The organism is Pantoea sp. X-Soil-ISGK-285 (genome assembly GCF_059730815.1).
This window is the reverse complement of record NZ_AP035939.1, coordinates 1-56,261: the sequence shown is the minus strand read 5'-3', so window position 1 is coordinate 56,261 and position 56,261 is coordinate 1. Positions and strand designations below refer to the sequence as shown.

56 protein-coding genes and 1 pseudogene (1 of these 57 running past the window's edge) are annotated in these 56,261 nt (G+C 54.7%); 23 read left to right on the top strand and 34 right to left on the bottom strand.

Going from position 1 to position 56,261, the window contains the following annotated elements:
- Positions 1-1,211 carry the 3' portion of a TonB-dependent siderophore receptor gene (locus AC6I8B_RS19540; RefSeq protein WP_157353273.1) on the top strand. Its footprint begins 910 nt before the window's first position, so the window shows 1,211 of its 2,121 coding nt (coding positions 911-2,121); the start codon falls outside the window, past its left edge; its stop codon occupies positions 1,209-1,211.
- A gap of 22 nt (positions 1,212-1,233) precedes the next feature.
- Complete coding sequence (locus AC6I8B_RS19535) at positions 1,234-2,340, top strand: ABC transporter substrate-binding protein (protein WP_157353398.1); 1,107 nt, start codon at positions 1,234-1,236, stop codon at positions 2,338-2,340.
- Here the strand turns inward: AC6I8B_RS19535 and AC6I8B_RS19530 are convergent.
- The 5 genes from AC6I8B_RS19530 to AC6I8B_RS19510 all read right to left on the bottom strand — a co-directional run bounded on the left by AC6I8B_RS19530 (position 2,329) and on the right by AC6I8B_RS19510 (position 7,829).
- Positions 2,329-3,312, bottom strand: coding sequence for an XdhC family protein (locus AC6I8B_RS19530; protein WP_033760766.1), 984 nt, complete (start codon positions 3,310-3,312; stop codon positions 2,329-2,331). The genes AC6I8B_RS19535 and AC6I8B_RS19530 overlap by 12 nt on opposite strands.
- Entirely contained in the window at positions 3,309-3,875 is a 567-nt protein-coding gene (locus tag AC6I8B_RS19525) for a nucleotidyltransferase family protein (RefSeq protein WP_332837896.1), read from the bottom strand. Before AC6I8B_RS19525 ends, AC6I8B_RS19530 begins: the two co-directional genes overlap by 4 nt.
- A gap of 95 nt (positions 3,876-3,970) precedes the next feature.
- Positions 3,971-6,355 (bottom strand): xanthine dehydrogenase family protein molybdopterin-binding subunit, encoded by a 2,385-nt coding sequence (locus AC6I8B_RS19520; protein ID WP_497817772.1) that lies wholly within the window; start codon positions 6,353-6,355, stop codon positions 3,971-3,973.
- On the bottom strand, positions 6,352-7,344 hold the full coding sequence (locus AC6I8B_RS19515) for an FAD binding domain-containing protein (protein WP_157353275.1): 993 nt from the start codon (positions 7,342-7,344) through the stop codon (positions 6,352-6,354). Before AC6I8B_RS19515 ends, AC6I8B_RS19520 begins: the two co-directional genes overlap by 4 nt.
- Positions 7,341-7,829, bottom strand: coding sequence for a (2Fe-2S)-binding protein (locus tag AC6I8B_RS19510; protein ID WP_022624540.1), 489 nt, complete (start codon positions 7,827-7,829; stop codon positions 7,341-7,343). The genes AC6I8B_RS19515 and AC6I8B_RS19510 overlap by 4 nt, the downstream gene beginning before the upstream one ends.
- A gap of 439 nt (positions 7,830-8,268) precedes the next feature.
- Between AC6I8B_RS19510 and AC6I8B_RS19505 the strand changes: the two genes are divergently transcribed.
- Entirely contained in the window at positions 8,269-9,162 is an 894-nt protein-coding gene (locus AC6I8B_RS19505; protein WP_157353276.1) for a LysR family transcriptional regulator, read from the top strand.
- A gap of 20 nt (positions 9,163-9,182) precedes the next feature.
- On the opposite strand, the gene AC6I8B_RS19500 is transcribed toward AC6I8B_RS19505, so the two are convergent.
- Genes AC6I8B_RS19500 through AC6I8B_RS19485 form a run of 4 tightly spaced genes read right to left on the bottom strand, consistent with a single transcriptional unit; the run spans position 9,183 to position 12,587 of the window.
- The gene (locus tag AC6I8B_RS19500) at positions 9,183-10,022 is read right to left on the bottom strand and encodes a metal ABC transporter permease (RefSeq protein WP_157353277.1); all 840 of its coding nucleotides are present in this window, start codon (positions 10,020-10,022) and stop codon (positions 9,183-9,185) included.
- On the bottom strand, positions 10,022-10,882 hold the full coding sequence (gene sitC, locus AC6I8B_RS19495; protein WP_010246899.1) for an iron/manganese ABC transporter permease subunit SitC: 861 nt from the start codon (positions 10,880-10,882) through the stop codon (positions 10,022-10,024). The genes AC6I8B_RS19500 and sitC overlap by 1 nt, the downstream gene beginning before the upstream one ends.
- A 2-nt stretch (positions 10,883-10,884) precedes the next feature.
- Positions 10,885-11,700: a manganese/iron ABC transporter ATP-binding protein gene (locus tag AC6I8B_RS19490; RefSeq protein WP_157353279.1), complete on the bottom strand. Its 816-nt coding sequence runs from the start codon at positions 11,698-11,700 to the stop codon at positions 10,885-10,887.
- Positions 11,697-12,587, bottom strand: a complete 891-nt coding sequence (locus AC6I8B_RS19485) for a metal ABC transporter substrate-binding protein (protein ID WP_411193744.1) — start codon at positions 12,585-12,587, stop codon at positions 11,697-11,699. Before AC6I8B_RS19485 ends, AC6I8B_RS19490 begins: the two co-directional genes overlap by 4 nt.
- A gap of 482 nt (positions 12,588-13,069) precedes the next feature.
- Between AC6I8B_RS19485 and AC6I8B_RS19480 the strand changes: the two genes are divergently transcribed.
- The 4 genes from AC6I8B_RS19480 (at position 13,070) to AC6I8B_RS19465 (ending at position 14,740) form a co-directional block, all read left to right on the top strand.
- The gene (locus AC6I8B_RS19480; protein ID WP_010246892.1) at positions 13,070-13,363 is read left to right on the top strand and encodes a hypothetical protein; all 294 of its coding nucleotides are present in this window, start codon (positions 13,070-13,072) and stop codon (positions 13,361-13,363) included.
- A gap of 247 nt (positions 13,364-13,610) precedes the next feature.
- On the top strand, positions 13,611-13,856 hold the full coding sequence (gene ycgZ / locus AC6I8B_RS19475; RefSeq protein ID WP_010246891.1) for a regulatory protein YcgZ: 246 nt from the start codon (positions 13,611-13,613) through the stop codon (positions 13,854-13,856).
- A 174-nt stretch (positions 13,857-14,030) separates the two neighbouring features.
- Positions 14,031-14,324, top strand: a complete 294-nt coding sequence (locus AC6I8B_RS19470; RefSeq protein ID WP_010246889.1) for a hypothetical protein — start codon at positions 14,031-14,033, stop codon at positions 14,322-14,324.
- Between the two features lie 161 nt (positions 14,325-14,485).
- On the top strand, positions 14,486-14,740 hold the full coding sequence (locus AC6I8B_RS19465) for a biofilm/acid-resistance regulator YmgB/AriR (protein ID WP_010246887.1): 255 nt from the start codon (positions 14,486-14,488) through the stop codon (positions 14,738-14,740).
- Positions 14,741-15,210: 470 nt separating this feature from the next.
- On the opposite strand, the gene AC6I8B_RS19460 is transcribed toward AC6I8B_RS19465, so the two are convergent.
- Positions 15,211-15,405 (bottom strand): hypothetical protein, encoded by a 195-nt coding sequence (locus tag AC6I8B_RS19460; protein ID WP_010246886.1) that lies wholly within the window; start codon positions 15,403-15,405, stop codon positions 15,211-15,213.
- A 424-nt stretch (positions 15,406-15,829) separates the two neighbouring features.
- On the opposite strand from AC6I8B_RS19460, the gene AC6I8B_RS19455 reads away from it, so the two are divergent.
- Together AC6I8B_RS19455 and AC6I8B_RS19450 are read left to right on the top strand one after the other, a co-directional pair.
- Positions 15,830-16,846, top strand: a complete 1,017-nt coding sequence (locus AC6I8B_RS19455) for a substrate-binding domain-containing protein (protein ID WP_010670561.1) — start codon at positions 15,830-15,832, stop codon at positions 16,844-16,846.
- A 116-nt stretch (positions 16,847-16,962) separates the two neighbouring features.
- Entirely contained in the window at positions 16,963-17,358 is a 396-nt protein-coding gene (locus tag AC6I8B_RS19450; RefSeq protein WP_010246880.1) for a (R)-mandelonitrile lyase, read from the top strand.
- Positions 17,359-17,378: 20 nt separating this feature from the next.
- On the opposite strand, the gene AC6I8B_RS19445 is transcribed toward AC6I8B_RS19450, so the two are convergent.
- On the bottom strand, positions 17,379-18,263 hold the full coding sequence (locus AC6I8B_RS19445; RefSeq protein ID WP_045139983.1) for a LysR family transcriptional regulator: 885 nt from the start codon (positions 18,261-18,263) through the stop codon (positions 17,379-17,381).
- A 99-nt stretch (positions 18,264-18,362) separates the two neighbouring features.
- Between AC6I8B_RS19445 and AC6I8B_RS19440 the strand changes: the two genes are divergently transcribed.
- Positions 18,363-19,088, top strand: coding sequence for an SDR family oxidoreductase (locus AC6I8B_RS19440; protein WP_497817771.1), 726 nt, complete (start codon positions 18,363-18,365; stop codon positions 19,086-19,088).
- A gap of 46 nt (positions 19,089-19,134) precedes the next feature.
- On the opposite strand, the gene AC6I8B_RS19435 is transcribed toward AC6I8B_RS19440, so the two are convergent.
- The 4 genes and pseudogenes from AC6I8B_RS19435 to AC6I8B_RS19420 form a co-directional block, all read right to left on the bottom strand.
- Positions 19,135-19,875, bottom strand: a complete 741-nt coding sequence (locus AC6I8B_RS19435) for a YoaK family protein (RefSeq protein WP_029519590.1) — start codon at positions 19,873-19,875, stop codon at positions 19,135-19,137.
- 211 nt (positions 19,876-20,086) lie between these two features.
- On the bottom strand, positions 20,087-20,389 hold the full coding sequence (locus AC6I8B_RS19430) for a DHCW motif cupin fold protein (RefSeq protein WP_157353400.1): 303 nt from the start codon (positions 20,387-20,389) through the stop codon (positions 20,087-20,089).
- The gene (locus AC6I8B_RS19425) at positions 20,386-21,078 is read right to left on the bottom strand and encodes an aspartate/glutamate racemase family protein (protein WP_099257178.1); all 693 of its coding nucleotides are present in this window, start codon (positions 21,076-21,078) and stop codon (positions 20,386-20,388) included. Before AC6I8B_RS19425 ends, AC6I8B_RS19430 begins: the two co-directional genes overlap by 4 nt.
- Before the next feature lie 67 nt (positions 21,079-21,145).
- Positions 21,146-22,302: pseudogene (locus AC6I8B_RS19420) on the bottom strand (MFS transporter).
- A gap of 137 nt (positions 22,303-22,439) precedes the next feature.
- Between AC6I8B_RS19420 and AC6I8B_RS19415 the strand changes: the two are divergent.
- Positions 22,440-22,946, top strand: a complete 507-nt coding sequence (locus tag AC6I8B_RS19415) for a MarR family winged helix-turn-helix transcriptional regulator (protein ID WP_157353283.1) — start codon at positions 22,440-22,442, stop codon at positions 22,944-22,946.
- A 5-nt stretch (positions 22,947-22,951) separates the two neighbouring features.
- Here AC6I8B_RS19415 and AC6I8B_RS19410 read toward each other — a convergent pair whose 3' ends face one another.
- Positions 22,952-23,554 (bottom strand): helix-turn-helix domain-containing protein, encoded by a 603-nt coding sequence (locus tag AC6I8B_RS19410; RefSeq protein WP_089414715.1) that lies wholly within the window; start codon positions 23,552-23,554, stop codon positions 22,952-22,954.
- Between the two features lie 43 nt (positions 23,555-23,597).
- Here AC6I8B_RS19410 and AC6I8B_RS19405 point away from each other — a divergent pair, with 43 nt between their 5' ends.
- Both AC6I8B_RS19405 and AC6I8B_RS19400 read left to right on the top strand, forming a co-directional pair.
- On the top strand, positions 23,598-24,293 hold the full coding sequence (locus AC6I8B_RS19405; protein WP_157353284.1) for a B3/B4 domain-containing protein: 696 nt from the start codon (positions 23,598-23,600) through the stop codon (positions 24,291-24,293).
- A gap of 115 nt (positions 24,294-24,408) precedes the next feature.
- On the top strand, positions 24,409-24,729 hold the full coding sequence (locus tag AC6I8B_RS19400) for a hypothetical protein (protein WP_157353285.1): 321 nt from the start codon (positions 24,409-24,411) through the stop codon (positions 24,727-24,729).
- 334 nt (positions 24,730-25,063) lie between these two features.
- Here AC6I8B_RS19400 and AC6I8B_RS19395 read toward each other — a convergent pair whose 3' ends face one another.
- Both AC6I8B_RS19395 and AC6I8B_RS19390 read right to left on the bottom strand, forming a co-directional pair.
- Positions 25,064-25,717: an Ssp6 family T6SS pore-forming effector gene (locus AC6I8B_RS19395; protein WP_497816464.1), complete on the bottom strand. Its 654-nt coding sequence runs from the start codon at positions 25,715-25,717 to the stop codon at positions 25,064-25,066.
- Positions 25,718-25,734: 17 nt separating this feature from the next.
- Entirely contained in the window at positions 25,735-26,067 is a 333-nt protein-coding gene (locus AC6I8B_RS19390; RefSeq protein ID WP_157353287.1) for a hypothetical protein, read from the bottom strand.
- A gap of 75 nt (positions 26,068-26,142) precedes the next feature.
- On the opposite strand from AC6I8B_RS19390, the gene AC6I8B_RS19385 reads away from it, so the two are divergent.
- Complete coding sequence (locus AC6I8B_RS19385; protein ID WP_157353288.1) at positions 26,143-26,520, top strand: RidA family protein; 378 nt, start codon at positions 26,143-26,145, stop codon at positions 26,518-26,520.
- 25 nt (positions 26,521-26,545) lie between these two features.
- Here the strand turns inward: AC6I8B_RS19385 and AC6I8B_RS19380 are convergent, their stop codons facing one another.
- The 3 genes from AC6I8B_RS19380 to AC6I8B_RS19370 are packed head-to-tail and all read right to left on the bottom strand — an operon-like array spanning position 26,546 to position 27,764.
- Positions 26,546-27,073, bottom strand: a complete 528-nt coding sequence (locus AC6I8B_RS19380) for a DUF4865 family protein (RefSeq protein WP_033768760.1) — start codon at positions 27,071-27,073, stop codon at positions 26,546-26,548.
- Complete coding sequence (locus AC6I8B_RS19375; protein ID WP_122459692.1) at positions 27,070-27,459, bottom strand: tautomerase family protein; 390 nt, start codon at positions 27,457-27,459, stop codon at positions 27,070-27,072. Before AC6I8B_RS19375 ends, AC6I8B_RS19380 begins: the two co-directional genes overlap by 4 nt.
- Positions 27,459-27,764, bottom strand: a complete 306-nt coding sequence (locus tag AC6I8B_RS19370) for a carboxymuconolactone decarboxylase family protein (RefSeq protein WP_157353289.1) — start codon at positions 27,762-27,764, stop codon at positions 27,459-27,461. The genes AC6I8B_RS19375 and AC6I8B_RS19370 overlap by 1 nt, the downstream gene beginning before the upstream one ends.
- Positions 27,765-27,860: 96 nt before the next feature.
- Between AC6I8B_RS19370 and AC6I8B_RS19365 the strand changes: the two genes are divergently transcribed.
- Entirely contained in the window at positions 27,861-28,742 is an 882-nt protein-coding gene (locus AC6I8B_RS19365) for a LysR substrate-binding domain-containing protein (RefSeq protein ID WP_157353290.1), read from the top strand.
- Here the strand turns inward: AC6I8B_RS19365 and AC6I8B_RS19360 are convergent.
- The 3 genes from AC6I8B_RS19360 to AC6I8B_RS19350 form a co-directional block, all read right to left on the bottom strand.
- Complete coding sequence (locus tag AC6I8B_RS19360; RefSeq protein ID WP_033773604.1) at positions 28,729-29,295, bottom strand: TetR/AcrR family transcriptional regulator; 567 nt, start codon at positions 29,293-29,295, stop codon at positions 28,729-28,731. The genes AC6I8B_RS19365 and AC6I8B_RS19360 overlap by 14 nt on opposite strands.
- Before the next feature lie 127 nt (positions 29,296-29,422).
- Positions 29,423-29,554, bottom strand: a complete 132-nt coding sequence (locus AC6I8B_RS19355) for a hypothetical protein (protein ID WP_010670579.1) — start codon at positions 29,552-29,554, stop codon at positions 29,423-29,425.
- A gap of 143 nt (positions 29,555-29,697) precedes the next feature.
- The gene (locus AC6I8B_RS19350; RefSeq protein ID WP_157353291.1) at positions 29,698-30,246 is read right to left on the bottom strand and encodes a GNAT family N-acetyltransferase; all 549 of its coding nucleotides are present in this window, start codon (positions 30,244-30,246) and stop codon (positions 29,698-29,700) included.
- 410 nt (positions 30,247-30,656) lie between these two features.
- On the opposite strand from AC6I8B_RS19350, the gene AC6I8B_RS19345 reads away from it, so the two are divergent.
- Positions 30,657-31,274: a pyridoxamine 5'-phosphate oxidase family protein gene (locus tag AC6I8B_RS19345; protein ID WP_033787202.1), complete on the top strand. Its 618-nt coding sequence runs from the start codon at positions 30,657-30,659 to the stop codon at positions 31,272-31,274.
- Between the two features lie 173 nt (positions 31,275-31,447).
- On the opposite strand, the gene AC6I8B_RS19340 is transcribed toward AC6I8B_RS19345, so the two are convergent.
- Together AC6I8B_RS19340 and AC6I8B_RS19335 are read right to left on the bottom strand one after the other, a co-directional pair.
- The gene (locus AC6I8B_RS19340; RefSeq protein ID WP_425002244.1) at positions 31,448-31,789 is read right to left on the bottom strand and encodes a VOC family protein; all 342 of its coding nucleotides are present in this window, start codon (positions 31,787-31,789) and stop codon (positions 31,448-31,450) included.
- Positions 31,790-31,955: 166 nt separating this feature from the next.
- The gene (locus AC6I8B_RS19335) at positions 31,956-32,963 is read right to left on the bottom strand and encodes a hypothetical protein (protein WP_062759005.1); all 1,008 of its coding nucleotides are present in this window, start codon (positions 32,961-32,963) and stop codon (positions 31,956-31,958) included.
- A gap of 309 nt (positions 32,964-33,272) precedes the next feature.
- Between AC6I8B_RS19335 and AC6I8B_RS19330 the strand changes: the two genes are divergently transcribed.
- Together AC6I8B_RS19330 and AC6I8B_RS19325 are read left to right on the top strand one after the other, a co-directional pair.
- On the top strand, positions 33,273-34,463 hold the full coding sequence (locus tag AC6I8B_RS19330; protein WP_157353292.1) for an MFS transporter: 1,191 nt from the start codon (positions 33,273-33,275) through the stop codon (positions 34,461-34,463).
- Between the two features lie 112 nt (positions 34,464-34,575).
- Positions 34,576-39,105 (top strand): ATP-dependent helicase, encoded by a 4,530-nt coding sequence (locus AC6I8B_RS19325; protein ID WP_463357444.1) that lies wholly within the window; start codon positions 34,576-34,578, stop codon positions 39,103-39,105.
- On the opposite strand, the gene AC6I8B_RS19320 is transcribed toward AC6I8B_RS19325, so the two are convergent.
- On the bottom strand, positions 39,070-40,032 hold the full coding sequence (locus AC6I8B_RS19320) for a LysR family transcriptional regulator (protein WP_033787206.1): 963 nt from the start codon (positions 40,030-40,032) through the stop codon (positions 39,070-39,072). The two genes, AC6I8B_RS19325 and AC6I8B_RS19320, sit on opposite strands and share 36 nt — an antisense overlap.
- A gap of 95 nt (positions 40,033-40,127) precedes the next feature.
- On the opposite strand from AC6I8B_RS19320, the gene AC6I8B_RS19315 reads away from it, so the two are divergent.
- Positions 40,128-40,982 carry an aldo/keto reductase family oxidoreductase gene (locus tag AC6I8B_RS19315; protein ID WP_157353293.1) on the top strand — a complete coding sequence of 285 codons (855 nt, stop codon included), beginning with the start codon at positions 40,128-40,130 and terminating at the stop codon, positions 40,980-40,982.
- Positions 40,983-41,021: 39 nt separating this feature from the next.
- Here AC6I8B_RS19315 and AC6I8B_RS19310 read toward each other — a convergent pair whose 3' ends face one another.
- The 4 genes from AC6I8B_RS19310 to AC6I8B_RS19295 form a co-directional block, all read right to left on the bottom strand.
- A complete protein-coding gene (locus AC6I8B_RS19310; RefSeq protein WP_157353294.1) occupies positions 41,022-42,521 on the bottom strand; it encodes an alpha/beta fold hydrolase in 1,500 nt (499 codons plus the stop codon).
- 18 nt (positions 42,522-42,539) lie between these two features.
- Positions 42,540-43,100 carry a lipid IV(A) palmitoyltransferase PagP gene (pagP, locus tag AC6I8B_RS19305; RefSeq protein ID WP_010246837.1) on the bottom strand — a complete coding sequence of 187 codons (561 nt, stop codon included), beginning with the start codon at positions 43,098-43,100 and terminating at the stop codon, positions 42,540-42,542.
- 345 nt (positions 43,101-43,445) lie between these two features.
- Entirely contained in the window at positions 43,446-44,897 is a 1,452-nt protein-coding gene (locus tag AC6I8B_RS19300; RefSeq protein WP_022624569.1) for a sugar porter family MFS transporter, read from the bottom strand.
- 199 nt (positions 44,898-45,096) lie between these two features.
- Entirely contained in the window at positions 45,097-45,999 is a 903-nt protein-coding gene (locus tag AC6I8B_RS19295) for a LysR substrate-binding domain-containing protein (protein ID WP_157353295.1), read from the bottom strand.
- A gap of 197 nt (positions 46,000-46,196) precedes the next feature.
- Here AC6I8B_RS19295 and AC6I8B_RS19290 point away from each other — a divergent pair, with 197 nt between their 5' ends.
- From AC6I8B_RS19290 to AC6I8B_RS19275, 4 genes are read left to right on the top strand one after another with little or no spacing between them, the layout of a single operon-like run.
- On the top strand, positions 46,197-46,946 hold the full coding sequence (locus AC6I8B_RS19290; RefSeq protein WP_010246831.1) for an SDR family NAD(P)-dependent oxidoreductase: 750 nt from the start codon (positions 46,197-46,199) through the stop codon (positions 46,944-46,946).
- A gap of 54 nt (positions 46,947-47,000) precedes the next feature.
- Positions 47,001-48,299, top strand: a complete 1,299-nt coding sequence (locus AC6I8B_RS19285; protein ID WP_157353296.1) for an MFS transporter — start codon at positions 47,001-47,003, stop codon at positions 48,297-48,299.
- A 12-nt stretch (positions 48,300-48,311) separates the two neighbouring features.
- Positions 48,312-49,154: a transketolase gene (locus AC6I8B_RS19280; RefSeq protein ID WP_033787213.1), complete on the top strand. Its 843-nt coding sequence runs from the start codon at positions 48,312-48,314 to the stop codon at positions 49,152-49,154.
- Between the two features lies 1 nt (position 49,155).
- Positions 49,156-50,166: a transketolase family protein gene (locus AC6I8B_RS19275; RefSeq protein ID WP_497817770.1), complete on the top strand. Its 1,011-nt coding sequence runs from the start codon at positions 49,156-49,158 to the stop codon at positions 50,164-50,166.
- Positions 50,167-51,309: 1,143 nt separating this feature from the next.
- Here the strand turns inward: AC6I8B_RS19275 and AC6I8B_RS19270 are convergent.
- From AC6I8B_RS19270 to AC6I8B_RS19260, 3 genes are all read right to left on the bottom strand, one after another.
- Positions 51,310-52,281 (bottom strand): ParB family protein, encoded by a 972-nt coding sequence (locus AC6I8B_RS19270; protein ID WP_010246824.1) that lies wholly within the window; start codon positions 52,279-52,281, stop codon positions 51,310-51,312.
- Between the two features lie 7 nt (positions 52,282-52,288).
- The gene (locus AC6I8B_RS19265) at positions 52,289-53,488 is read right to left on the bottom strand and encodes an AAA family ATPase (protein ID WP_010246822.1); all 1,200 of its coding nucleotides are present in this window, start codon (positions 53,486-53,488) and stop codon (positions 52,289-52,291) included.
- A 1,800-nt stretch (positions 53,489-55,288) separates the two neighbouring features.
- Complete coding sequence (locus AC6I8B_RS19260) at positions 55,289-56,218, bottom strand: RepB family plasmid replication initiator protein (protein WP_010246820.1); 930 nt, start codon at positions 56,216-56,218, stop codon at positions 55,289-55,291.
- Positions 56,219-56,261: the final 43 nt, after the last annotated feature.

Below are 56,261 nucleotides of genomic sequence, written 5' to 3'. Positions count from 1 at the left end.
TAACCCTGGGCTGGAACCAGCGGCGTTATGACAACAATGAAGTGCGCGTGACGGCGGTGAACGCCAGCAGCGGCGTGGTTACACGTCGCGCCGATGCCAATCGCGGGTTTAACCACAAAACTAAATACCTGAGCTGGGATCTGCTGGGTAATCCCGAAATTCTGGGTATGCAGCATGCGCTGGTGGTGGGCACCGACTATGAGATGAACCAGACTTATCGTGCCCATCAGTATCAGGGCAAGGTCAACCGCCAGTTCAACTATTACTCGCCTGAATATGACCTGCTGTCACCGGTCACGGACGCCAGCACGGAAAATAGCGCAGCCGCCAATAACCTGAACCGCATTCATAGCCGGTCACTCTACGCCAAAGACAGCATTTCTCTGTCACCCGACTGGATTGTGGTGCTGGGCGGTCGTTATCAGCATTATGAACAGCGCGCCTCGCGCGGCTTTAATCCGCAGGTGGAAACCCTGAATGATGAGGGTAATAAGTTTCTGCCGCAGGCGGGGGTGATCTACAAATTCACACCTGATCTCTCTTTCTACACCAGCGTCAGTAAGTCGTTCACCCCGTCAACCGACGTGGATGATGAGGGCAATGTCGGCAAACCGGAACAGGGCACCAGCTGGGAGGTTGGCAGTAAATGGCAACTCTCGCCGAAACTGTTCGCCACCGTCGCGCTCTATCGGATAGACGAAAAAGCGATGTCGCTGAATATTAATGGCAGCACGCGGGCCATTGATAAAGCCCGATCGACCGGCGCTGAGTTTGAGCTGAACGGCGAAATTGCACCCGGCTGGGATTTGAGCGCGAACTACAGCTATGATCAGGCAGAGATCGTAAATGACCGGGTTAATGCGGATAACAATGGCAATCGTCTGCAGAATGCGCCGCGCCATGCCGGTGCGCTCTATCTCAGTCATGAGATGCAGATCAGCAGCCTGCCCGGCTCGTTCCGGCTCGGTGGCGGTGCACGCTATGTCGGCAGCCGTGCGGGCGATCCCGATAACAGTTTCACCCTGCCCGACTATGTGGTGGCAGACAGTTTCGTGGCATGGAACAACCGCCTGTTCGGTGAAAAAACGCAGCTGCGTCTGAACATTAATAACCTGTTTAACCAGCACTATTACAGTTCAAGCGGCGGCAACCTGCGCGTCCGTGAAGGTGAAACCCGCAATCTGATGGTACAGGCCCGTGTTGAATTTTAAATCGCTGCGCTGTGCGTTATTAATGCTGAGCGTGATACTGGTCAGCGCTGGCGCACACGCCCGCACGCTGACCGATATCACCGGCCGCGAAGTAGAGATACCCGACCATCCGCAGCGTATTGTGCTGGGTGAAAGCCGGATGCTCTACAGCGTCGCGCTGCTGATGCCCGGCAATCCGCTGCAGCATATCGCTGGCTGGCCACAGGATCTGAAAAAGTATGATCCCCAGACGTGGCAGATTTTTGCCAGTAAGTTTCCGCAGATGGAGGACATTCCGGTTCTGGGTCTGGATGGCGTCAATGACATGAATCCCGAACAGGTGATCGCACTGAAACCGGACCTGGTGATCCTGCCGCAGCTGGCGCGCGGCAGTGAAAGCGGAGCAGTGCTGGAGAAGATGCTCAGCGCGGCGCATATCCCGGTGGTTAAGATCGATCTGCGGGTTGAGCTGCTGAAAAATACCGAGCGCAGCATGACCCTGCTGGGCGAGGTGCTGAATCAGCCCCAGCGGGCTGCTGACTTCAATCGCTTTTACCGCAGCCACATGCAGCGCATTGAGAGTCGACTGGCGGACTATCACGGTGCTAAACCTAAAGTTCTTTTGCAGCTGCATCTCGGGAGGCGCAGTGAATGCTGCGTGACGTCGGTGAATGGCAATCTGGGTGAGTTGCTGCGCTTTGCCGGGGGCGACAACATCGCCAGTCAGCAGATCAAAGGCGTGTTCGGGCGGCTGAGTGAGGAGAGTGTGATTGCGGCACAGCCAGACTTTTACTTCGCCACCGGCACCGGCAGCGCCGATGAAGCGGGAGCCTTAAAACTCGGCCCCGCCGTCACAACAGCGCAGACCCGGCAGAGCCTGCTGGCGCTGACCGGTCAGCAGAATGCGCTGAAGCAGCTGACGGCATTGCGGGACGGTCATGCCGGGGCAATCTGGCACAACTTTTACCTCAGTCCGTGGCACGTGGTAGCGACAGAATTCTTCGCCACCACGCTCTATCCGCAACTGTTCCGCGATGTCGATCCTGAACAGACATTGCGGCAGCTGTTCCATGATTTCCTGCCGATCCCCTATTCGGGCAGCTACCTCTACCAGCTCGCACCGGAGGCGACGCCGGACTCAGGCGGCTGACAGCCCGCGATTTTTCACCCGGACGATATCGGCCATCACCGACAGCGCAATCTCCGCCGGGGTTTTGCTGCCGATAGGCAGGCCGATGGGCGCATGGATGCGGTCCAGTTCGGCACGATCCATGCCGGCGATCTGTTGTAGTCGCGCCCGTCGTTTCTCGCTATTTTTCGCCGAGCCCATGATGCCGATATAGAACGCGGGTGTCGCGATCGCCTCCATCATCGTCAGGTCATCAATGCGGGGATCGTGGGTCAGTGCCACAATCGCCACCGCTGCATGCGCGCCGTTCAGCTCCAGCCAGCGCGCCGGATGCTGTGACACCAGCGTCACGTTGTCCGCAGCGCTGAAGTGGCTCTCCAGCTCCGTCAGCATCTCCGGTCTGTGCTCACAGACCCGCACGTGAAATCCCAGCATCTGCCCGAGCCGGATGCACTCATATGCCACAGTCGAGTAGCCCGCGATCAGCAGTTCCGGTATCGCACCAACCGGCAGTAACATCTGCTGCTCACTGGCATCCAGCGCAGGCAACACCCTGTCCGGGGCGAGCACTTCCCACTGCGCGCGTTCGCCGGGTCGTATCATTTTTACCATCGGCTGCTGTCCGCTCAGCGCGCGCTGCATGGCCGTCAGCAGCGCCAGCGTGGCATCATCGGGCGGCAGAAACTCAATGACGATCTCCAGGCTGCCGCCGCACGGCAGGCTGACGTCAGGACGCATTCCGCCTTCACCGTACCGCACCCGCTGACTGCTGGCGCGATAGGCTCCTGCCGCCAGTTGCGCCAGAAAGTCCTCTTCAATGCAGCCGCCCGACAGCGATCCGCAGTAAGCACCCGTTTCGTTGACCGTCATCAGGGTGCCAGGCGCGCGCGGCGAAGATCCATAGGTGCGCAGCACCGTGCAGAGCCAGACCTGCTGACCCGCCTGGCAGCTGCTCAGTGCCGCATTAATCACACGTTGATCCAGCGTAATCATGAAAATTCCTTTATTAACTGCAGATCAGCAGGGAGATCGATATCACACAAACAGCCGCGATCCTGAAGCGGCAGCCGGACGGCGAGTGACTTCACCGCCGCCTGCGGCCCGGCATCGCCCTGTAGCGTGCTCAGCATCGGATAGCAGGGGCGCTGAAAGCCAACCGGATGGCCCGGCCTGCCGTCAATCCACGGCCTGACGATCGGCGCGTAAGCCAGCGCAGCGCTGACGGCGCGGTAACTTTCAGGCGTGACAAACGGCATATCGCCCAGCGCAATCAGCCAGCCGTCATAGTCACGGCTGGCTTTGACACCTGCGGCGATTGATTCGCCCAGCCCGCCGCTGTCACACAGCACCAGGGTAGCCTGCGAGCAGAGCGCCTTAAGCGCAGCGGCGTCCGGGCGCGTGACCACAAACAGGTCAAGACCACTGGCAGCGGCCTGCTCCAGCGTGCGTTGCAGCACCGGTTTGCCATCCAGGTCGGCCAGCAGCTTATGCCCGCCCGCCTGCTGGCGAAAACGGCGACTCAGCCCGGCGGCCAGCACAATCAACGCTATCTTCACTCTTTCTCTCCGCTAAGCGTGAAAAACGGGCGCAGGTTTCAGCCCGCGCCCGCATATCCTCACATCGACCTGCTGGCAGCAGGTCAGGAACAGGCTCAGATAATCTTATCGAGAGTAATAGGTAAGTCGCGCACCCGCTTACCGGTGGCATGGAACACCGCATTACTGATCGCTGCCGCCACGCCCACGATACCCAGCTCACCCACGGCTTTACCGCCCATGGTGGTCGCCTCAAAATCGGGCTCGCCAACGTTAATGGTAGTAATGCTGGGGATGTCACCGTTAACCGGCACCAGATAGTCGGCCAGGTTGTTGTTGATCACCCGACCATTGCGCGGATCGATGATGCCCTCTTCCATCAGCGCCTGACCGACGCCCATGATCATGCCGCCAATCCACTGGCTGCGCGCCAGTTTAGGGTTGTAGAGACGACCGCTGTCGAGCGCCGCCACCATCCGTTTGACCCGGATAGTGCCGAAATCTTCATCGACCCGCACTTCCACAAACTGCGCGCTCCAGCTGTGGGCCGAGAATTTTTCAGGGCGGCTCATGTCATTAAGGTTGCGCACCATCTTGTCGCGCTCGCTCTGTGACAGATCGTCCGGGAAAGTGCCGCCTTTCACCGTCAGACTCTCCGCCGGTGCCAGGCTTGCCAGCCGGGCAAATGAGACCGCCAGACCGCTGCGCAGATTATGCTGAACCCCGTCGCCTTTCAGCGTGAGCTGAGATTCCGGAGTGCCATTCAGTGGCGACTGTGGCAGCTCGCTGGCGAGTTTCAGCAGCTGGTCGCGCATTCGTCTGGCGGTATCGTTCACCGCCGCGGTCACGTTGCCCGCCAGCTGCGATCCACCTGCGACACCGGCACGCGGCAGCTCAGTATCACCCAGCTGAACCTCAATGGTGGTGGAGGCGACGCCAAGAATGTCGGCAGCGGTCTGCGCCAGGATGGTATAGGTCCCGGTGCCGATATCCGCACCGGCGCACTGCACCACAAATTTACCCTGTGGGGTCAGGATGATTTTTGCCTCAGCAGGCAGTTTGTTGACCGGATAGGTGCCAGAGGCCATGCCCCAGCCAATCAATTCACGCCCTTCGCGCATCGACCGCGGCGTCATAATGCGCTTATCCCAGCCAAAGGCTTCAGCCCCTTTCAGATAGGCTTCTTTCAGGCGACGCGAACTCCACGGCAGATCGAGCTGATAATCTTTGTCTGCCCAGTTGCGCAGACGCAACTCCAGCGGATCGATATTCAGGGCATAGGCCATCTCGTCCATCGCCACTTCCAAGCCAAAGGCGCTGGGGTTTTCACCTGGCGCCCGCATCCAGCCTGGCGTCACGGTATTGATCGGCCTGACCTGATGCTGGGCGGAGACGTTGCCCACCGCATACATGCGGGCGGTGACTTTGCTGCAGTTCTCAGCAAATACATCGATTAATGAGGTTTCACTGAAGCTGCGCTGGATAATCGCCTGGATTTTGCCGTCACGCGAGGCACCCAGTTCCAGCTGCTGCGAGGTGGCGGGACGTCCGCCCAGACCAGTAAAGGTCTGCGGTCGGGTCAGCGACACTTTGATAGGACGCTTCAGCGCTCGTGATGCCACACTGGCCAGTGCGACGTGGGTGTAAGGCACCGGCTTGGACCCAAATCCCCCGCCGACATAGGGCGAAATAATCCGCACATCTTCAACGTCAATGCCCATCCACTCGGCGATTTCCACCTGCGCGCCTGCCACCCACTGACTCGGCTCCCAGACGGTAATGCGTCCATCCTGCCACTCAGCGACACAGGCGTGCGGTTCCATCGGCATGTTGTATTCGCGCGGCGTGGTATAGCGCTGGCTCAGACGCACCTCGGCCTGCTGCATCGCCACCTGTGCATCGCCCATATCGATATCCTGTTTCGATACCGGTTTCGGTTCGACACCCTCATCGGTGGCAAAAATCAGTGCAGGCGAGGTTTCATAGTCGATCTCCACCAGCGAGGCGGCATAAGTTGCCTGCTCAAACGTCTCTGCTACCACCAGACCGATGTTCTGACCGTTGTGAATAATCACATCGTCCTGAATCGGGGTATAGGTTGACTGCGCCGCGCCGCCGTCTGCAATCGCGGTGGGTTTGTTGATCTTCAGGCTATTCAGATGGGTATAAACCGCCACCACTCCCGAGGCCTTCTGCGCCTTTTCCGTAGACATCCGGCTGATACGGCCGCTGGCAACAGTAGACTGGATCACCACGCCATAGAGCGGATTTTCCGGCTGATGTTCTACCGCATACCGCGCCTCACCGGTGACTTTTACTTTGCCGTCGCCCCGCGAGCGCCCGGCGCCCAGTCCCTCAATCGGATCGGTGGTTTCTGGTTCTGCCGTGGCAGTATCACTGGCACTGGCGCTTTGCATACTCAGCCCCAGGCTGCCCGCCGCTGAGATCGCCGCCGTCGCCTTCAGTAACTCCCGACGTGATTTGTCATTTACGTCACTCATGCGGTTTCTCCTGCTGCCATCAGCGCACGTGCAATCACACGCGGCGCCAGTTTTACTTTATAGGCGTTGTGGGTCAGCGCCTGCGTCTCCTGTGTAATCCGTTCTGCCGCCTGGAAGACCGTCTCTTCATTAAACGGCTGGCCCTCCAGCGCCTGCTCCACCGACCTGACCCGCCAGGGTTTGGTGGCGACGCCGCCCAGCGCAATATGGACCTGACGCATCACGCCGTTCTCCAGCGTGAAGCCTGCGGCCGCGCTGGCTGCAGCAAACTCATAAGAGCTGCGGTCACGGACTTTAAGGTAGTGTGAGTGTCGCAGTGACTCGGTTTGCGGCACTTCAATGGCCACAATAATTTCGTCATCGCGCAGATCGTGCTCACGATCAGGTGTGTCACCCGGCAACAGGAAGAAATCATCAATCGCGATGCGACGGGTTTCGCCCTGCTGATTCTGCAGGACCACGATGGCGTCAAACGCCACCAGCGCCACCGCCAGATCGCCGGGATAGACCGCGATGCAGCTGTCGCTGGCGCCCAGGATGGCATGATTGCTGTTAACGCCATCCAGTGCGGCGCAGCCGGAACCCGGATTGCGTTTGTTGCAGGCGGAAAAGGTCGCCGGATCGCGGTAATAGGCGCAACGGGTACGCTGGCGTAAATTACCGCCCAGCGTGGCCATGTTACGAATCTGCGGTGACGCGGCCTGCCACAGGCTGCCGTAGATGGCTGGCGCGTTCTGCTGGCAGGCGGGATGATCTGCCAGGCCGCTCATGGTGACCAGCGCGCCGGCCGTGATCTTATCGTCGTCAAACTGCAGGTTTTTAAGCCCGGCCAATCCAGTGATGCCGATGAGCTGCGGCGGCGTGAAGACCCCACACTTCATCAGATCGAGTTGTGTGGTGCCCCCTGCCAGAAACTGGCTGCCAGACTGCTGTTTCAGGGCTGCGGCTTCCTCAGGCGACTGCGCGACTTTCCAGCTGAATTCATTCATGCGGACTCCTTCGCCATCTCTGCTGCGGCCTGTTTAATCGCATCCACAATGTGCGGATATGCTCCACAACGGCAAAGGTTGCCGCTCATATACTCACGGATCTCATCTTCTGAACCCGCATGGCCCTCTTTGATGCAGGCGACGGCGGACATAATCTGACCCGGTGTACAGTAGCCACACTGGAAGGCGTCATTCTCCATAAAGCAGCGCTGCACCGGGTGCAGTTCACCTTCGGTGGAAGCCAGCCCTTCAATGCTGGTCACTTCGGCGCCATCCGCCTGAGCCGCCAGCGTCAGGCAACTCAGCACCCGCTGGCCATTAATCAGTACCGTGCAGGCACCGCACTGCCCCTGATCGCACCCTTTTTTGGTGCCGGTCAGGTTAAGATGCTCACGCAGCGCATCAAGCAGGGTGACACGGGGATCGACCTGCATCTGCTGCGACTGACCATTAACCTGCATTGTTAGCGATATTTTTTCCGACATTGTCTGCTTCCCATTGTTGGGGGCCAAAAGATGTAATTTTTTATAGGTTTATTTCTGACGGGGTTCGAATCGGGGGAAAATCGTGATAACCCTAATCTTTACGCGCGTATCTCTGCTTTAAGGTTTAGCAGCTTTTTGGCAATTTTGCGGGGAAGCCGGGAAAAGTAAGTGTTATCTGAATGGCGGAGCGAGGTTGAATCGAGATAAATATGTGTTCATACAACGCTCATCTAAATGATTTTATTAATTTTATTGAAAAAAGCTTTTATAGCCGTCGTTCATAGGGTTTATCTGTCCGCCTCATTAATCCTGCCGCGAAATGTGTAACCCTGAAAGGCAATTTCGGGTCTGATAGCAGGTCGGGTAGCGAAGCCGTAGTTAACGTCGATAAATCGGCCTGTCCCGACCGGGATAACCGATCAAACAGGTCAGAGGGCCTATGCTGAAAGAAAATTTTAACGATCTAATCTATCTGGTGGTGGTAGCAGAAGAGCGCAGCTTCACCCGGGCAGCGGCGAAGCTGGGTGTGTCGCAGTCGGCACTGAGCCACGCGATTCGCGCTCTTGAAGAGCGTCTTAGCGTCCGGTTGCTGACGCGCACTACACGCAGCGTTGCCCCGACAGAAGCGGGTGAACGGTTGATCACTACCCTCGCCCCGCTGTTCAGCGAGATTGAGTCTGAACTGGTCAATGTCACTGACCGTCAGGGTAAAATCTCGGGCAACATTCGTATCACCGCAGGCGAACATGCGCTCACCTCTACACTCTGGCCGCTGCTCAGGCCCTTTCTTCAGCAATACCCCGATGTCCATGTTGAAGTGTCGGTGGATAACAGTCTGACCGATATTGTCAGCGGCCGTTTCGATGCGGGCGTGCGACTGGGTGAGCAGGTCGAAAAGGATATGGTGGCGGTGCGCATCGGGCCGGACTGGAATATGTGCGTGGTGGCAGCCAGCAGCTATTTTGATCGGCACGGCAGACCTGAGACTCCCTATGATTTACAGCATCATAACTGCATCAACCTGCGGCTGCCGACGCTGGGTGGCCTCTATAACTGGGAGTTTATGCGTGATGGCAAGGAGATCAGGGTCAAAACACAGGGTCAGTTAATTTTTAATCATCTCGCGTCGCGCATTGATGCCGCACTGAGCGGGATGGGAATCTGCTATGTGCCGCAGGATAGCGTTACGGAACACCTTAAAAGTGGCCGTCTGGTTCAGGTGCTGGCTGACTGGTGTGAGCCTTTTCCGGGTTATTATCTTTACTATCCCAGCCGCAGACAGCACACCAGCGCCTTTACACGCTTGATTGATGCGGTGCGCTATCGCGGTTGAGAGACAGCCGCCATAGCCAGTCAGCTGGCATTAAGCCGCTGTCGTTCAAGCTGTCGCGTTTTGCGGCATGAAATCACCATCGCCACAATAAATACCAGTGCAAACAGCACCACGATCGTGGGTGCTGGCGCGCTGTCGATAAAGAACGAGAGATAGACCCCGCTCAGTGACACCAGCACCGACACCACGACCGCCACCAGCAGCGCATGTGAAAAGCGGCGGGTAAGCAGAACTGCGATAGCACCGGGCGCGATCAGCAGGGAAATCGACAGGATGATCCCTACTGCTTTCAGCGTCGCCACAATGGTCAGCGAGACCATGCAGAGCAGCCCATAATGCAGCCAGCGTGCGGGTAAGCCAGAGACCTGCGCCTGCTGCGGATCAAAACTGAACAGCATAAAATCACGCCATTTCACCGCAATGACCCCAACGATCACCGCTGCGATAAGCGAGGTCTGAATTATGTCAGCGCCCGTAATGCCCAGCATGTCACCAAACAGAATGTGATCAAGATGCACCTCCGGTTTCACGGCGATATAGAGGATCAATCCCACCGCGAACATGCCGGAGAAGACGATTCCCAGCACCGTATCCTGCTTGATGCGACTGTTGTCCTGCAGAAATCCACTGGCAACGGCACAGAACAGACCGGCTACAAACGCGCCCACTGCCAGCGGCAGCCCGGCCATCCAGGCGAGGACGATGCCAGGGAATACCGCATGGCTCATGGCATCGCCCATCAGCGCCCAGCCTTTCAGTACCAGAAAGACCGACAGCAGCGCACAGGGGATCGCCACCACCAGCGCAATCAGCAACGCGCTGTTCATAAAAGCGAACTGGAAAGGTTCAAAGATCCACATCAGCCAGGCTCCTTTTCGGGACGATGGCGGCCACGACGCCGGTTAGCCAGCAAGCCATGTTTGGGCGCAAAGACAAACGCCAGCAGGAACAACAACGTCTGCGCCACCACGATGATGCCGCCCGTTGCGCCATCCAGGTAGTAACTCGCCCACGCACCGAGAAAACTGGTGATACTGCCAATCGCTACGGCAATCATCAGCAGACGCGGGAAGCGGTCGGTGAGCATCCAGGCCGTCGCGCCTGGCGTCACCACCAGACAGATCACCAGAAATGCACCGACTGTTTGCAGCGCCGCCACGGTTGAGACTGCCAGCAGGGTAAAGAAGAGGACTTTCAGTCGTTCAGGACGCAGTCCGATGGCGCGCGCGTGATTCTCATCAAAGAAGGTGACCATCAGATCCTTCCACTTAAACAGCAGAATGATGATCGACAGCCCGCCAATCAGCGCCAGCTGAAGTATATCTGCGGGCGCAATCGCCAGAATATTGCCGAGCACAATGGTCTGAATGTTTACCGCGGTCGGATTGAGCGACACCATAAACAGACCCAGACCAAAGAAGGAGGAGAAGATCAGGCCGATGATTGCATCTTCTTTTAAGCGGGTGCGCTGATTGAGTAACAGCATACTGCCCGCCGCCAGCCCACCTGAGAGAAACGCGCCCAGCGCAAAGGGCAGTCCCAGCATGTAAGCACCCGCTACGCCCGGCACGATGGAGTGCGACAGCGCATCGCCAATCAGCGACCAGCCTTTGAGCATCAGATAGCAGGAGAGAAACGCACACAGGCCGCCGACCATGGCGGAGACCCACATCGCGTTGAGCATGTAGTGATAACCAAAAGGCTCCAGTAACAGTTCCATGGTCAGTTTCCGTCTTCAGGTGCCGTACGTGGCGCAATAAAAGGCCGTTCATCGTCGGTGATAATCTGATCGTCCAGCCCTTTCACCATCACATGACGCAGCACCCCACTGAATGCACGCTCAAGGTTGGCGGCGTTAAAGGTGGTGCGGGTCGGGCCGCTGGCCAGAATGGTGCCTTTAACCATCACGGTGTAATCGCAGAACTCCGTGACCGATCCCAGATTATGCGTTGAGACCAGCATGGTCTTGCCTTCATCGCGCAGCTCACCCAGCAGGCTGATGATTCTGGCCTCAGTCTGAACGTCCACGCCGGTAAACGGCTCATCCAGCAGGATAACGCTGCCCTGCTGGGCAATGGCGCGCGCCAGAAATACCCTTTTTTTCTGTCCGCCGGAGAGTTCACCGATTTGACGATGGCGGTAATCCAGCATATCGACCCGCGCCAGCGCATCACTGACAATCTGCTGGTCGTGCGGTTTCGGTCGACGCAGCAGGCCCATATGACCGTAGCGACCCATCATTACCACATCTTCCACCAGCACCGGAAAAGACCAGTCCACCTCTTCCGACTGCGGCACATACGCGACCAGACTCTGACGCAGTGCTTCACGAGTTGGCATGCCGAGCACTGAGATGCTGCCCCTGGCGAGCCGGACAAAGCCCATCAGCGCTTTGAACAGGGTTGACTTGCCTGAGCCATTGACGCCCACCAGCGCCGCAATCGATCCACCCGGCACGCTGAAGCTGGCATCATGCAACGCGGTGTGACCGTTGCGATAGGTCACGGTGACATCCGAAACAACGATGGTGTCTGTCATTGCGCTTTCTCTCCCGCTTTGATGCCCTGCGCCAGCGTCTCCGTGGTGACTCTGAGCAGATCCAGATAGGTCGGCACCGGTCCCTGAGCGTTGCTTAATGAGTCGACGTAAAGCACCCCACCGTAATGCGCACCCGTTTCCCGCGCGACCTGACGGGCTGGCTTATCCGACACGGTGCTTTCACTGAACACCGCCGGAATCGCATTTTTCTTCACCTGGTCGATCACTTTTCTCACCTGTTGCGGCGTGCCTTGCTGATCAGCATTTACAGGCCACAGGTAGAGTTCTTTCATGCCCAGGTCGCGAGCCAGATAGGAGAATGCGCCTTCGCTGGTCACCATCCAGCGTTTATCCTCCGGGATGTCGGCAATCTGCTGGCGAAGCGGATCCAGCTCTGCGGTGATTTTTTGTTTATAGGCAGCTGCGTTCTGACGATAGGTTTCCGCATGCGCCGGGTCATATTTCACCAGCGCATCACGGATATTATCGACATAGATCAGCGCATTGTCCGGAGACATCCAGGCGTGCGGATTCGGTTTACCGTTATAAGGCCCCTCGCCAATACCGATCGGTTTTACCCCGGCAGAGACAATCACTTCCGGCACCCCATCCAGATGCTGATAAAAACGCTCAAACCAGCGTTCGAGATTAAGCCCGTTCGCCATGATTAACTGCGCACCCTGCGCACGTTTGATATCGCCGGGCGTCGGCTGATATTCGTGTATTTCAGCACCCGGTTTGGTAATGGAAGTGACTTCGGCCGCATCGCCCGCCACGTTTTTTACCATGTCAGCGATGACCGTAAACGTCGTCACTACCTTAAATTTTTCTGCTGCATAGCTGCTGGTCGCCATCAGGGTTGTCAGTAGCGCACTCAGTAGCATCATGGTTATTTTTCTTTTCGGGACCATAGGGCGATCTCCAGAGGTGATTAAAAACAGAACATAATTAGCATAGGCTATTTTTTATAGCACAGGCTATACCTTTGTAACAGCGAAGGGTTGTGAAGTTTCTTCAGCGTCCGGGCCCGAATGTGAAGTTTTGTAAGCTAGGTGTTTTACTTATTGATATGTAAAAAGTTAATTTCAATGATGGGAAGTTTATGGAAAGCGTGATGTATAGCTATAACCGGGTTTTACGCCTTTCTCATCTGTGGTTGAGTAAACCGCAGGAACGATAACAGGATTACAAAAAGCCCATCCTGACGGCGCAATTTACCGAACAGCGTTCTGACACCTGGCGGCACTCACATGACACGCATAGCAGACCGACAATTAAAATAATCTTATTGATAGGCTGAATTGATTAAGCTTCGTAAATTTTTTTGCTACAGTTAATGTTACTTACCGCAATCACCCAGGAGGATAATTTGTATTTTTCCAGCGACGAAAAAGCGAATGTCATCATTGGCGAAGCCGCAATGAACCTGTTTAATGCCGGTCAGGAAGTGAATGTTGAACTGCTGATTAATGAACTAAGGGTCATGGCTGACTCTGAAGTTAATGAGACTCGCCTTGAGCAGATGCAGCATGCGCTTCAATGGCTGATGGGGTTCAAAACCATCGGTTCCCGCAGCACCGCCCCGGCGACCTGGCTTGCCAAAACCACTGGCAAAGAGCCCGCTGCTCCCGTCTCTGCCGATGACATCTTCTTTAAACACTAATCCATGTATGCCTTTCCTCTCCGGCCTTAATATTCAGGTCGGAGCGTCGGTGGGGTGTGAATGATACAAGAATCTGGTACAATTTTTACCTCGCCACAAACTCCTCGTAACACCCTGTTTTAAAAGCCTTAGCACTTTTTGCACAAAAAAATTAATCCTAAAAATCCAAAATTCTGTACAAGTTTTGCAAAGATGTATAACTTGCGCATCAAGAGTGCATACATTTAAACCACCTGAGGACAACAACATGCGTCAGAACGGACAAGCCCCGGAAACGATCAGCGATATTGCCCGTTACTTCAATCAGGCCAGCTCACCGTCGCAACAGGAGACGCTGGGTTCGGTTGTGGTGGAAATTCTGCGCGCAGGTCATAGCCTTAGTCGGAAAACGATTTGCAGTAAACTGCTGAGTCGCCTTGAACTGGCTGCCACGCCAGAAGAAGAGAGTCATCTGCATGAACTCATTGCGATGCTGTTTCGTCGCGAAGATTAATGCCCTCTCACGGTCGTGCATGTTAATCAGGACGCCTGTTTCAGCCATCACCCAGGAAGATCTACCCTAGCAATAAAGCCCAGTTCTGCTTCCCGTATCGGGTGCACTAAGTCGCACCCGCTGACGCATACGGACCCGCAGCATGGCCATTGATTCGCAATCAGAGAAGCCAGTATGTACAGAAGTGAAGATGAGAAACTGACAGATGTTATGATCGGCGAAGCCGTTCTGACATTACTCAAGTCAGACAAACCGGTATCCAGCAACGCCTTAATCGCACAGCTCGAACTGATGGCTGCTGATGCTGACGACGACGTGAAAGTGTCAGTCATTCGAAAAGCCATCACCGAAGTCCGTAATGGTATGGTTGCCGCGCGCAAACGCGTGCAGGGCGACGGTGCCGAACGTGATAACACGGCTCATCGTATGAACAGTGATGGCCCGCCTGAAGGTTCGAAAAAGCACTGATTGAGCGTACTGCGTACCTGATACATGCGGCTAATTTTAAGCGAAGCGGCAGACCTGAACAGAATTTTTAAGGCGGGCTGGGCAAAACGAAAACTGCGCCTACACTCGTTTTTGACTTCAACCATTGCATCTGACCCATTTTCCTCAGAGAAAGAATAATCATGCAGCATTCATCATCAGATTCTTCAATCATTGACTACTTCCGTAGCGCAGGCGATCAGCTTGCTCCGGAAACTGAACTGCTGGGCGCAGTGATTCGTGACATTGTTGCTGATCAGGGACGTGTAACCAATAAAGCGATCATCCTCTATTTGATCGCTGAACTGGAATGCACTTCAGATGTTGTCAGGCTGGATGTGTTACGCAAAACGCTGGAAATCGTGGTTGGCCGCACGCCAGACGATACCGGCATCTGATACGCCATTCTGCGTTACCTCTGGTAACGCAGGATACTCTTCCCACCTCGCCCGCTTTTGTTTCCTTCCCTCACTTTCGCTGTATACCCGATATGCCACACAGAAATTATCCGATATAAAAATTCTTTTGCAGGTTAATGATGTAGCAGGGATTTGATCCCGACGATAACGCTTTTTTGCAATCATGCCAGATGATGATCATTCAGGCTTAATAAGACCTGCCAATGAAAAGGCGAACTTCTTTATCAGAAATTCGCCACCCCTAATGAATAATCAACAGAAAGATCTGACTGACATTTTTAATGCGGTCATCAACCGTCTCGCTGAATAAAAAACAAACGACTCACAAAAAATCCGTTTTAATGGCTGCCAGCAATATGCAATGCCTCTTATTCTCGCCGATGTCAAAGGTAGCAGGGCCGCTATCATGACACAGGCCGGGACAACGCCCGGCATCAGGCCTGGCAACCTTAATGCATCTTACGAGTGAAAAAGCTTATCGCTTCCTGACACAATGCTTTCAGCCTGCTGTCACGCGTCTCTTCGCTCAGGCGAAACAGCGCGTCCGTAATGTCGTGGAAATGAACCGGCTCTCCCGCCTTGATCAAATCACTGACTACCGCACCAACCAGCGCACGGATTTCATTATCGTTGTCGTACTTCACACGACCTCCCGATGGTGTATGCATATACAGTCTATCATTAGCGGGAGCCAAAAAACAAAAAAGCCGTCAAGCGGGAAATATAAGCGAAGCGGCAAAAAGGTTATTAACTATACAACCTCAGAATATTATCTTGCTTTATTTTCACCCCATGCAGCCCTGAAGCTATAAATAGCCAAAACGTGGTAGCAACCGCTGTAATCTATTTATGCCCATGTATATTGAGAGTTGGATAGTTATATATCGCGGAAACAGACTTTTGGCTGAATGTGTTATAAACACTTTTACGACTCACTGTTTGTTGCGATAACCTGCGCGGCAGGCTTCCCTGCCTGATATGTTCTGACCAGCCTTTCACAAATGATCATCTGACAATGGCCAGCAGTATGATAAAACTATCGTCATCCTCTGGTGTCACGAGCAGCACATGGCTAAATTTACCCTGAAACAGATTGCTGCCCAGTCGGGACTCAGTCTGGCGACCATCGACCGGGCACTGCATCAGCGCGGCAACGTGCATGCCACAACCCAGCACCGAATCCAGCAGGCGATAGCGGACCTGGAACTGATGCAAAAAGCGGGACTCGCCAGGGGAAGAACGATCTATTTCGACGTCATCATGCATACACCTGACCGCTTTCAGCCACTGATACGTGAGGCGTTCAGCAGTCAGATTGCCAGTTTTACTGCCTTTAAACTTCAGCTGCGTTTCCACTTCGGCGCGAATTTGACTGCGGAGGCGATTAACGCGCTGCTGAATAAAAAAGCGTTGCATAGTCACGGCGTCATTCTTAAGGCAGCCTGTTCTGGTGAACTTCATCCCACCCTTGAATCACTGCTGAAACAACGCGTTCCGGTGGTCACCATGATGAGTGACCTGCCCGGCAGCGCGCGCCTGCGCTATATCGGCATGGATAATTTTGATGCCGGTAAAGTGGCGGCTTTTCTGATGTCAAAATGGCTGCGGGTGAGTCGTTCGCATATTGTGGCTGTGACCGGCAGTCACGATTTCATTGGCGAACAGGAGAGAATTCAGGGGTTTCAGCGAGCAATGCAGGAGTTTGCGCCCCAGCATCAGGTGAGCGTGGTTGCAGGCGGTTATGGCATTGACGCCCGGATGCAGCAGTCGGTGACACAGTTTTTGCAGAGCCATCCGGATGCAGATGCGGTCTACACAGTCGGTGGCGGTAATCCCGGCATACTGCGCGCTTTTGCCGAACAAAAACGGACGGTTAACGCTTTTATTGGTCACGATCTCGATCGTGAGAATCGTGCACTGCTGCAGGCCGGTAAAATTGATGCATTAATCGAGCATAATTTACAGCTTGATGCGCTGCACGCCTTCAGAACGCTGCTGGCGTTTCATGGATTTTTGCCCGCCTCAGAACCGGCCGCACCCTACTCTAAAATTAACATCATCACCCGTTACAACATGACAGCCTGAAAAACTGTCAGGCAATTAATGAGCCCGGCTCATAACCGTTTGCCGACTGAGCGGGCTAATCACGCTCCGGCTTGCCGGTTACACTGTGCATGACACGTTAACAACAGGAGTGAGTAATGAAAATTATCGCCAACGGATCGCTGCCTTCGCGTAAAGGACCTGCTGAATATTTTACCGGTACGGTTCGGATTGATGCACCATTCCAGGCAACCGAACCCGCCCGCGTGGGTGGCGCAACGGTGACTTTTGAACCGGGTGCCCGCACCGCATGGCATACCCATCCACTCGGGCAAACCCTGATCGTCACGCATGGCCAGGGCTGGATTCAGTGTGAGGGTGAAGCCATTCAGGTGATGAATACCGGTGATATCGTCTGGATCCCGGAAAACGTGAAGCACTGGCACGGTGCAACGCCGGATAACGCCATGACGCATATTGCTATCGCTGAGTCACTGAACGGCTCGCCGGTTGACTGGCTGGAGCAGGTCAGCGATCAGCAATATCAGCGCTAAATCAGGCGTGCACTCTGTCGCTATAGTCTGACGTGATCGATCAGCGCCCTCAGCTTGGGGGCCAGGTTTTTGCGGCTGGGAAAATAGAGATAGAAGCCGGCAAAGGCGGGCAACCATGCGTCGAGCAGGGTCACCAGTTCGCCACGTGCGATGTAAGGCTGGAAGGTTTCTTCCATGCCAAAGCTGATGCCGCCCCCGGCGCAGGCGGTGCGGATCATCACCCCCATATCGTTGGTGGTGAGTTGCGGATTGACGGCAACATCAAACTCGCGTCCCTGCTCTGCGAACTCCCAGCGATAAGGGGCCAGACCTGGCCCTTTTCGCCAGCCGATGCAGCGATGATTGACCAGATCCTGAGGATGTTGCGGCGTGCCTGCACGAGCCAGATAGGCGGGTGACGCCACCGCCACCTGACGCTGCGCGGTGGATACCGGCACCGCAATCATATCCTGAGCAATCACCTCCCCCAGCCGCACACCCGCGTCATAGCCCTGCCCGACAATATCAAACTCCTCATCGGTGACGGTGATTTCCAGCTCAACCTGCGGATAAGCGGTAATAAAGCTTGCCAGCAGTTCTCCCCCCAGCATCCGCTCAGCAATCGAGGAGATCGCCAGCCGCAGCTGGCCCCGAGGTTCCGCAGCCAGTTCGGCAATATCGGTCACGGCGCGATTGAGCTGGTTGATCGCCGGCGCCACTTCGGCATAGAGCCGCTGTCCGGCTTCTGTCAGCTGAACCGATCGTGTGGTGCGCTGCATCAGCGTGATGTTAAGCCGGTCTTCCAGACGCCGCAGACTCTGGCTGATCGCCGGACGCGTAACACCCAATTGTTCTGCGGCCAGCCGGAAATTTCGCGTCTGCGCCACAATCACAAAAACTTCGAGAGCATTTTTATCGGCATTCATTGGTCAGATTGAGTTACCAGTGCGTAAAGCGTTCGGTGGATTATCTTTATAATCCAGTCGCCGTATGATCGCCAGTGACAACCTGACTGGAGAAACAAAATGACTCAGAAAGTGATTTTAATTACCGGCGCCTCAAGCGGCATCGGTGCAGGCATTGCACGTGAACTGGCGAAAACAGATGCCATTCTGCTGCTGGGTGCGCGGCGGGAAAGCCGCCTGGCCGCGCTGGCTGAAGAGCTGCAGTTCAATGGTGCAGAGGTGGCGATCAAAGCGCTTGATGTTAGGCGCCGCGAAGAGATGACGCAGTTTGTTGAGTATGCGCTGGAGAGATGGGGCCGGGTGGATGTAATGATCAATAACGCCGGTATTATGCCCTTGTCACCGATGGCGTCGCTGCGGGTGGAAGAGTGGGAACAGATGATCGATGTAAACATCAAAGGGGTGCTGTATGGCATTGCGTCAGTGTTGCCGACCATGCTGGCCCACCAGCGCGGTCACATCATCAACATCGCGTCGATAGGGGCGCTGGCCGTGTCGCCCACCGCAGCTGTCTACTGCGCCACTAAGTTTGCGGTGCGGGCGATTTCCGACGGATTACGGCAGGAGAACAATCAGCTACGGGTGACCTGTGTCCATCCCGGTGTGGTGGAGAGCGAGCTGGCATCAACCATTACCGATCCGGCAGCCGCCGAGGCGATGCAGCACTATCGCGCTATCGCGTTGCAGCCGGACGCCATTGGTCGCGCCGTGCGCTATGCCATTGAACAGCCTGAAGAGGTGGATGTGAACGAAATCGTGGTGCGGCCAACCCGAACGCAGCAGTAAGCAACCCGCCCGATGCGCTGTGTGCATCGGGCGGGCGGTTTTACTGTCAGTAGAGGCTTCTGCGGGTACGCTGCACGGTGATGGCGATGGCCGTCAGTGCCACCAGCATCAGAAATATCCCCAGTCCAACCATGGCGTTAAAGCCATAGACTTTAAACAGCAGCAGACCGGCAATACAGCCGCTCAGGAATGAAAACACGGTAGTCAGATGGGTGTGCAGAACCTTCTGGAAAAAGCGACGATCGTCGGTTTCAAGATGCACGGCGTGCGACGTGTGGGCAAAGATCCACGACCCCAGCGCAATACCCGCATCGGTCAGCGTGCCGGTAATGTGGGTCGATCTGACGCGGCCATTGGAGAGCTGCGTCGAGGTCGCATTATGAATCCCCATTAAAAAGCCCAGCATTAACAGCACTTCCCCGTTAAAGCTTGGCCGGTAGAACACGATTTCAAAGATTGATGCCGCCGTCAGTGCCGCCCCTTCCGCCAGAATGATCAGACAGAATATGGTGCGTAACTTATGTCTGATCCCCACTACCACCGCCAGCCGGGCAACGGTACAACCCAGCACAAAGGCAATAATCAGTGCCATCAAAAACAGCATGGTATGGAGGTCGCTGGTGGTCACTTCCTGGGAGATTTGCGACGTGTTACCGGTCATATGCGATGGAAAAAATCCAAACGCGCCCAGCGCCATGGCATTAAGGATGCCGGCGGTGGTGGCAAGCACCAGCGCCAGCAGTCGATCTTCGGTATGCGAACGAACTTTCTTCTTTTTTATCAGCACAGGCTTCCCCACCTCAGGTGAATGCAAAACGTTCTTATAAGGCTTCCAGCATACAGCCTGATGGGAATTATTCCTGTCAGAACCAGATAACTCTGATGAAATAAGCCATTAATTTTGCTGATTTTTATAAAGCTGATTCAGTTTACTTTTAAAAGTGTCAACGACGCGATGATTCACCAGAAGGTGATCACCAGAGAGGCTGATGGTGAACTCAGTCAACGATAAAAAGTTGCGCGCCTGTGGACGTAAAGGAGCGATGTGGTTCAGCATCGTCCGCCACCTGATAGCTGACGCCCGGTGTCAGCACGAAACGGCGACCATCTGCCAGTTCAGTGTGCAACTCACCCGCCATGCACAGCAAAATATGGCCCTTTGTGCACCAGTGGTCGGCGACATAGCCTGGTGAATAGTCGACCATCCGCACCCGGATATCGTTAAACTTCACGGTTCGCCAGGTCGCCTGTCCCTGGTCGCCGGGGTGAATCGTCTCTTCAATCTGATCCCACTGGGTCAGGCCAGAGCCTGGATAACGGCCTCTTCCGCGTGGATAAGCGTGGTATCAAACAGTGGCACACTGGCATCCGTGGCATCCACCAGCAGTGTGATTTCGGTGCAGCCCAGAATAATGGCCTCCGCGCCCTGCGCGACCAGCTGCTGCATGATCTCACCATAACGGCGACGCGACGCGGGATTGATCTCGCCCAGACAGAGCTCGTGGTAAATCACCTCATGCACAAAAATCCGATCCTCTCTATCCGGCGTGATCACCTCAAGACCAAACTGCTGCTGAAGTCGCCCGCGATAGAAATCCTGTTCCATGGTGAATCGCGTCGCCAGTAATCCGACCTTACGCACCCCGGCCTGCTGAATGCGCCGTCCGGTGGCGTCGGCGATATGCAGCAGCGGGATGCCCGTTGCGGCGCTGATTTGTGCTGCCACTTTATGCATGGTGTTGGTACAGAGTACGATGAACTGCGCGCCAGCCCGTTCCAGATTGCGTGCCGCTTCAGCCAGTATCTCTCCCGCCTGCTGCCACTCGCCCGCGGCCTGTAGCTGCTCAATGCGCTGAAAATCCACGCTATAGAGCACCAGCTCCGCCGAGTGCAGGCCGCCCAGCCGCTGTTTAACCTGCTGATTGAGAATGCGATAATAGAGCGCGGTAGACTCCCACGACATACCGCCTAACAGACCAATGACTTTCACAATGCACTCCGGGTTCAGGGGTTTTATTCCAGCATGCCAGATCGACATTGATCGGCAACGGCTTTGTTCAGTTGATACTGTTCTGAGGTCTGAAGCGTCGGGCAATCACCATCAACAGCACCACGCCAGCGCTCATGATCAGCCAGGCCTGGGTCATTGACGTGCCGCTATCACGCACCCAGCCTGCCAGCAGCGGCATCAGAGCCGCAATCAGATATCCGCCTCCCTGCACGCGTGACAGCAGAATGCCCGCCTCTCTGGCACTGCGCGCATGATCCAGCGTGACAATCAGCACAGCGGAAAGAGCGCACCGATGCCCGTACCCAGTAACAGTGAAGAGAGTATCGGCATCGTACCCGGGTAAAAGACCAGACTCAGCAGCCCCAGCAGCAACAGGGCCAGCACGCCGAGCAGCAGCGGACGGCGATCGGGAAAGCGATGTAACGTCGCCGAGACGATGAATCCTGCCACCACTTCGGTTAACGTCAGGGCCGCGAGCAGATAGCCACTGTGGCGAGCACTCCAGCCCAGTTGAATATAGAATGGCGGCAGCCAGGCCAGCACTAATGTATAAGCACCCGTGCCAATGCCGAAAAAGAGCATCAGCAACAGGGTACGCCGCACAGGCAGCGTCGCTGCATCAGAGGCCACGCTCACCTGCGGCGATCGTCTGACTAAAGTCAGCCAGATCAGCAGTGTGACCAGCGTTAACCCGCCGGAAAGCGCCAGCGCGGGTTGCAGGCCCAGCCATGAAAACAGCGGGTCAGCACCGGCAGCAGTCAGTGCCGCGCCCGCCATAATGCCCGTGCTGAACAGCGCCATCAGCGTCGCCGCGGCCTCAGCAAAGCGTTGCCGGATCAGAGCGGGCATCAGCGCCTGTATCACGCCAATTCCTGCGCCCCCCGCCAGCGCGGTGAGCAGCAGCTGAGAGGGAGTAAGCGTAACGCCGCGCCACAGGCAGGCGAACGTCAGACAGAGCAAACCGGCGGCGATTCCCTTTACCGGCCCGATGCGGGCGATCAGCCACGGGCCAGAGAGTGCGGCCAGGCCCATCATCGCCACTGGCAGCGTGGTCAGCAGACTGAACGTCGTCGACGACAATCCGGCCTGCAGTTGCAACACCGGGAACAGCGGGCCGATAATCGCCAGCATAGGCCGCAGATTCAGCCCGATAAGAAAAGCGATCACGGCAAACAGAATGGGGAACAACACCTTATTTTTCATCATCGACGCCTTAACAGAGGATTGACGATGACAGCACCGGGCTGCCACCATTTATCTTAACGTTAAGATAAATTCCCCCCGATGTTAAGAGGCTGCGCACAACCCGACAACATAACCACAATATTTAAAGGTGATTTATGCATGACCATATTGATTTCGTTGTCAGTCAGTGGGACGACGCGATGCCCGATCTCGACGCCTCTTCAATGCGGATCTTCGGCAGGGTGTTGCGTCTGATGAAACATCTGGCGAAAGCGCGCAGTCAGGCACTGGAGCCTTTTGGTTTTCAGGAGGGGGAATTTGATGTGCTGGCGACATTGCGACGGGCGGGATCGCCTTTTCGCCTGTCGCCCACCCAGCTCTACCAGGCGCTGCTGGTGACTTCCGGTGCGATGACAAATCGTCTGAACCGGCTGGAGCAGCAGCATCTGATCGAGCGTATTGCCGCGCCAGAGGATAAGCGCAGCATGCTGGTCCGGCTGACGCCCCACGGGCAGCAGCAGATTGAGCATGCACTCCGCGTCCATACCGCTACGCAGGAGGCGTTGCTGGCACCGCTTGGCGCTTCAGAGCGTGCCGAACTGGAAAGGTTGCTGAAAACGCTGCTGCTGGCGTGTCCAGGCGAAGCGACCGCCGCAGAATAGCGCCGTCAGCGCTGCAGTTCGGCCACTGTCATGGTGAAGATAACCGGCAGGTGATCGGCACTGGCATAGGCATGCGGCATATCGGTTCGCGCTACGGCTGCACAGCCCTGCTGCACCACCAGGGTCTGCTCACCCACCGTTAAGGCGAGCGTGCCCTGCTCGACGTGCAACAGTTCGAGCGTGCCTGAAGAGTGACCGGTTGAACGGAAAGCTTCGCCCGCAAACATCTGCCAGCGCCATAGCTCGATCATATCCGGCCCACGGGTTCCCGCCAGCAGCTGCGCATAACCGCCCTGCTCGCCCTGCCACAGCCGGGGCATTTCGCTGTTCTCAATCAGCCAGGCGTCAGGCGCATGCGCAACGTTGACGATATCTGCCACCGAGACGCCCAGTGCGGCAGCCACTTTACAGAGAATGGCAATGCTGGGATTGGCGACACCCTTCTCGATCTCCACCAGCATGCCTTTACTGACGCCAGCCCGGCGTGATAACTCATCCAGCGAGAGTTTCTGACTTTTACGCCAGCTTTTGATGCTGTCCGAAACAGCCTGATTGACACTGGCGACATCGGCACCCGCATCGGTCGTTATATTGACTTTTTTGGTCATCGGTCATTACTATGAAATAAATTAGTCACTGAGAGAGTATCCGATGTTATCTGTTCACCCGTCAATCGCTCCCGCTGTTTTCGCGCTCGCTCCCGGCTTTCGTGCCATGAGTATTGTGGTGGAAGCCACACCGATTATCCGACCAGAAGTTGCCAGCGATGCACTGAAGAGCGCATGCCAGCAGGTGTTAAATGATGATGCGGCGTGGGCAGACGCGCATCTCGCAGCCTGGGCTGAGGTGTTTAAAGCCTTTGGTGCCAAAGCGAAACGTACACCCTGTTCGGCAGAAGCATTGCGTAAGCGTGTGCTGCGGGATGGCGCATTGCCTGCCATCGATCCGGTTGTCGATCTCTATAACGCCATCAGCGTTCGTTATGCGCTGCCGGTCGGGGGTGAAAATATCGCGGCCTATGCTGGCGAGCCACGTCTGGTGATTGCTGACGGCAGTGAACGTTTCGATACCGTTAAAGAGGGCGAGGTGGTTTATGAGTCGCCGGAACCGGGTGAAGTGATCTGGCGCGACGATCAGGGCGTGACCTGTCGCCGCTGGAACTGGCGTCAGGGTGTAAGAACCCGACTGGATGCCAGCGCGCAGCAGATGTGGTTCATTCTGGAAAGTCTGCCCGCTATGCCGCTCTCCGCGCTGCAACAGGCCAGCGACGATCTGGTTTCGGGATTACAGCAGATGATGCCGGGTGCGCAAATCAGTACGACGCTGATTGAAGCGCCAGCAAACTGAACATTGCCTCAACAGCGGCTAAACGAGATTAACGGTGAGCGGAAACTGTGGCAGGATACGCGCCCTGCGTCTGGCCATACCCGGCTGACTTAACGGCACTCAACCGGTGACTAAAATGGCTAAAGTAAAATATATCCTGCCCCTGCTGCTGATCCTCGCCCTGGCCGCCTGGTGGTTTATCCCACACGACAGTGAGGAAGATAAGGCGTATTACGTCGCGGTGTTGTGCGCGGTTGATCATGATAGTAAGCAGCCCCTCGACCGGCAGATGCAGAACGTCATTGAAGGCGGCAACTCTGATTATGCGCTGCAAAAAATCACTTATAAACCGGGGCTGGGCCGCAGCGTGATTGCTCGCTTGCAGCAACTGACACCTGATGAACAGCAGCGCGCCGTGCAGGATAACCTCGCCTGCCAGCAGATGCTGAAGCGCTGATTTCTGACGGGCGTGTTGATAGGATCATTCATATGATTTCGCGCTGGCTACGTATGATTGAATTTAAGCCTGAGTCCGCTCAGGTCTTTCTAAAGGCCTGATCAGCCTTAAATCCCCGCGTTGGGGTTACTGATTTGGCCGTTCAGGTAAAATCTTACCGATTAAACAGACAACCAAAACTGACAATCCAATCGCTATAAAACGCTCATGCCAGGTTTCATAGTGAAAGAACCAGTAGCAGCACAGTAAGAGCAATAGACCGCCTACAATTGCGCCTGAAGCTTCTATGAGGCTATATAGGATGCGTTTACCTAAGCTCAGCCTGGAAGGCTTATTATTTCGCATTAGCATTGATCTCTTTTTCTACCATTTCTATAATCTTTTCAAACGCTTGTTGCCCCTGCGTGCGCTTCACATTCAACGCTTCAACAAACGGGTTTAGAGCTGGCTCTACTAAAAAGTAAAGTAAGTCATAGTTTCGCGTTCGTAAGGCGTTATAAACTTCAGGATTGTTTTTCAGCAACTTCTCAGAGGTATAGATACATCTCTCTGTCATGCCGCCAATCAATAAGGCATTACCGATCAAGCCACCTCTGACCGCAACAAGAAACGAGCTACGTTGCGCAATCGTAGTGGCTAATCTTCCTGCTATAAGTGAGTTGGTAAGCGTCCGACCAGCAACTGAAGCCATTGTTTTGCTATAAATAGCGTTCTGCCTGAGTTCTGGCACGTTCCTGTTGAAAATATTGAGCACGGTCTCAATAGTTTTCATGAAATAGTGATTTTCAAGAATGCCGTGCCGGATGGCCCCGACCATCCTGATTTTTTCTGTCTCGCGTTGATAGCGGCTGTCTGTATCAAGGAAGCCATAAGCTAAATAGCCTATGTCTGTAGGCACAGAAAGGACACCATGAACGAAACCTATAGCAGATTCAGGTGATATGATGATTTTGGCAATACGCTTCGCAATCTCACTGTAGCTACGCATAAATGAATCCTTTCGCTTTATGTCAGGCGTCTTTTTACCCGATAGTATTCTCTTGCTCCTTCTACAAGCTGTTCAACCTGTAGTGCTGCGCTGACCTGATTAGCTTCTTCAACATTAAGGCTATCTACCTTGATGTTCACTATAGATGGAAGATGCCAATGATTATTTTTATCATGAATTGCCAGCTTATCAAGCTTGCTGATGCTAACAGCACTAACAAGATTGAAGTAGTAAGTACTGTATCTTTTAAAGCATGTTTTAAAGTTAAGATGCATCAACCCGCTGCGAATATTAATCACTCCCTCTTGCTGAAAGGCTTCCCGAACATGCTCTTTATCTAAAGCATCCATCAACCCGCTATCGACTCTCAGCCTGCTTTAATGCCAGTAGCCTGTATGGTATGAAATCACTTAAAATAGGAAAATATGACGATGCCAGAACGCAAAAATTATCCGCAACTGGGCGAAGTAAAAGCGCCTTATGTCCACGCAGTAAAACATGGCGAAACGCTGTATGTCTCTGGGCTGACCGCTTTCGGTACGGCGGCTCAGCAGGGAGATATGGCTGAACAGGCAGAAGCAATTTTTAATCAACTCAGGGCGGTTGCCGCGGCTGAGAATACGTCGCTCGCAGCGCTGCTGAAAGTCACGATATTCATCACCTCTTTCACAGAGATCACCGCGCTGCGGGAAGTGCTTTATCGCAACTACGGCGAGCATCTGCCCGCCAGCTCACTGGTACAGGTCAGCGGACTTTTCTCCACTGACCTGCGCATAGAGATTGAAGCCATTTTTGCCCTGTGAGTAGAAAGCAGCGACATTCCCGATGCTAGAGCTGCAGATCCGCGGCGGCTGCGCCCCGCGCCAGATAACCGATGCGATAGACTTCCTGCTCGCCAGCGGGGCGCTGGTGTGAAGCGTTAACGTCTACTCCCTGCCAGCGGCTCACATCCCAGGCGCTGATCCCTGTTGTTACCGGCAGTGTCGTAAGGTCTGAATGCGGTGGAATCGTCCAGCGGTTCAGCGTTATAAAGCGGGCATCGGCCAGATCCGGCATGTGGGTCTGCCCCTCAAGCGCCAGCCAGCTTTCGATGATCGGCCAGCCAAAATCCCTGACCAGCGTCGCAAAGCCAGGACTTTGCAGGAAACGCTGCATACCACTCGCCTCCCGCCAGAAATAGAGCGGCGCATAACGGTTTTCATTCTGTCCGTCATCATCACGGCAGGTGTAGAGATACGCCTTGGCCACCAGCCCTGGAAAGCCATCAAGCCGGGCTCCGTTCAGACTGATGCGCTGTTCGATGATGCCCATGTCGTAGTCAGCGGGCAGGGTAAAACGGTAGTGCATGATAATCATAACGCCTCCTGTGCCAGCATCCGGCCGCCGCTAAAGCTCCACTCTTCGGTGCTGTTAAACTGAATGATGATCATCACGTCGTCAGGATCGATCGCCATCTCCGCCTGAAGCGTCGTACAGAGTGAATGATAAAACCGTTGCTTCTGTTGCCGCGTTCGCGGTCGGCCTGCCGTCACCTGAAACAGCACGAAATTATCGCTACGCCCGCCGCTGAGATAGTGACGATCAAATATCCGCTGTCCGGCGGGCAGCATCTCAATCACCTGAAAGCAATCATGCTCAGGAACGTCAAATTCCGCGACCAGCGCCTGCTGAAGCAGCGTGGAAATCTGATGCAGAGCCGCCTCGCTGTAGCCCTGACGCAGGGTAATTCGGGTAAAGGGCATCAATGATTATCCTCCAGATAACCCAGCGCGGTGACGGCGGCGGGCCAGCCTGCGTAAAACGCCAGATGGGTGAAGCTCTCCACCAGCTCATCCTGCGTCAGTCCATTTTGCCGGGCGTAATCGATGTGCCACGGCAGCTGCTGGACCCGCCCCAGCGCGGTTAACGTTGCCAGTGTCAGCAGGCTGCGTTCACGCGTTGACAGCAGTTCGCGCTGCCAGATATCGCCAAACATCACCTGCTGTGTCAGTTCGGCCAGTTTTGGCGCGCGCTGCGCCAGTGTTTCCCGATCAAGCGATTTTTTCATTGCACACTCCTCAGTGGTGAGACAGAGTGTCACTCAGGCCTTCAATCCTGAAAATCAAATTAATCAGCTCTTACCATCCATAATTACAGGACAATAATGAACAAGGTACCGGAGTCCCTCGATATGGATGCGCTGCGCAGTTTCGTCGCGGGCATTGATGCCGGCAGCTTTGCCCTGGCGGCACAGCATCTGTGTCGGTCTGCCTCGGCCGTGAGTGCGCAGCTTAAGAAACTGGAGCAGCAATGCGGCACGGCGCTGGTGATGAAAAAAGGGCGTCATGTGCAGCTGACCCGCAGCGGTGAACAGCTGATGAGTTACGCCAGACGCCTGCTGTCGCTGAACGATGAGACATTGCGGGCAGTGAAAGGCGAAGCGTTGCAGGGCGAAATACGCATCGGGATGCAGGAGGATTTTGGCGAGGCGTTGATGCCGGCCATTCTCGGCGCGTTCAACCGGCAGCATCCGGAGGTGATGCTGACCGCACGCGTCGACAGAAATCTGCCGCTGCTTACGGCGCTGGCCCGTCATGAGCTGGACCTGGCGCTGCTGTGGCAGGCAGAGCAGCAGGCTGGCACGCAGTTAATTGGTCAGTGTCCGTTAGCCTGGATACAGCATCCGGCGTTTGATCTGGCGGGATATCTGCAGCGCGGCGAGCCGCTGCCGCTGGTGGCATTCGATGCGCCGTGTGTCATGCGATCGCGCGCCATCGAGGCGCTGGATAAGGCAGGTATTCCGTGGCGGGTAGTGTTCACCAGCCACAGTCTTAGCGGGATCTGGGCGGCATTACAGGCCGGGCTGGGCATCACCCTGCGCACCCGCGCCGGGTTGCCGGAGACGCTGGTGATTGAATCACACCGGCTGCCAATGCCCGGCTATCTGGGTATCGCGCTCGCCCGCTCAGATCAGGGTGACGATCCGGCGCGAGCACTCTTGCAGCATCTGATCACGCAAGCCGCCCTGCCCTTTATTCAGCGCTGACTGCTGTCTGAAATGCCCGCTGAACCAGAGACGAACAGTATTCTGCTGAGATGTCGCGGTCGCCGAACAGAATATGAAACATCACCGGCGCCACGACCACATCGATGATGCGATCAACGTCAAAACCTGATTCGCCGCGTGCCTCGGCCCGACTTTTCAGTGTTTCAAGATGCTGATAGGTAAACCCACAGCATTTCTGGCTCGCCACTTCAGCCTGACTTCCTATCACATCAGCCAGAAGCTCACGACCGACTTTGGACGACATCTCTTCAGCATACTGCTGGATGAACGCGGTAAGATCGCCGGCCGTCGATCCGGTATCTTCCGGTTCGGCAATGGGCCGCATCCGTGCCACGGCCACATCCGCCAGCAACTGGGACAGATCGCCCCAGCGCCGATAGATCGTGGAAGGTGTCACACCTGCCTGTTCGGCGATCATCGGTACTGTAATAGCTGAACGATCAAGCGTTTCAAGCAAGCGGTTAACGGTGTTATGCACTTCCGCCTGAATACGTGCGCTGCGCCCACCCTGCCGAATCATCTCCCTCGCCATCTCTTTCTCCCGCTTTTATCAGCCTGAACGTCATGGTTAAAGCAACGAAGTTGCATTAACAGATACCGGCAGTGTACCGCATCTCAGGCTGAGCAGGCGCTAATGTGTGCTATCGGACGATTGAGAATCAAGGCTGCAGTTTACTCAGGACAGATTTAACCGGCTCGGCGGTGAGATGTGACGAACGGTTATCTGATGCGCCTATCCATAAAAGACTGACTGCCATAACTGCTGAAATAAAAATTGTACGAATATCCATAAAGCCTCCCCCTGATTAAGGTGGCTAAAGTAATCCACACAGCGGAGTATTAATCGCGGGATAAGAGAGGGTTTAAAGGGACTTTGCGCGAAAAGGTGGCGCAGATTTCGCCACGCCTGAATCACAAACGGGAAAGATCAAACTTATGCGGTAACGATGTTGCCAGCCGCAAGCCAGTCACGTCGTGTAAGGGTGTACATCAGGCTGGGAGGCAACCCCTCCGGATCGTCGACCTTTTTCAAAAAGGTTAAGCCGGCTTTTTCCAGTACCCGGCGCGAAGCCAGATGGTTTTCGCGCGTCACACCCGTAATGATGCTCAGCCCGGCCTCTTCGAATCCGTAGCGAACGGCTCTGCGGGAAAGCTCGGTAGCATACCCTTTTCCCCAGGCAGCAGGCTCAAACCGGTAACCGAGATTATTCGTCTGACGACCGTCAAACTGGCTTCTGAAAACACCGCCAAAACCAATAATTTTATCCGGATGGGCTTTCTCAAATATCGTCCAGTCGCCAAAACCCTGTTCCTGATAGCTCTGTAATATGCGCTCTATGGCCTGAATGGCATACGTTCTGTCGGGCCATGGACCTCGCGGGTTAAATTTGTGCGTTTCGGGGTTGCCATAGATTCTGAAGAGGTCGTCAAGATCCTCACGAAGAGTATATCTGTAGAGCAGCCGCTCTGATTCCCAAACCATCCTGCGCTCCTTTTGGGTGCTGAATAAGCAATCTTTACTCTTTATATCAGCAACTTCTGCTGTCACCAACTCTGTTAATACTCTTAACGAACGGCGGCTAATTTCAGTGCACAAGTCGCGGTTTTCGTGCTCATCTGATTGCAGAAAATGGACCTCTCATCAGAGGCTGTCACTACGTTGTGTTGTGCTTCTGATATTGGTAAAGGGTGGAAAGAGGTTGCCGCCCCAGGTAATAAGCTGTTTTAGCGGCGGGAAGACGGATTCACCTGGGGCGATTGCCATAGAGGGTGGCGCACGGGTTCTGAATACGCTGCATGGGTGTTAAAGTGCTGCTTAAACTGGCGCGTCGGGTCTGTGTAGTCTCACCTTCAGCGTCATGAGGATCTGAATAGTGAAAGGAAAGTGCAAAAATGGCTGAACAGAGCAGCATTATCACTGAACTTACCGAACTTGAAGGTCTTTACGGCACGGTCGCCCGGCCCTCTGTCGCTAAAGAGACGGATCATATTCATCCCGCCTATCGTCCGTTTATCGCCGCCTCGCCTTTTGTGGCGCTGGCAACGTCGGGACCTGAGGGACTGGATGTTTCACCGCGCGGCGATCCGGCCGGATTTATCGAAATCGAAGATGACAAGACCCTGTTATTACCCGACAGACGCGGCAATAACCGCATCGACAGCCTGCGCAACATTCTGCATGACAATCGGGTAGCGCTGCTTTTTCTCATCCCTGGCATTGGCGAGACGTTGCGCGTGAACGGCACGGCAGCAATCAGCACCGACCCGGCGCTGCTTGAGCGCTTTGCCATCAACAATCAGCTGCCAAAAACCGTATTGCGCATCACTGTGGAGAGCGTTTTCTTTCAGTGCAGCCGGGCGATTATTCGCTCCGGATTATGGGATGCCGAAACGCAGATCTCACGGCAGTCGTTGCCCAGCACCGGTTCGATTCTCAAACAGATTGCAGAAATTGATGGCGATGCCTACGACAAAGCGCTGCCCGAACGATTGAAGAACTCACTTTACTGATCGCCGTTCAGGGCCAGGAAGCTTCACTTCATCCGGCGTGCCGATGAGTGAAGTACTTATACTTTCGGAACGGAGATCATCGTGCGCCTGCAGTCACGCCTCTAAGCGCAAACAGCGATAGCGTTACGTAAAGCTCTCCAGTATCTGCTTTGCATGCAGGTAGTCGTAAGAGGTCACTTCAATTTTATTATTACTGAGATCGCTGAAATAGACGGACATCGACACGTCGTGGTCACTGACGCTGGGATTTTATTCTTACGGGGTACAGGCATAAGTTCGTTGAAAGATGAGGCTGCCACCCCGAAAGCCACCGTATGGCCTGGTGGCTGAGATTTTCGCAGGAAAAGAGAGAGGGATGCCCTGTTATTTCTTATGACCAGCGGCCCACCCTGTTCAAACCAGAAGTACAGTGAAGGGTCGCGTTCAAAGCCCAGGATCTCGTTGTACCACTTTTCTGCCTGTTCAATATTTTCAACGTAGAGATGGATATGATCGATCTCAGCTATCTTCATCATCTGGCTCCCTGATTGTTATTAACAGTGAGACTCGCCGAAACATTATTGATAAACAACCCGAAAAGCACATGACAACATGAAATTTACCATGATTCTTTATGGCGGACAGAGATTACCCTAAAGGCTCCTGCGACAATCATATTGCTTAGCTTGTTTAATTAAAGCCTCACTTATCCTTTTTTAAGCAGACCAGTGCAAACCTTCCTCGTTCCGCTACAGATTCTGATATATCGGAAGCCAGTTGAGTGGCCATGGAAAAGGCTTCATCACATATATTTTCTAATTCTTTAATCAGCATTTCTCCGGCTATACGCCGTACCATCGGTGAGCGGTCAAGTATGGCCATCCTTAAGATATCAATAAAAGGCCTGGAAACGGCTATTGTTTTTTCATTTAAAACAGGTACACGCCGTCGTACGCCAAAGGCTTTATCAATCCACTTCCATTCCATCCCCTCGGACCAGATAATTTTGCCTTCGAACAGGCAGCGGTACGCCTTCGCACGCAGTGAGGGCTGAATGGAGGATTCAGCAATCTCAGACAGAAAATTATCTAATACTGACGTGCGTCCTGCTTGGGTAAAGACAGTTGCAGCAGGCCCCGAAGAAGTGCAGATAAGTCTTTTTTTCAGAGAGGCAGTGACGTTCTCCATTGAAATAATGTCTGTCAGCACCTCGTGTTCCTTCTCACCCGCTCTTCCCCATGAGGTCCAATAGGGAAGCGTTATAAACAAGACATCCACGATAACTTCCGGGTCAGAAGCTGCTGCGATTGAGGGAAGTGCTTCACGGGCGGCTTCTCTCACCTGAGGAACCCAATCATTTAACCTTCTGACGGCTAAGGCAAATAAAAAACTGTTGGGTGCACCAACTGATAATGTTCGTAATGCGCGTTCCCGCCGAAAACCATCTGCATGACATAAGTCCATCCACCTGAGAGAACCCACCTGCTGGATCTCAGCACCTGTCCGTTTATAACCTGATGTATAAAAAGATGAGTCAATCTGCCAGCGTATTAATCGCTCCCAGTCATCAAGACTTTTCAATGGCAGTTGTGACGTTGCAGCCACGAAAGCTGATATATCAGGCCGTATTCTCTGATAAAAAATATCGAAGGTGAGTGATTTTTTGACTGCTTCAGTAACTTCCTGTTTAAGGCTTTCCTGCAATAGCATGCGCCCTTTTCCCCAAATTAAATTTATAAAGGTTTGAGCTTATCTATAAAGTCACGGTGGCCCAAAGTCAACGTGCCTCTGCCAGCACATGAACTCCCGTCAGTAGAGGGTCAGTACATCAAATATCCTGATAAAAGGCTTGCCTCTGTCAAAAAGCAGACGTAACACCTTGAAGAGCTCTCACCGTTACAAACTCTCAGACACGCCTTCAGCCCCACCGCAATAAACGTTAAAGCAAAGATATTGCATTAAGGTACAGATAGACGTATACCTTATTAAAAGCTAATACTTTGCATTAAGGTGATTTCCATGAATCCCACATTGACGCCTCAGGCTGCTGCCCGCACCACGCTTTTCAGTTTTACCGGTGCGGCGCTGATCTCCGCCACCAGCAGTGCGCCAACGCCGCTCTACCCACTTTATCGCAGCCTATTCCATTTGACGCCGACCATGCTGACGTTGATCTTTGGCGCCTATGCTTTCGCGTTGCTGGCCGCGCTGCTGACGGTGGGTAAAGTGTCCGACTATACCGGCCGCCGTCCCCTGATGCTGCTGGCGCTGGCGATCAATGCGATCGCGCTGGTGATCTTTATGACTGCCAACTCTGCCACCACCTTAATCGCCGCCCGGCTGGTGCAGGGCTTTGCTACCGGTATTGCCTTGCCGACCTTTGGTGCCAGCCTGATTGACGCCAGTAAAACCCGTGGGCCACTGCTGAACTCATTCACCGCCTTTCTGGGGATGACGCTGGGCACGCTGGCGGGCGGCATACTGGTCACCTTTGCGCCCTTTCCCACGGTGACGCTTTACGCGCTGCTGCTGATACTGATGCTGGTTGCCATGGCGCTGTTGCCGCTAATACCAGAAACCATTGCGCCTCAGCCGGGTGTTCTGGCCGCACTGCGACCTCAGGTCAGCATACCGCGACGCGCGCTGGGCCCGCTGTTAATGGTGACGCCGGTTAATATCGCAACCTGGATGCTGGGCGGATTTTACCTTTCACTGATGCCCTCAATGGTGGCGAACGCAACCGGCCTGACATCGCCTTTTATCGGCGGCTCGATTGTAGCGACGCTGATGCTGAGCGCAACGGCGGCAGTATTTCTCTTTCGCCCGTTACCGCCTGCGCGGGCATTAGTTATCGGTACGCTGATGCTGATAGCGGGCGTCAGCGTCACTCTTGCGGGCCTTTCTCTGCACAGCGTGGCCTGGCTCTATCTCGGCACTGCCATTGCGGGTCAGGGATTTGGATCGATTTTCTCCAGCGTGCTGAAGATCATTATGCAGTTAGCTGAAAGTCATGAACGCGCCGGACTGTTCTCCGCCTTTTTGATCAAAAGCTATCTCGCCTTTGCCCTGCCTGCGATTGCCGCCGGAATGGCAGCGCCCCATATCGGGCTGAACCAGACCGCCTGGTTCTATGGCATGACTATCATCGTGCTGGCACTGGTGTCGCTGCTGGCGATCAGAGGTCGCGCTTTAGCCGGAGCGGCCAGTTAATAAATCCGCCCGACGCGGCCAGATATCTGCCGCGTCATCCACAAACGGCAATTTTCACTTACACTCAACGGATTAATTTCAGGCGCAGTTGCTGCGTGATACCGTGAGTATGATGTCGAAATCCCAATCTGATGCGGTTTTAGCCCGGTTCTCATCCGCCACACGACGCTGGTTTTCTGCCACCTTTGCTGCACCCACGCCGGTGCAGCAGGCGGCATGGCAGGCGATAGCCAGCGGAGAACATGCGCTGGTGATCGCCCCGACCGGTTCAGGGAAGACGCTGGCGGCCTTCCTCACCGCCATCGACACGCTGTTTCAGTTCCGAACCACCCAGCCCTCACCTGCAAGTGAAACGACCACTCGCATTCTCTATATTTCACCGGTTAAAGCGCTGGCCGCGGACGTACAGCGCAACCTTAATCTGCCGCTGGCAGGCGTTTACGCTGAGCGGCAGGCGCTGAATGAGCCAGAGATCACTCTGAATATCGGAATGCGATCAGGCGATACGCCCGGTGCAGAGCGCGCCAGGCTGGTGCGCCGCCCGCCCGATATCCTGATCACCACACCCGAATCACTGTTTCTGATGCTGACCTCAAAAGCGCGAACAACGCTGCAGGGCGTGACCACGGTCATCGTCGATGAGGTGCATGCGGTGGCGGGATCGAAGCGGGGTTCCCAGCTGGCGCTGAGCCTGGAGAGGCTGGATGCGCTGCTGCCACAGCCCGCCCAGCGTATCGGGCTTTCCGCTACGGTACGGCCGGTTGAGCGGGTCGCCGCCTTCCTTGGCGGCTGTCAGCCCGTTCAGGTCGTTAATCCGGCCGCCGATCGGACGCTGCACCTGACCATCGAGGTTCCGGTCGAAGATATGACCGATATCGCCAGCCCCGATGACCTGACCGGGGAAGCCACCTCTGCCAGCGGTTCGATCTGGCCGCACATTGAAGCGCGCATTCTGCAGAAGGTCATGTCCCATCGCGCCACGCTGGTGTTTGTGAATTCGCGTGGCCTGGCGGAAAAGCTGACTGCGCGGCTCAATGCGCGTTATCTGGCGCAGCAGACAACCGCTGGCGAACGGGATGCAGAACCGGACGACAGTGACGATCTTATTGCCCGCTCGCACCACGGGTCCGTCTCGAAGGAGCAGCGAGGCGAGATTGAAGCCGCATTGAAGCTGGGCAGACTGCGCTGCGTAGTGGCGACTTCCAGTCTTGAACTGGGCATTGATATGGGGCCGGTGGATCTGGTGATCCAGGTGGGCGCACCGCTTTCAGTCGCCAGCGCACTGCAGCGCGTGGGACGCGCCGGACATCAGGTTGGCGGCGTATCAACCGGCATCCTGTTTCCGCGCACCCGGCGCGATCTGCTGGATTCGGCCGTCATATTGCAGTCGATGCGTGCGGGCCAGCTCGATGCGCTGGCTCCGCCGCGTAACCCGCTCGATATCCTGGCGCAGCAAACCCTGGCGGCCGTCGCAATGGATCCCTTACAGGTCGATGATTGGTATGCGCAGGTCTGTCGGGCCGATCCGTTTCGCACTCTGTCGCGTCGGCTGTTTGATGCCACGCTCGATATGCTGGCGGGTAAGTTTCCCTCAGACGCTTTTGCTCAGCTGCGGCCGCAGCTGGTGTGGGATCGTCAGAGCGGACTGCTGACGCCGCGACCCGGCGCTCAGCATCTGGCCGTGACCAGCGGCGGCACCATTCCCGATCGCGGCATGTTCAGCGTCATTCTGCCGGAAGGCGAAGAGCAGGCTGGCTCACGTCGTGTCGGCGAGCTGGATGAAGAGATGGTCTATGAGTCGCGGGTCAATGACATTATTACCCTGGGCGCAACGTCGTGGCGGATTCAGCAGATTACCCACGACCAGGTACTGGTGGTTCCTGCGCCAGGTCGTCCGGCTCGTCTGCCTTTCTGGCGCGGAGAAGGTGTGGGCCGCACGGCTGAATCGGGTGCCAGCCTCGGGCTGTTTCTGCGTCATCTGAGTGCGGCTTCACCGGTAGACGCGCAGGAGCAGTTGCGCGCGCTGGGGCTGGATGCCCGCGCAGTCACGAATCTGCTGGCTTTGCTGGCTGAACAACGCACCGCGACCGGCGTACTGCCGGACGATCGCACATTGCTGATCGAACGCTGCCGTGACGAAATCGGCGACTGGCGGGTGATCCTGCATTCGCCCTGGGGAAAGCGGGTCAATGCGCCCTGGGCGCTGGCGATTGCCGCCCGAATCCAGCAACGCCTGGGCATTGATGCTTCTGTTGCGGCCAGCGATGACGGCATCGTGGCCCGCTTTCCCGCCAGCGAGGGAGTGTTACCCGGCGCTGACCTGTTTATGTTCGACGCCGACCAGTTGACCCGGGAGGTCACTGAGAGTGTCGGTCAGTCGGCGCTGTTTGCCGCCCGCTTCCGTGAATGTGCCTCACGCGCTCTGCTGCTGCCGAGGCGTAATCCGGGCAAACGTTCGCCGCTCTGGCAGCAGCGGCTGCGCGCCGGTCAGTTGCTGGAAGTTGCACGACAGTATGACGATTTCCCCATCCTTATCGAAACCGCACGCGAATGTCTGCAGGATGTCTACGATCTGCCTGCCCTGCACCAGCTGATGGAACAGATGGCACAGGGAAAGGTAAAGCTGGTCGAGGTGACGACCGAACAGCCCTCCCCTTTTGCCGCGCCGCTGCTGTTTGGCTATGTTGCAGAGTTTATTTACGCCAGCGACGCCCCTCAGGCAGAACGGCGCGCCTCACTGCTGGCGCTCGACAGTAACCTGCTGGGTGAGCTGCTCGGCCAGACCAGCAAGCGTGATTTGCTGGCACCTGACGTCGTTGAGCAGGTTGAACAGGAACTGCAGCGCATTGATTCCCGCTATCAGGCACAACACGCCGAAGGCATTATCGATCTGCTGCGCGATCTTGGCCCGCTCCCGGTTGCCGGTATTGCGGCACGTTTCAGTGGCAACGCCCAGCAGATCGCGGAAGCCATAACGCAGTTCGCTGCCGCGCAGCGAATGATTACGGTCACCCTTGCCGGTGAAGAGCGCTGGGCGATCATTGAAGATGCAGCCCGCCTGCGCGATGCACTGGCCGTTGTACTGCCTGACGATCTGCCCGAAACATTTCTGGAGCCGCAGGCCGATCCGCTACGCGATCTCATTAACCGCTACGCCCGAACCCATACCCTGTTCACTGCCCGACAGCTGGCCACGTATTTTGGTCTGGGTATCGCCATTGTGAATGAGGTGCTGCTCTCCCTGCATCAGCAGGGCAACCTGCTCAATATGGGTTCGCCAGAGGGCGCATCGGATACGGAGTGGGTTTCCACAGAGATCTTCAAACGGTTACGCTTACGTTCACTGCAATCAGCACGTGAAGCAACCCGGCCTGTTCCACCTGCCGCCTGGATCAACCTGCTGCTGGAGCGTCACGGTGTGCTTAACACGCAGCGTGAAGAGCATCACGGGGTTAACGGGCTGTTGCGGGTAGTTGAGCAACTTGCGGGCGTGCCGCTACCGGCCTCGCTGTGGGAGTCACAAATCCTGCGCGCCAGGATAGCCGACTATCAGCCCGCGATGCTCGATGAACTGTTAGCCAGTGGCGAGGTTACCTGGTGCGGACATAAAGCGCTGGGTCAGAATGATGGGTTGATTTCGCTGCACCTCACGGAATATGCCGCTGAAACACTGCCGGTGATTGACACCACACAGCCTCTGACGCCGATTCAGCAGGCGACTCTCGACGCATTGAGCCGGGGTGGCTCGTGGTTTGTTCATGAGATCATGGCACAGATGGACGAGGCAGAGACGCAAACCACCGATATTTATGCTGCCCTGTGGCAACTGGTGTGGCAGGGCTATGTCACTGCCGATAGCTGGATTGCGGTGCGTGGGCTGCTGACCACGCCAGGCGCCCCCCGTTCACGTCCCGCGCGTACCCTGCGCACCCGTTTTGGTCAGCGCTTCACCCCGGGCGCACTTTCTGCACGCCGACCGGCGGTCAACACGCTGGCTGGTCGCTGGTCGCGGGTTAACCGACAGGAGGTTGCTCCTGCCCGGCTGGCCCTGTCGATGGTGGAAAATCTTCTCGACCGTTATGGGGTGATCAGCCGGGGTAGCGCGATATCGGAGCAGATCCCCGGAGGATTCCCGGCGTTACAGCCGGTATTACGCAGCATGGAAGATGCCGGACGATTGCTGCGTGGCCGGTTTGTCGCTGGTGCGGGTGGCGCGCAGTTTGCCGACCATAACACCATTGAGCGGCTGCGGGAGCTGGCAGAAAAGCCGCTGACCGCGACAGAGGCGGTGGCGCTGGCCGCACCGGACCCGGCGAATCCGTTTGGCGCGTTGCTGAGCTGGCCGCTTCACGCCAGCGGCATCCGCCCGACACGCCGTCAGGGGGGCCGCGTGGTGATTGCAGGCGGCGCGCTGGTGCTTTATCTGACGCCCGGAGGCAAAGAGTTGCTGACATTCATCGACGATCCCGCGCTGCAGCAGGTCGCGGTGGCGGCGCTGGGCCTGGCACTGAAGCGTGAAAAGCCCGCGAGTTTCACGCTTGAGAAGGTAGATGGTGAACCGGTTTCGCGGTCCCCGCTGCTTAACGCGTTGCGACATGCCGGATTTTCACGGGTGCCACAGGGGTTTAGCTGGTATAGCTGAGTTGTTTTCGCGCCCGTTTTTTTCGCGTCCGTTTTTTTCGCGCACAAAGTCGATAAATGCCTGAAGCGGGGCGGGGATCAGGCGGCGATCGTTGTAATAGAGCCACGGACCGGAGAAAGTCAGCCACCAGGGTTGCAGCAGCGGTTCCAGCCTGCCGCTGTCAAGGGCTGGCCTGAGCCACTCGTCAAACAGATATATCACGCCGCTTCCGGCGATGGCCGCCTCCACCGCCAGATCCATTGCGCCACCGACCGAAACCACCAGCGGCCCGCTGGTTTCAACGCTGATCTCTTCGCCCTCGTGGCTGAAGGTCCAGTCAGCCATGATGCCGCTGGCATAACGGCCACGCAGACAGCGATGATGGATCAGGTCGCGCGGATGTTCCGGTCGGCCATGTTCTGCCAGATAAGCCGGAGAAGCCGCCAGCGCGAACTGTTGCTGTCTGGGGCCAATCGGCATCGCCACCATATCCTGCTCCAGCCGCTCATCATAACGAATCCCGGCGTCACAACCGTCACGAAAGACATCCTGCACGCTGCTCTCCGCCACAATTTCCAGCCGGATGTCGGGATAACGCTGCAAAAATTCCGGCACCAGCGCGGGCAGTACCAGCCGCGTAGCACTGACCGGCACATTCAGCCGCAGCGTGCCACCAGGGGTGTTACGGTAGCGATTAACCGCATCCAGCGCGGCGTTAACTTCATTGATCGCGGGCAGCAGACGTTCCATCAGCGCCCTGCCCGCTTCGGTTAACACCACGGTGCGAGTGGTGCGGTGAAACAGACGAATGCCCAGCTGTTGTTCCGCCCGTCGTACCGCATCGCTCAGGCGTGACGCATTGCTGCCGGTGACGCGTGCCGCTTCCCTAAACCCTCCCGCTTTTGCCACCGCCACGACGGCATCCAGCAGCGCCATATCGATCGCCATTGTGCATCACCCCGTACAGTCTGTCCTGATTTCACCGGATAGTTGCACAGCTGAATCACCGTTACAATTGATCTACATTCACGCAGGAGGTTTTCATGTCAAACACCACCATGACTTTTACGTTAGGCGATCGTGAAGTTAACCGTATCGGCTACGGCGCAATGCAACTGGCCGGGCCGGGCGTGTTCGGCCCGGTAAAAGATGAAGCCCGGGCAATCCGGGTTTTGCGCGACGCTGTCGCGGCAGGCGTTAATCATATCGACACCAGCGATTTTTACGGTCCGCACGAAACCAACCAGCTGATTAAAAAGGCGCTACATCCCTATCCGCAGGATCTCTGCATCGTCACCAAAGTGGGTGCCCGACGCGACGCCAAAGGCGGCTGGCTGGCGTCGATGGAGCCAGAGGCGCTGACGCAGGCAGTTGAAGATAACCTGTGCAACCTGGGGCTGGATGTGATTGAAGTGGTGAACCTGCGCAGTATGTTGCATCCGGCCAGGCCGAAAGAAGGCTCTCTGAAGCCACAACTGGAGGCGCTGCTGGCGTTACAGGCACGCGGACTGATTCGCCATATTGGCCTGAGTAACGTTACCGCCACGCAGATCGCAGAAGCTCAGGCGATGACGCCGATTGTCTGCGTGCAGAATATGTATAACCTGGCGCATCGACAGGATGATGAGCTGGTGGATCAGCTGGCGCAGCAGGGAATTGCGTATGTGCCGTTCTTCCCGCTGGGCGGCTTCTCTCCGTTGCAGTCGGATCAGCTTAATGAAGTGGCTGCATCCCTGAATGCCACGCCGATGCAGGTCGCACTTGCGTGGCTGCTGCGGCGATCGCCAAATATTCTGCTGATTCCAGGCACCTCTTCCCCGGAACATCTTAAAGAGAATCTTGCCAGCGGCAGCCTGGAACTGTCGGATGATGTGATGGAAAAGCTGAACGCTATTTAACATCAGGCCCGCACGATGCGGGCCTGATGCTGTACTGATTCAGAAACTGCTGAGGCAGGCCGCAAGTTGCGGCTTGTCGCTACAACTGATGTGGTGATCGATTCGGTTAATCATATAAGGATAAAACGGGTTAGAGGTGGCGCGCATAATTGAGTCCAGCCCGACAATCAGCACTGCACTCTCGCCGCGCAGTGACAACGTCCCAAAACTGATACCAAACTCATTCTTCTGCGCGGGCGCACTGCCATATAACCCATCCTCGGCCGGGAACGGAATCGCAACGTGCGACAGCGAGTAGAGACCCGCAGGATAGGCAATTGCCAGCGGCTGAATCCGTTCCTGCATCTCTCCCACGGGAACGTTTTTTGTCACCATTTCCAGCGAGGTGGCGGAGGCATTGGTGATCACCGTGGATGAGTAATTCCGACGCGCCGCAGGCAACAGCTGATTAACCGCGGTATATGAGGAGTGGCGGAATAACGGACTGACGCTGACCGCCTGATTGATATCGAACAGCACCAGTTCGCTGCCGTTCACTGGCAGATAATTATAGAGCGAGCGGATGACCGAAGGCGTACTGACGGTGGAATCCATGACCGACTGAAAGGTTAGCACGGGCGGGAAACCGGAGAGCTGCTGATTACGCGCATATTGCAGGATCTCTTTCTGCAGCGCCTGCGTTAGCAAATAGGTCTGCCGGGCAGCGTGAACCGGAAAAGAGTTGTATTTAAACGGATTAAACTCCGGCACGATATTCAGCCAGGCCGTTTTCGAAAAGGCAGGGAAAACAGAGGGCAACCCGGCAACACCTGCGAACCGGGCAAAACGAGTCACACCGATCATCGGCGATAACAGAATCAATTGCTGCGGACGACGCAGCGTGTGATCGCCCAGGCTGTCGAGCGCATATTTTACCGCCAGCGCCCCGCCGTTCGAGAAACCCACCAGATGCAGCGGCGTCTGCGTGCCCGCCAGCCGGGTCGCTTCCCGCACCGCCAGGCGTGTGGCGGCCATCCAGTCCTGCCAGTCAACATCGGTCAGACCCGCAGGCACCGTACCGTGACCCGGTAACCGTATCGCCACCGCCACATAACCCTGCTGACGGTAAGCCTCTGCCACATGCCGCAGACTGTAAGGACTGTCGGTCAGTCCATGTAACAGCACTACCGCACCGCGCGGCCTGCCCGTCGGTTGCAGAATATAGGAACGGTTCAAGTCCTGCGCGAAATGCCCCGGATAGATCATGCTGCCAGCATAGTATCGGTTGAGTGGCGTTTTTTCTTCCGCATCCAGTCGGTCACTGACCTGTTGCTTCATCTCGTCGAACAGATGATTTTCGGCCTTGAGGTAGTCAGCATAGGTCGCATTATCAAGCTGTTCCACTGTCAGTTCATGCGGGACCCAGGTGTGCCAGCGATGTAACTCCGGCCCGCGCTCCGCTTCATAGATTCGAATAATCAGTAGCAGCAGTAACAATACTCCAGACACAATCGCAAGACGCCAGAGCCTGCGGGTGACGGTTTTCCACCTCCGGGTCATAAATCCTTTCCTGAAAAATTAAAATGCATAGCGAAACCACGCGAACAGCACGTTGCCATTATTGTACGTGCCCGGAATATAGGTGAACTGTACATTCAGCGCCTTATAACCGGCAGAGAACAGCGGCAGAATAATCGGTAGCGGAATATAGTTACCAAAATCTTCGCGTGCAGTGATACCGGCGGTTAATCCCGCGCCAAGACGAAAGTCCTGATTCGAACCAGGATACCAGCCCTTCTCCCAGCCATAACCGACAATCGGCTGCCACTCATTGTGTGAGTCTTTGAAAGCCATTGCATAAAGCGCGCTCCAGTTGCCGCTGTCGCTGTAGCGGGAAATGCCCAGACCGCCTCCCCAGGGATTCTCGTTATAGTTATCGGTTTTTTCTTTGTCGTACATAAAGCGGGCGTGCCAGCTGATAAATGGCAGGTAGAGATCGGTATGCTGAGGCGCGTTCCAGGTCTGCGCAACATCGTCAGTGAATCCATTCCACCAGGAGGAGATTGGTGTGTTTTCAGCATGCAATGGCGCAGCAGTCAGCAATGCGGCAAAAACTGCCGTCGTGGTTGAAATTTTCATAGTGCGTACCGGTCAGCGTGCGGAGCAGATGAAAAATGAGTATAGCGCAGAGCCTGAGGCAATCTTTGTCAGCGGTCATGCTTCGCTTAACCGGGGATTTCTGAAGACAATAACGACAGTTCATTAAGTCAGTTTCTGGCGATTTCAGCCTGAAATCGCCAGAACTGTATGGAAATTAATCGAGGAAAAATGGCTGATTACAGTGAATGTTGTCTGATGGTACTTAGTGAGGATAAGGACGGGGAAATGCGGTGCAACGGTTAGTAAGAAGATAAGGAGGTAACAAGATAAGGCGATAAGGAGGTAAAACCGGATTCAGCCGGTGGGCTGAATCCGGTGGGAGACTCAGGAGGCTTCAGCCTCTTTTGGCTTTTCACCAAACTTCTCTTTCATGTGTGACTCAATCTCTTCCAGGCTTTTGCCCCGCGTCTCTGGCACCATCGCCATCACGAAGATCAGCGACCCGACATTAATCGCGGCAAAGATAAAGAAGGTGGTGCTGCCGGCATATTCCATTATCGGTGGAAAACCAAAGGCGACTATCGCGTTGAAGATCCACTGTAGTGAGACAGCGCCGCCGGTTAACACGCCGCGCAACTGCATCGGGAACAGTTCCGACATCATCAGCCAGTAGACCGGGGAGATGCACATCTGCATGCAGAACAGGAACAGCAGAATACAGGCCAGGGCGAGGTAGCTCTGCATAAGGCTGGGAGCGATAAAGGTCATCACGCTGCCCAGCATAATCTGCGAAGCGACCACCAGACACAGGCCGGTAATCAGCATCGTCCGGCGCGGGAAGCGACTAACCGCCCAGATACCTACAATCGCCGCCACCACTGAGACCACGCCGTTACCGATGGTCGCGGCAATCGAGGCGCTGGTGCCAAGTCCGGTCTGTTTAAGGATGATCGGGGTGTAATACATAAAACCATTTACCCCGGTGAACTGGGCGACAAAGCCCAGACCGACGCCGATAACCATCAGGCGAATCACCCACTTTTCACGGATCAGGGTTTTCGCATCCGGCCCACGTTCCGCCGCCCTCGCCTGCTTCTTCATCTGCGCCATCTCATGGCGCACTTCACGCGGCGTTTCACGCAGATACTTCAGGATCTTTTTAGCCTCTTTCAGACGCCCTTCCGCGACCAGCCAGTGTGGAGAGGCGGGAACGAAGAACGTGCCGATAAACAGCAAAAGACCCGGTACCATGGCAATTGCCAGCATATAGCGCCACAGGTGCTCATCATGCAGCAGATAGCTCAGCAGCGTACTGGCAACATAAGCAATGAGCTGTCCGGTAACGATCATCAGCTCATTGCGGCTGACCAGCGGCGCACGCAGGCGCGGTCCGGCAATTTCGGCGATAAAAACCGGCACGGTAGAGGAACCGCCGCCGACAGCAATCCCCAGCAGGAAGCGCATTGCCACCATGACGTTGACAGAAGGCGCCAGCGCTGTTCCCAGTGAACCCAGCACAAAAATAACCGCCAGGCTGCGTAGTGTAATACGCCGGCCAAACCGGTCAGAGAAGAAACCACTCAGGAAAGAGCCGATCGCGGCACCGAACACCAGCGAAGAGGCTACCAGCCCTTCAGTGAATGAGTTCAGTCCAAGTCCACCCTGATCGGGTGGTGAGGTCATGTAGGGTAATGCACCCGAGATAATCCCGGTGTCATAACCAAAAGCCAGCGCGCCCATAGTGGCAACCAGTACCACTAAAAAAATGCGCTGGCGTACCGTATCCGCAGGCGCGTGATCGCCCGCTTCACCAGAGTCTGGTGTATTCGTACTCATAATATCCCTGCCATTAATTAGTTAAACATCCGTTTGATTAAATTTCATACGGAATAGAAATGGAACATATTTACCGAGTGGGTAAAGAAGTGTAGACGGTATTTAAAAGTTAGCTTTAGCAATGCGATTTTTATAACAGGGATAGTTAACCGGATAAATAAACCAGCGCAATAATGACGTCGTGAAAGTTATTTTAACATTAGGTTAACACTTTCAGTTCCTGCTGGATCCAGCTCAGGAAATGCGCGACGCGGGGAAACTGGGCAAATCCACGCGGGAAGACCAGATGATGGGCGCTGACGGGCAGACTCTCCTGTTCGGACAAGACTCTGACCAGTTTTCCACTGCGCAGATAATCCTCCGCCAGCAATTCACTTTCAAATATAAGACCGTGGCCTAACATCGCCGCCTCAAGACTCATATAAGAGCGATCAAAGCGAAATAACCACTCTTTATCTGGCTGAGGTAATTGCTGAGAAGCAAACCACTGCGGCCACTGAATAAGCGGCGACTCCGATAATATCAGCGCATGATGAATTAAATCAGCGGCCTGATTAACAGGATGTTTTTTCAGATACTCAGGCGAGGCCAGCACCGACATTCTTTCGGGGCGGATCGTTTTAATCTCGAATGAGTTCCAGTCCGGGAATCCATGGCGTATCGCAATATCAATATTGTCGCGGCTGAAAGATAAATTCTCGTAAGAGCAGGAGAGCGTGAGCTGGAACTCGGGATAGCTGTCGCGAAATTTATGGATGCGCGGCAACAGCCACAGCAGACCGAAACTGGGCGCGCAGTGGATCCTGAGGTTGCTGCGGGCTTTCTCGTTACTGATGCGTGCAGTCGCCTGCGTCAGACTCAGCAGTATCGGACCAATCTCCCTGAGGTAATGCTCACCCGACAGCGTCAGCACTACGCCCTTTGCCGAACGATTAAACAGAATACAGCCCAGTTCACGCTCCAGTTTTGCCAGCTGATGACTGGCCGCCGAAGGCGTAATACTTAATTCCTCGGCCGCACGCGCGACATTACCAAAATGGGCCACCTGCTCAAAAACCCGCAGTGATTTAATCGAAGGTAAGTGATCAGACTGCTTTTCCATCCGCCTCTCCACACTGGAATTTTGTGATGTGTGCCCATTTTTAAATCGCAGAATTGTTAACTGCATCAAACCAACAAATTCATTCAGCATCAAATGAATTTTTTTGCATTGCCAATATTAGCCGCTTTATCAATTCTGATCGTGACCCTGCCGGTAGCGATACCGAACCACTAATAATTATTTTTCTGGAGTGGACAATGTTACTCGAAAACAAAGTTGCGATTATTACAGGTGCCGCCTCTCAGCGCGGCATTGGCCGGGCTACAGCCGCCTGTTTTGCTCAGCATGGTGCGCGCGTGGTGGTGCTCGATTTAGATCTGCAGGCCGCCCAGGCCAGCGCACAGTCTTGTGGTGAGGGGCATCTCGGCCTGGCCACCGATGTGACCGATCCCCTCTCTGTTCGTCGTGCCATCGACCAGGTTCTTGAGCACTTCGGCCGTATTGATGTGCTGGTCAACAATGCAGGTATTACTCAGCCGGTTAAAACACTGGAAATCGGCATCGAGGATTACAACCGTATTCTTGATGTCAATCTGCGCGGCACGCTGCTGATGTCTCAGGCGGTGATCCCCACCATGCAGCAGCAGAAAGGCGGCAGCATCGTCTGCCTGTCCTCGGTCTCAGCACAGCGCGGCGGCGGGATTTTCGGCGGCCCGCACTACAGTGCCGCTAAAGCGGGCGTTCTGGGCCTGACTAAAGCGATGGCGCGCGAATTTGGCCCTGACCAGATACGCATTAATGCCCTGACGCCCGGTCTGATCCAGACGGACATCACTGGTGGCCTGTTACAGGATGAACGCCGCCACGCCATTCTCGACGGAATTCCGCTCGGCCGCCTTGGGTCCGCCAGTGACGTCGCCAACGCTGCGCTGTTTCTCGCCAGCGATCTCTCCGGTTATCTCACCGGCATCACGCTGGATGTGAACGGCGGCATGCTGATCCATTAAATAGCGCCCTTCCCTGCCCGCACGCCTGGCGGGCTAACCTCGGGAGTGAACACCATGACCACGCTTAATCTGAGCGCAGCCTCTGCTGCGCGCGATATCACCTATCGCAAAATTGCCTGGCGCCTGATGCCCTGGCTGATGCTCTGTTATCTCTGCGCCTATCTTGATCGCGTCAATGTGGGCTTCGCTAAATTACAGATGATGGATGATTTGTCACTCAGCGAAACCGTGTATGGACTGGGTGCCGGGATCTTTTTTATCGGCTACTTCTTCTTTGAGGTGCCGAGTAACCTGATCCTGCACCGTGTCGGCGCACGCCGCTGGATTGCCCGCATTATGATCACATGGGGAATCATCTCAGCCCTGTTCGCCTTTGTAGAAACCGCATGGCAGTTCTACCTGCTGCGCTTTCTGCTCGGCGTCGCCGAGGCCGGTCTTGCGCCAGGTTTACTGCTCTACCTGACCTACTGGTTTCCATCACACCGTCGCGCGCGTATGACCGTGCTCTGGTTTGTCGCCATTCCACTTTCTGGGATGATTGGCGGCCCGCTCTCCGGCTGGATTATGGCGACCTTTGCAGGCTTTCACGGATGGGCAGGCTGGCAGTGGATGTTTATGCTGGAAGCTATCCCCACTCTTATTATGGGATTAGTGGTACTGCTGGTTCTGAAGGATCGCGTTGAACAGGCAGAGTGGCTGGATGAAGATGATAAACGCCGCGTGCGTGCCGATCTGGACGAGGATAATCAGCAGAAAGCCTGTCATGGCACGGTAAAAGCCTTTGTCGCCGACCGTCGTCTGTGGCTGCTGGCGCTGATCTACTTCTGTGTGGTGATGGGTCAGTACGCCCTGACGTTCTGGTTACCGACGCTGGTGAGAAACTCAGGCGTCAGTGAACCGCTGCATATTGGGCTGCTGACCAGTCTGCCTTACCTCTGCGCCATTATCTTTATGCTGCTGGCCGGGCGCAGTGGCGATCGCTATCGTGAACGCCGCTGGCATCTGATTGTTCCAATGCTGATCGGACTCACCGGACTGACGCTGGCAACTCTGCTGAGCCATAGCGTTTCCCTGTCACTGCTCTCCCTTTGTATTGCCGCTGCGGGCATTCTTTCCGCCTCATCGCTGTTCTGGATGTTGCCGACCAATCTGTTAGGTGGCGTCTCTGCCGCCGCAGGCATCGCCGCCGTGAACTGCATTGCTAATCTGGCCGGTTTTTTCTCACCGTGGCTGATAGGCACCATCACCACCGCAACCGGTACGCCCGCTTCCGGAATGTACTTTATTGCTGCCGTCCTGCTGGGTGGCGCGCTATGCGTGCTGCGCATCCGGGCAGCGGACGTTAATCGTTAATCAGGAGGTAATATGACTGACTCTCGTCACGCTTCACACGTGCTCTCATTGCAGCAACGAGCCACCAATATTCGCCGCCATGCCTTATTAATGGGCCAGATTCAGGGGCAGGGATATATCGGTCAGGCGCTGGGTTCCGCCGATTTGCTTGCTGTCAGCTATTTCCACGCCATGAATTACCGGCCGGATCAACCTGAGTGGGAAGACCGCGATCGCTTCTATCTGTCGATTGGCCATTACGCTATCGCCCTTTACGCCGCCCTGCTGGAAGCAGGCGTGATACCTGAAGAGGAAAGGGAAACCTATGGGACTGATGAGAGCCGCTTGCCGATGTCCGGCATGGCTGCCTATACCCCAGGCATGGAAATAACCGGCGGTTCACTGGGTCATGGCTTAGGTATTGCCGTGGGTGCCTGTCTGGGGCTGAAACAGAAAGGCTCGCAGGCACGAGTCTATAACCTCCTTTCAGATGGTGAACTGAATGAAGGCTCTACATGGGAAGCGGCAATGTCCGCCTCACACTGGCAACTTGATAACCTGATCGCCCTTATCGACGTCAACAATCAGCAGGCTGACGGCCATAGCAGTGAGATTCTCGCTTTTGAACCCATAGTGGATCGCTGGCAGGCTTTTGGCTGGTACACCCAGCGGGTTGATGGCAACGATATCTCTGCTTTGCAGGCCGCCTTTGATGCAGCTCGCAGCTGGCCCGAACCCCAGCCGCGCGTCATCATTTGCGATACCCGAATGGGCAAAGGGGTGCCGTTTCTGGAAAGTCGTGAGAAAACCCACTTTATTCGGGTCGATGCCGATGAGTGGGACAAAGCCCTGACAGCACTTGAGCAAGGAGTCTGAGATGAGTTCACAACCGCAAAAAAAACGTCTGACCACATCCGCCATGATCGCCTCGATCGCCGCTGAAGGCCAGCCCACGGTTTCAGCTCCTTTTGGACATGCCCTGGTCTCTCTGGCAGAGCAGCGCTCAGATGTGGTCGGTCTGACGGCTGATTTAAGTAAATACACCGATCTGCACCTGTTCGCAGAGGCTTTTCCGAAACGCTTTTTTCAGATGGGCATGGCGGAACAGTTACTGATGAGCGCCGCAGCAGGTATGGCGCGTGAAGGTTTTATGCCTTTTGTCACCACTTATGCCGTCTTTGCTTCCCGCCGCGCTTATGATTTTATCTGCATGGCCATCGCCGAAGAGAATCTGAACGTTAAAATCGCCTGCGCACTGCCGGGCCTGACCACCGGTTATGGACCGAGTCATCAGGCGACTGATGACCTGGCAATCTTCCGTGGCATGCCGAACCTGACTATCATCGATCCCTGCGATGCACTGGAGATTAGCCAGGTGATACCGGCTATCGCTGAACATCAGGGTCCGGTCTATTTGCGCCTGCTGCGCGGTAAGGTTCCGCTGGTGCTGGATAAATATGACTATCGCTATCAGCACGGTAAGGCTCAGCGCCTGCGCGGCGGTAAGCATGCCGTTATTATCAGCAGCGGATTGATGACCATGCGGGCGCTTGAGGCCGCTGAAGCGCTGGAGAAGCAGGGGATTGAGGTCGGTGTGGTTCACTCACCCATGATTAAGCCTCTGGATGAAGAGACCATCCTGCGTGAGGCGGGAGTAGCACTGCATCATAACCAGCTGGTTATCACCGCTGAAAATCATTCGATAACCGGTGGCTTAGGCGAAGCTATTGCCGGCCTGTTAATGCGAAACCATGTGACACCGCGCTTTAAACAGATTGCGCTGCCGGATGCTTTCCTTGCAGCAGGCGCACTACCGACGCTGCATGACCGTTATGGCATCTCAACGGATGCCATGGTTAAGCAAATCACCGCCTGGCTTGAAGCCTGATTCATATCAAAACCGGGCCTGGCCCGGTTTTCTTCTGCATAGGTTCGCTGCTGCCGTGGAAGATCATCATTGCATTACGTCACTTCACATCGGTCTGATTACTGATTGCAGTGGTCAGCACTCTCTGCGCATCAGCAACTACGCTGTATGCTGATAACAGCCACTTATAACCCGGTTCAATGCCATACAGACGTTATTTCTCGCAATTCACTGTAAACAGCAGTGCAGTGAGCCATCGCCTTTTATCAGGTAGGCCGATAGGGGCTCTTCGTCCGTAAGCTGCCGATTTCATCTGCTTTACCCAATACAGTGAATCTGATGCCGGGCTGCTAACTTTCCGTTATGAACAGACTATGACAACCGTTTTCCGCTGATCAGGTTTTAATGGAGTTCCCTGCCAAAGCTGCATCTTGTATCGCACCTCTTCAAAAAATTTTATTGCGCAGAAAAAGTTATCCACTTTTTCTGTGGATAAGTGAGGGATAGTTTCTGAGTATCTTTTTTCACTCTCTGTTCAGGACTTTACTGCTCTCAAGATACGCCTCTTTTCTGATCTTATCCGTTCGCCCTCAGGCCTGAAACGAGGGAGCGTTTAACTGCAGGCATGGCGATTTCAGGCTGAAATTCTTGCATCTTTTATATTAAAAACAAACAGTTAATCACGAAATATCGCTGGCGGGCTAATGTTTGGAGAAAGGCCAGGCAGAGGGTTTAGCGGAGTGTGTGAAGCCGGTACGCTGTTACTGAGGTTCAGTGGGGGTTGATTGGTCACTAATGAACCAGCCCCGGAAAATCATTACTTGCAATATTCTGACCGTCGGATGCGCGCTGACGGCGATGAGATTCATCAACGATAGCATCAGACGAAAAACGTTATCTCTGTTTATAGTGACCTGTGCGGTTTGGAAGGGGCCTAGGTATCTGGCGAAAGAGTTCAGCGAAGTGGCGATTTCATGCAGTTTTTCAGCAAGAGATAATAAAGCAATTTATTATATTTCAATATCTTAAGCAGGAATTCACACTTAAAAATCTGGCGATTTCAGCCTGAAATTTGGGTGTCCGCCATCTCTTTTAACGACGACTCGCTACAAAAATCGAAAAAAAAGCCAGCGTTTATCGCTGGCTGATTTGAGTGCATATACGTTAACGGTTGAGATATTTTTTCAGGGTCTCCGCAATAACTTTATCCAGCTCTTCCTGCAACTCTTTCGACTGCCGGTTAAATTCATAACTGAACATCCGTCCGCGTACCTTTTTGCGGGCGAAGCGATCTTTATCCGCAAAAGACCAGAGCGCAGTCGCCTGAGTTTTATCTTTCTCCGGTTCTTTGATCAGAGTCTGGCTACCCTGTCGAATCAGACGCAAAATATGATTTTTAAGCTCGTCCTCGGCCAGACCTTCACGGGCACAGACCACATCAATTTCCCTTGAAATGGATTTGATCAGAGCTTCAACGCTTTGCCCGGACTCACTCAACTTGTCAGCAGCCTGTAACAACGCTTTATAGTCGGGATAGGTCAGCTCAGCGTGATTAGGAAAAAGTGAGATCAAATCTGACGGAACGCTGGCGGCCTGCAGGGCACGCGTCACTTTTGCCTGGGACAAACCCTGATTTTCAGCAATCTCCTTCTGCGACAAACCGCCGTCTTTAAGTGTTAACAGACGCATCCCCACTTCGCGCAGATTGTGTTCCCGTGCCGTCTGAATATCCTGCGCCAGTCGGCGGGCTTCATCAGCGGTGATGGCCGCGTCAGTGATCAGCACGTCCAGGCCGGTTTTGCAGTAGAGTGCGGCTGCCCGACGACGTGAGCCATCGAGGATTTCGATGCGGTCATCGCGCATCACGCCGATAGCGGGAAAGAACTGCTGCAGCTTAATGGTCCGGATAATGTCACGCAGCGAATCAGGTGTCAGGCCTGCCTGATCGCGACCGTTGGTTTCCATTGTGACAAACGTTTTGCTTTCAACGTCGCTGGCGGCAATGCGTTCAAAACGAAACAACGCGCGTTTGCCCGTTGCCAGAACGAATGTCTGGTTGTGCTGGCTGTCTGGCGTGTCATTTTCCAAGGGAGTCTGGCTGAAGGTTCTGCCAATCGTAATTCTTTTTGCGCTCATACAAACCTCAGTTCAGGCGAATAAATTCGATACGGTCGAAGACGGCTTTTGCAAAGTCCTCTGCGGCGGATCGTGCATTCTTCAACGCTTCGCTGCTGCCGACGTAGGTCGAAGGATTGGCGGAGATAACCGTATCAAAAGATTCGCCACAACGTTCGAAACCATCAAGGCGGGGAAGGGCAGCATCAAGCATGTCGCCACCAAAAATCTCTTTTGCCAGGCTATGACAGAGTTTGTGGTCTGCTTTATTGGAGAGCTTCGACATGAAGCCAATATTACCCTGCAGCCGACAGGTCGCGCCGGAGTCTTCGATAATCGCAATCAGTTCCGGAAGACGTGTCAGGTATTTTAGTGTCGAGTGAAAGTCTACCTGAGCCGGTGGCACCGGAGTCATCAGAAGATCTGACGCTGCAATCGCATTCTTCAGGAAGGCATCAAGATGCGGGCCGCTGTCGATAAAGATAAAGTCATAATCTTTTTTCAGTTTGGCAATAACGTTGTCATACAACACGGCGTGAACGTTCTGTTGCGGAAGATGCTCAGCACAAAGCTGATCCCAGCTTGAGGCGATAAAGGCGTCATCAATCGATGCTGGCAGCACATCCACACCCGGAATGATCGACGGAACGATAAACTCGTTGACCAGCTCATCTCGTGAGACATTCTGCAGCATTGCCTGCGCCGCAGTCGCTTCCACCAGCCCGACGGAGCGCTCGTGGTTCAGAAACATGGTTGCTGAGGACTGCGGATCAAGGTCGATAACCAGGATGCGCAAATCTTCAAAAAGCAGATGGGGATGTGCACGTAGCGCATGTGCCAGAGAGACGGTTGAAACCGTTTTGGAGACGCCGCCCTTCAGATTACCGACAAACAGGGTGTAAGCGTCACTATGGCGATCGCGATACTTGGGCACGCCACGATGATGATAGATATCGATAATATTCTGAATCGACATAGCATATTTAACGGAAGAACCGGCCGCACGTTTATCAAATTGATAACCGCTCTCTTCCATCTCATTGACTGCGTAATCCACACTGGCTCGGGTCAGTTTGGGCAACTTTGCCAGCGCCGCTTTGGCATAGACCTGATAGTAGGTATTTTCATGCAGTTCCTGCTTTTGCGCCTGAATTTGCTCGGTGAGGCTTAGCAGCATGCGTTCTGAACGCTGCGCAACCTTCATCACCTGCTTGTCATCATTAGCCATAGTTGCTCCAAACATGTAGGATTTATGACTTTATACAGAAATCCTGCACGTGAGGCAATAAATTATCTTCTCAACATAATCTCCGTTTTTATGTAACCACACGGGTTTTGGTGAGCTTCATCACATTATTTCGTCTGGCCGAATATACTTTTGCAGGTTAATTGCGGTCAGCATTCACTGTAATCAGCAGAACATTCACTGTAGTGAGCAAACAGGTTTAAAAATCATCATACAAACCGGGTACATTGAGCGTGAAAGGGGAAAACATAGAAGACGAACCTTGAGATCAAACGTTCACTGTAGTCAGTAAAGCTTGTGTCTCTTTCGGTGACGTTATGGAGCAGGCGAAAGAGCGATGGATACATTGATAAATGGATTTCAGGCAGTGACTGCAGGTTGCAGTGCTGATCTTTGCCACTGCATCACTTCAACATTCACTATAGTCAGTAGCGTTTTACGTGTTCAGCTCTGTGAAGAGCAACGTTCACTGTAATCAGTAAACTTGCCGATCAGGAGCCAGAAGAGGGAGCAGGGCAGAGTAAACGTTCACTGTAGTCAGTAAGGATGGGTTGAAAAATCCTCAGCGGATGATAAAAGCATCGGAATCTGGAGAGGGAATATACACCGGCAACGTCACAACCGACTCTGGTCTGCGATACAGAAGCGTAAAGCCCATAAACGTTCACTGTAATCAGTAAATCCAGAAAGCAGTAAACATTCACTATAGTCAGTAACATCACAAACAGAAGAGGCATTAGAAGGAGAACAACCGCGCAAACATTCACTGTAGTCAGTAGTCAGCAGTAAGTAGACAGAAGCGATTCTGTTCTGAATCAGGGCGTGCCGACGGGGTCGTAATATGAGTCAGTTGATAGCAGTAAGTAGACAGAGGCGATTCTGTTCTGCATCAGTGTGTGCCGACGTGGTCGTGAGTCATGAAGTGACCAGACCTTGCGAGCAACGGCTTCTTCTGTCGCCCTTCAGCCAGTCATGCACCAGCCCCGTATCGTATACATCAGCAATGCCGTCAGCAGGTTCACTTTAACGTTCACTGTAATCAGTAGAATGCACGATGCCTTCAGGTACACCGCAGCAAACATTCACTGTAATCAGCAGAACGTTCACTGTAATCAGTACAAGATTAGCATCCCGCCATGGCAGTTATGACTCGCCTCAGACCGGGCATCTGGCAACAACATTCACTGTAATCAGTAGCGATTCGGAAAGCCGTTAAAGAGATTCAATGGTGAGGCGAGGGTAGCGCCCATCAGCAAACATTCACTGTAATCAGTAACAGTGTCACGCTGTTCTCTATGGTTACGTGTGTCATTCAGGTCATACGTATCATGTGAATCACGCTGAGCAGACCCCTCATGGTAAACCGCATCCAACCCTGATTTGCTGGCCAGCCAGTAATGCTCTTTGAGAACAGGGCAGAGCAAAGGCATTCACTGTAGTCAGTAAAAAGGATTCACTGTAATCAGCAGAGAGAGGCTTAGCCAACCGAAGTCAGGGCATTCACTGTAATCAGTAAACACAGTATAATTGAGTGCTAACCAATATGAGAGTAAGCACTAACTTACTTATAAGCCCTTGTTATCAGGTGCATTGAAGGGGGGTAGGGTCTGAACACACTTTTGCACGGCGGCCCGGTTACTGATTACAGTGAACGTTACTGATCACAGTGAATCCCTGGGGAGTACTGATTACAGTGAATGAAGAGTGGATGGCGCAATGTCACCGGTGACGCAGAAAGTGACACTGCCACGCAGGAATACTGATTACAGTGAACGTGAGGGGTTAATCATCAAACTCGATCTCATCCAGCGAATCGATGCTCTCAAGATTACTGATGCCATCAAGCTTAGGCGTACGGCTGTGGATAATAAAAAAGACTGAGCGGCCACGCTTCACTTCTGAGTAATCCAGATAACCGATCTCTTTCAGCTGCTCCATCGCGCGCCGCACGACATGGTTCTGCGTGGTGGTCTTAGAGCCGAGGTTCAGGCGCATACGCAGGCGTGCAAGCGAGATAGGCGCCGGATTGGTTGGCAGGCTTTCCAGGAAGGTGTAAAGCGCCTGCGCAGACTCTTTACGCTTCAGACGGGATATTGCACGGAGCTGAAGCAGGACCTTGTGGTCGAAGTTATAGAGTTCGAACAGCTTGGGGTCGGCCTGGATGCGCACAATATCTTTTTCGCGATCGTAATAAGCAGACTGAACAAGGTGGGTGTGATAGGCCTTGCCGTTGCCTTCAAAAGAGAGCGTATTGGTCGCGATACGGCGCAGAGAGGCATCAAGACGCTTGCGCAGGGCAGCTGAAGAGTTGGCAGAGGGAATGCCACACATCTTCACAAAATCGATAAACGGCAGCGTGACGGTATCGCCTTTGGTCGGATAGCGGGAAAACGATTGAATAATACCCGCCCAGGTTTTGAAATCGTTATCCATATCCAGCCGCGCGCCGGTAATGGTAATCTTTTCGTAGCCTTCCGCCTTCACCAGCGTCAGATTCTTCAGCTCTTTCGTCGCATCCGTTGATGCCATCGCACCGGATTTACCGCGTGCAGTAGATTTCAGCGTCGGCACGAACAGCCCAAGACGCATTAAAGCGACAGGCTGAACGGTATTATTCTTGTTGGGATGAAGCTGAATAACTTCACCGCTGTTTTTTGTCACTGACAGAAAAGGTTCAAGTAACGCTTTGTTTTCGTTGTCTTTATCTGCCATGGCGTAAGATCTTCATTCTGTGGATGAAAGGGATCGTTTTCTG

Bases quoted from the DNA above. Each gene is read 5' to 3' on its own strand.
- AC6I8B_RS19535 (WP_157353398.1), top strand. From the start codon at position 1,234: ATGCTGAGCGTGATACTGGTCAGCGCTGGCGCACACGCCCGCACGCTG.
- AC6I8B_RS19530 (WP_033760766.1), bottom strand. From the start codon at position 3,312: ATGATTACGCTGGATCAACGTGTGATTAATGCGGCACTGAGCAGCTGC.
- AC6I8B_RS19520 (WP_497817772.1), bottom strand. From the start codon at position 6,355: ATGAGTGACGTAAATGACAAATCACGTCGGGAGTTACTGAAGGCGACG.
- AC6I8B_RS19515 (WP_157353275.1), bottom strand. From the start codon at position 7,344: ATGAATGAATTCAGCTGGAAAGTCGCGCAGTCGCCTGAGGAAGCCGCA.
- AC6I8B_RS19510 (WP_022624540.1), bottom strand. From the start codon at position 7,829: ATGTCGGAAAAAATATCGCTAACAATGCAGGTTAATGGTCAGTCGCAG.
- AC6I8B_RS19505 (WP_157353276.1), top strand. From the start codon at position 8,269: ATGCTGAAAGAAAATTTTAACGATCTAATCTATCTGGTGGTGGTAGCA.
- AC6I8B_RS19500 (WP_157353277.1), bottom strand. From the start codon at position 10,022: ATGTGGATCTTTGAACCTTTCCAGTTCGCTTTTATGAACAGCGCGTTG.
- sitC (WP_010246899.1), bottom strand. From the start codon at position 10,882: ATGGAACTGTTACTGGAGCCTTTTGGTTATCACTACATGCTCAACGCG.
- AC6I8B_RS19490 (WP_157353279.1), bottom strand. From the start codon at position 11,700: ATGACAGACACCATCGTTGTTTCGGATGTCACCGTGACCTATCGCAAC.
- AC6I8B_RS19485 (WP_411193744.1), bottom strand. From the start codon at position 12,587: ATGATGCTACTGAGTGCGCTACTGACAACCCTGATGGCGACCAGCAGC.
- ycgZ (WP_010246891.1), top strand. From the start codon at position 13,611: ATGCGTCAGAACGGACAAGCCCCGGAAACGATCAGCGATATTGCCCGT.
- AC6I8B_RS19470 (WP_010246889.1), top strand. From the start codon at position 14,031: ATGTACAGAAGTGAAGATGAGAAACTGACAGATGTTATGATCGGCGAA.
- AC6I8B_RS19465 (WP_010246887.1), top strand. From the start codon at position 14,486: ATGCAGCATTCATCATCAGATTCTTCAATCATTGACTACTTCCGTAGC.
- AC6I8B_RS19455 (WP_010670561.1), top strand. From the start codon at position 15,830: ATGGCTAAATTTACCCTGAAACAGATTGCTGCCCAGTCGGGACTCAGT.
- AC6I8B_RS19450 (WP_010246880.1), top strand. From the start codon at position 16,963: ATGAAAATTATCGCCAACGGATCGCTGCCTTCGCGTAAAGGACCTGCT.
- AC6I8B_RS19445 (WP_045139983.1), bottom strand. From the start codon at position 18,263: ATGAATGCCGATAAAAATGCTCTCGAAGTTTTTGTGATTGTGGCGCAG.
- AC6I8B_RS19440 (WP_497817771.1), top strand. From the start codon at position 18,363: ATGACTCAGAAAGTGATTTTAATTACCGGCGCCTCAAGCGGCATCGGT.
- AC6I8B_RS19415 (WP_157353283.1), top strand. From the start codon at position 22,440: ATGCATGACCATATTGATTTCGTTGTCAGTCAGTGGGACGACGCGATG.
- AC6I8B_RS19410 (WP_089414715.1), bottom strand. From the start codon at position 23,554: ATGACCAAAAAAGTCAATATAACGACCGATGCGGGTGCCGATGTCGCC.
- AC6I8B_RS19405 (WP_157353284.1), top strand. From the start codon at position 23,598: ATGTTATCTGTTCACCCGTCAATCGCTCCCGCTGTTTTCGCGCTCGCT.
- AC6I8B_RS19400 (WP_157353285.1), top strand. From the start codon at position 24,409: ATGGCTAAAGTAAAATATATCCTGCCCCTGCTGCTGATCCTCGCCCTG.
- AC6I8B_RS19395 (WP_497816464.1), bottom strand. From the start codon at position 25,717: ATGCGTAGCTACAGTGAGATTGCGAAGCGTATTGCCAAAATCATCATA.
- AC6I8B_RS19390 (WP_157353287.1), bottom strand. From the start codon at position 26,067: ATGGATGCTTTAGATAAAGAGCATGTTCGGGAAGCCTTTCAGCAAGAG.
- AC6I8B_RS19385 (WP_157353288.1), top strand. From the start codon at position 26,143: ATGACGATGCCAGAACGCAAAAATTATCCGCAACTGGGCGAAGTAAAA.
- AC6I8B_RS19380 (WP_033768760.1), bottom strand. From the start codon at position 27,073: ATGATTATCATGCACTACCGTTTTACCCTGCCCGCTGACTACGACATG.
- AC6I8B_RS19375 (WP_122459692.1), bottom strand. From the start codon at position 27,459: ATGCCCTTTACCCGAATTACCCTGCGTCAGGGCTACAGCGAGGCGGCT.
- AC6I8B_RS19370 (WP_157353289.1), bottom strand. From the start codon at position 27,764: ATGAAAAAATCGCTTGATCGGGAAACACTGGCGCAGCGCGCGCCAAAA.
- AC6I8B_RS19365 (WP_157353290.1), top strand. From the start codon at position 27,861: ATGAACAAGGTACCGGAGTCCCTCGATATGGATGCGCTGCGCAGTTTC.
- AC6I8B_RS19360 (WP_033773604.1), bottom strand. From the start codon at position 29,295: ATGGCGAGGGAGATGATTCGGCAGGGTGGGCGCAGCGCACGTATTCAG.
- AC6I8B_RS19355 (WP_010670579.1), bottom strand. From the start codon at position 29,554: ATGGATATTCGTACAATTTTTATTTCAGCAGTTATGGCAGTCAGTCTT.
- AC6I8B_RS19350 (WP_157353291.1), bottom strand. From the start codon at position 30,246: ATGGTTTGGGAATCAGAGCGGCTGCTCTACAGATATACTCTTCGTGAG.
- AC6I8B_RS19345 (WP_033787202.1), top strand. From the start codon at position 30,657: ATGGCTGAACAGAGCAGCATTATCACTGAACTTACCGAACTTGAAGGT.
- AC6I8B_RS19340 (WP_425002244.1), bottom strand. From the start codon at position 31,789: ATGATGAAGATAGCTGAGATCGATCATATCCATCTCTACGTTGAAAAT.
- AC6I8B_RS19335 (WP_062759005.1), bottom strand. From the start codon at position 32,963: ATGCTATTGCAGGAAAGCCTTAAACAGGAAGTTACTGAAGCAGTCAAA.
- AC6I8B_RS19330 (WP_157353292.1), top strand. From the start codon at position 33,273: ATGAATCCCACATTGACGCCTCAGGCTGCTGCCCGCACCACGCTTTTC.
- AC6I8B_RS19325 (WP_463357444.1), top strand. From the start codon at position 34,576: ATGTCGAAATCCCAATCTGATGCGGTTTTAGCCCGGTTCTCATCCGCC.
- AC6I8B_RS19320 (WP_033787206.1), bottom strand. From the start codon at position 40,032: ATGGCGATCGATATGGCGCTGCTGGATGCCGTCGTGGCGGTGGCAAAA.
- AC6I8B_RS19315 (WP_157353293.1), top strand. From the start codon at position 40,128: ATGTCAAACACCACCATGACTTTTACGTTAGGCGATCGTGAAGTTAAC.
- AC6I8B_RS19310 (WP_157353294.1), bottom strand. From the start codon at position 42,521: ATGACCCGGAGGTGGAAAACCGTCACCCGCAGGCTCTGGCGTCTTGCG.
- pagP (WP_010246837.1), bottom strand. From the start codon at position 43,100: ATGAAAATTTCAACCACGACGGCAGTTTTTGCCGCATTGCTGACTGCT.
- AC6I8B_RS19300 (WP_022624569.1), bottom strand. From the start codon at position 44,897: ATGAGTACGAATACACCAGACTCTGGTGAAGCGGGCGATCACGCGCCT.
- AC6I8B_RS19295 (WP_157353295.1), bottom strand. From the start codon at position 45,999: ATGGAAAAGCAGTCTGATCACTTACCTTCGATTAAATCACTGCGGGTT.
- AC6I8B_RS19290 (WP_010246831.1), top strand. From the start codon at position 46,197: ATGTTACTCGAAAACAAAGTTGCGATTATTACAGGTGCCGCCTCTCAG.
- AC6I8B_RS19285 (WP_157353296.1), top strand. From the start codon at position 47,001: ATGACCACGCTTAATCTGAGCGCAGCCTCTGCTGCGCGCGATATCACC.
- AC6I8B_RS19280 (WP_033787213.1), top strand. From the start codon at position 48,312: ATGACTGACTCTCGTCACGCTTCACACGTGCTCTCATTGCAGCAACGA.
- AC6I8B_RS19275 (WP_497817770.1), top strand. From the start codon at position 49,156: ATGAGTTCACAACCGCAAAAAAAACGTCTGACCACATCCGCCATGATC.
- AC6I8B_RS19270 (WP_010246824.1), bottom strand. From the start codon at position 52,281: ATGAGCGCAAAAAGAATTACGATTGGCAGAACCTTCAGCCAGACTCCC.
- AC6I8B_RS19265 (WP_010246822.1), bottom strand. From the start codon at position 53,488: ATGGCTAATGATGACAAGCAGGTGATGAAGGTTGCGCAGCGTTCAGAA.
- AC6I8B_RS19260 (WP_010246820.1), bottom strand. From the start codon at position 56,218: ATGGCAGATAAAGACAACGAAAACAAAGCGTTACTTGAACCTTTTCTG.